At 72.0% G+C, this 56,548-nt stretch carries 54 protein-coding genes (1 of these 54 running past the window's edge); 22 read left to right on the top strand and 32 right to left on the bottom strand.

Going from position 1 to position 56,548, the window contains the following annotated elements; genetic code table 11:
• The 4 genes in view from ACIG5F_RS29755 to ACIG5F_RS29740 are tightly spaced (each overlapping or abutting the next) and all read left to right on the top strand, a layout consistent with a single transcriptional unit that may run on beyond the window.
• Positions 1–276, top strand: partial view of an ABC transporter substrate-binding protein gene (locus ACIG5F_RS29755; protein ID WP_396523066.1) — the final stretch only. It extends 1,038 nt beyond the left edge of the window; 276 of the gene's 1,314 nt are visible here — the last part of the coding sequence; the start codon falls outside the window, past its left edge; it ends in the stop codon at positions 274–276.
• Positions 273–1,046 (top strand): ABC transporter permease, encoded by a 774-nt coding sequence (locus tag ACIG5F_RS29750; RefSeq protein WP_396523064.1) that lies wholly within the window; start codon positions 273–275, stop codon positions 1,044–1,046. The genes ACIG5F_RS29755 and ACIG5F_RS29750 overlap by 4 nt, the downstream gene beginning before the upstream one ends.
• Positions 1,043–1,756: an ABC transporter ATP-binding protein gene (locus tag ACIG5F_RS29745; RefSeq protein WP_396523062.1), complete on the top strand. Its 714-nt coding sequence runs from the start codon at positions 1,043–1,045 to the stop codon at positions 1,754–1,756. The genes ACIG5F_RS29750 and ACIG5F_RS29745 overlap by 4 nt, the downstream gene beginning before the upstream one ends.
• Complete coding sequence (locus tag ACIG5F_RS29740; RefSeq protein ID WP_396523060.1) at positions 1,753–4,371, top strand: fumarate reductase/succinate dehydrogenase flavoprotein subunit; 2,619 nt, start codon at positions 1,753–1,755, stop codon at positions 4,369–4,371. Before ACIG5F_RS29745 ends, ACIG5F_RS29740 begins: the two co-directional genes overlap by 4 nt.
• Here ACIG5F_RS29740 and ACIG5F_RS29735 read toward each other — a convergent pair.
• Positions 4,368–5,516, bottom strand: coding sequence for a Fic family protein (locus tag ACIG5F_RS29735; protein WP_396523058.1), 1,149 nt, complete (start codon positions 5,514–5,516; stop codon positions 4,368–4,370). The two genes, ACIG5F_RS29740 and ACIG5F_RS29735, sit on opposite strands and share 4 nt — an antisense overlap.
• Positions 5,517–5,659: 143 nt before the next feature.
• Positions 5,660–7,990: a DNA helicase PcrA gene (gene pcrA / locus ACIG5F_RS29730; protein ID WP_396523056.1), complete on the bottom strand. Its 2,331-nt coding sequence runs from the start codon at positions 7,988–7,990 to the stop codon at positions 5,660–5,662.
• A gap of 240 nt (positions 7,991–8,230) precedes the next feature.
• Here pcrA and ACIG5F_RS29725 point away from each other — a divergent pair, with 240 nt between their 5' ends.
• The 6 genes from ACIG5F_RS29725 (at position 8,231) to ACIG5F_RS29700 (ending at position 14,400) form a co-directional block, all read left to right on the top strand.
• Positions 8,231–8,521 (top strand): chorismate mutase, encoded by a 291-nt coding sequence (locus ACIG5F_RS29725; protein ID WP_396523054.1) that lies wholly within the window; start codon positions 8,231–8,233, stop codon positions 8,519–8,521.
• A gap of 360 nt (positions 8,522–8,881) precedes the next feature.
• Positions 8,882–9,190 (top strand): hypothetical protein, encoded by a 309-nt coding sequence (locus tag ACIG5F_RS29720; protein ID WP_396523052.1) that lies wholly within the window; start codon positions 8,882–8,884, stop codon positions 9,188–9,190.
• Positions 9,191–9,357: 167 nt separating this feature from the next.
• Complete coding sequence (locus ACIG5F_RS29715) at positions 9,358–10,263, top strand: hypothetical protein (RefSeq protein WP_396523050.1); 906 nt, start codon at positions 9,358–9,360, stop codon at positions 10,261–10,263.
• 163 nt (positions 10,264–10,426) lie between these two features.
• On the top strand, positions 10,427–11,209 hold the full coding sequence (locus ACIG5F_RS29710) for a hypothetical protein (protein ID WP_396523048.1): 783 nt from the start codon (positions 10,427–10,429) through the stop codon (positions 11,207–11,209).
• Positions 11,210–11,439: 230 nt separating this feature from the next.
• Positions 11,440–12,531, top strand: coding sequence for a hypothetical protein (locus ACIG5F_RS29705; RefSeq protein WP_396523046.1), 1,092 nt, complete (start codon positions 11,440–11,442; stop codon positions 12,529–12,531).
• Positions 12,532–12,729: 198 nt separating this feature from the next.
• On the top strand, positions 12,730–14,400 hold the full coding sequence (locus tag ACIG5F_RS29700; RefSeq protein WP_396523044.1) for a protein kinase: 1,671 nt from the start codon (positions 12,730–12,732) through the stop codon (positions 14,398–14,400).
• A 60-nt stretch (positions 14,401–14,460) separates the two neighbouring features.
• Here ACIG5F_RS29700 and ACIG5F_RS29695 read toward each other — a convergent pair whose 3' ends face one another.
• The gene (locus ACIG5F_RS29695; RefSeq protein ID WP_396523042.1) at positions 14,461–15,375 is read right to left on the bottom strand and encodes a LysR family transcriptional regulator; all 915 of its coding nucleotides are present in this window, start codon (positions 15,373–15,375) and stop codon (positions 14,461–14,463) included.
• Positions 15,376–15,456: 81 nt separating this feature from the next.
• Between ACIG5F_RS29695 and ACIG5F_RS29690 the strand changes: the two genes are divergently transcribed.
• Positions 15,457–16,374, top strand: coding sequence for a DMT family transporter (locus ACIG5F_RS29690; RefSeq protein WP_396523040.1), 918 nt, complete (start codon positions 15,457–15,459; stop codon positions 16,372–16,374).
• A 57-nt stretch (positions 16,375–16,431) separates the two neighbouring features.
• Positions 16,432–16,647 carry a hypothetical protein gene (locus tag ACIG5F_RS29685; protein ID WP_396523038.1) on the top strand — a complete coding sequence of 72 codons (216 nt, stop codon included), beginning with the start codon at positions 16,432–16,434 and terminating at the stop codon, positions 16,645–16,647.
• Here ACIG5F_RS29685 and ACIG5F_RS29680 read toward each other — a convergent pair.
• Both ACIG5F_RS29680 and ACIG5F_RS29675 read right to left on the bottom strand, forming a co-directional pair.
• Entirely contained in the window at positions 16,590–17,267 is a 678-nt protein-coding gene (locus ACIG5F_RS29680; RefSeq protein ID WP_396523036.1) for a response regulator, read from the bottom strand. The two genes, ACIG5F_RS29685 and ACIG5F_RS29680, sit on opposite strands and share 58 nt — an antisense overlap.
• Positions 17,264–18,604: a PspC domain-containing protein gene (locus ACIG5F_RS29675; RefSeq protein WP_396523034.1), complete on the bottom strand. Its 1,341-nt coding sequence runs from the start codon at positions 18,602–18,604 to the stop codon at positions 17,264–17,266. Before ACIG5F_RS29675 ends, ACIG5F_RS29680 begins: the two co-directional genes overlap by 4 nt.
• A gap of 75 nt (positions 18,605–18,679) precedes the next feature.
• Here ACIG5F_RS29675 and ACIG5F_RS29670 point away from each other — a divergent pair, with 75 nt between their 5' ends.
• A complete protein-coding gene (locus ACIG5F_RS29670) occupies positions 18,680–19,912 on the top strand; it encodes a PspC domain-containing protein (RefSeq protein ID WP_396523032.1) in 1,233 nt (410 codons plus the stop codon).
• On the top strand, positions 19,905–20,108 hold the full coding sequence (locus ACIG5F_RS29665; RefSeq protein WP_211765073.1) for a hypothetical protein: 204 nt from the start codon (positions 19,905–19,907) through the stop codon (positions 20,106–20,108). Before ACIG5F_RS29670 ends, ACIG5F_RS29665 begins: the two co-directional genes overlap by 8 nt.
• Before the next feature lie 172 nt (positions 20,109–20,280).
• Here ACIG5F_RS29665 and guaA read toward each other — a convergent pair whose 3' ends face one another.
• Entirely contained in the window at positions 20,281–21,825 is a 1,545-nt protein-coding gene (gene guaA / locus ACIG5F_RS29660) for a glutamine-hydrolyzing GMP synthase (protein ID WP_396523126.1), read from the bottom strand.
• Between the two features lie 67 nt (positions 21,826–21,892).
• Here guaA and ACIG5F_RS29655 point away from each other — a divergent pair, with 67 nt between their 5' ends.
• Both ACIG5F_RS29655 and ACIG5F_RS29650 read left to right on the top strand, forming a co-directional pair.
• Complete coding sequence (locus ACIG5F_RS29655) at positions 21,893–22,597, top strand: aminoglycoside phosphotransferase family protein (RefSeq protein WP_396523030.1); 705 nt, start codon at positions 21,893–21,895, stop codon at positions 22,595–22,597.
• A 62-nt stretch (positions 22,598–22,659) separates the two neighbouring features.
• Positions 22,660–24,117 carry an aldehyde dehydrogenase family protein gene (locus ACIG5F_RS29650; protein WP_396523028.1) on the top strand — a complete coding sequence of 486 codons (1,458 nt, stop codon included), beginning with the start codon at positions 22,660–22,662 and terminating at the stop codon, positions 24,115–24,117.
• Between the two features lie 33 nt (positions 24,118–24,150).
• Here ACIG5F_RS29650 and ACIG5F_RS29645 read toward each other — a convergent pair whose 3' ends face one another.
• Positions 24,151–25,674, bottom strand: a complete 1,524-nt coding sequence (locus ACIG5F_RS29645; RefSeq protein ID WP_396523026.1) for an FAD-binding oxidoreductase — start codon at positions 25,672–25,674, stop codon at positions 24,151–24,153.
• A 128-nt stretch (positions 25,675–25,802) separates the two neighbouring features.
• Here ACIG5F_RS29645 and ACIG5F_RS29640 point away from each other — a divergent pair, with 128 nt between their 5' ends.
• On the top strand, positions 25,803–26,294 hold the full coding sequence (locus ACIG5F_RS29640) for a hypothetical protein (RefSeq protein WP_396523024.1): 492 nt from the start codon (positions 25,803–25,805) through the stop codon (positions 26,292–26,294).
• Here ACIG5F_RS29640 and ACIG5F_RS29635 read toward each other — a convergent pair.
• The 4 genes from ACIG5F_RS29635 to guaB form a co-directional block, all read right to left on the bottom strand.
• Positions 26,288–27,979: a GMC oxidoreductase gene (locus ACIG5F_RS29635; protein WP_396523022.1), complete on the bottom strand. Its 1,692-nt coding sequence runs from the start codon at positions 27,977–27,979 to the stop codon at positions 26,288–26,290. The two genes, ACIG5F_RS29640 and ACIG5F_RS29635, sit on opposite strands and share 7 nt — an antisense overlap.
• Before the next feature lie 24 nt (positions 27,980–28,003).
• Positions 28,004–28,504 carry a GNAT family N-acetyltransferase gene (locus ACIG5F_RS29630; RefSeq protein WP_396523020.1) on the bottom strand — a complete coding sequence of 167 codons (501 nt, stop codon included), beginning with the start codon at positions 28,502–28,504 and terminating at the stop codon, positions 28,004–28,006.
• Entirely contained in the window at positions 28,501–29,631 is a 1,131-nt protein-coding gene (locus ACIG5F_RS29625) for a GuaB3 family IMP dehydrogenase-related protein (RefSeq protein WP_396523018.1), read from the bottom strand. Before ACIG5F_RS29625 ends, ACIG5F_RS29630 begins: the two co-directional genes overlap by 4 nt.
• A 242-nt stretch (positions 29,632–29,873) precedes the next feature.
• Entirely contained in the window at positions 29,874–31,382 is a 1,509-nt protein-coding gene (gene guaB / locus ACIG5F_RS29620) for an IMP dehydrogenase (RefSeq protein WP_396523017.1), read from the bottom strand.
• Positions 31,383–31,498: 116 nt separating this feature from the next.
• Between guaB and ACIG5F_RS29615 the strand changes: the two genes are divergently transcribed.
• Positions 31,499–31,888 carry a DUF5319 domain-containing protein gene (locus ACIG5F_RS29615; protein ID WP_396523015.1) on the top strand — a complete coding sequence of 130 codons (390 nt, stop codon included), beginning with the start codon at positions 31,499–31,501 and terminating at the stop codon, positions 31,886–31,888.
• 176 nt (positions 31,889–32,064) lie between these two features.
• Here ACIG5F_RS29615 and ACIG5F_RS29610 read toward each other — a convergent pair whose 3' ends face one another.
• The 5 genes from ACIG5F_RS29610 to ACIG5F_RS29590 form a co-directional block, all read right to left on the bottom strand.
• The gene (locus ACIG5F_RS29610) at positions 32,065–33,054 is read right to left on the bottom strand and encodes an anti-sigma-D factor RsdA (RefSeq protein ID WP_396523013.1); all 990 of its coding nucleotides are present in this window, start codon (positions 33,052–33,054) and stop codon (positions 32,065–32,067) included.
• Positions 33,055–33,627 carry a sigma-70 family RNA polymerase sigma factor gene (locus tag ACIG5F_RS29605; RefSeq protein WP_184864544.1) on the bottom strand — a complete coding sequence of 191 codons (573 nt, stop codon included), beginning with the start codon at positions 33,625–33,627 and terminating at the stop codon, positions 33,055–33,057.
• A gap of 318 nt (positions 33,628–33,945) precedes the next feature.
• On the bottom strand, positions 33,946–34,542 hold the full coding sequence (locus ACIG5F_RS29600; protein WP_015805222.1) for a response regulator transcription factor: 597 nt from the start codon (positions 34,540–34,542) through the stop codon (positions 33,946–33,948).
• 146 nt (positions 34,543–34,688) lie between these two features.
• A complete protein-coding gene (locus ACIG5F_RS29595; protein ID WP_396523011.1) occupies positions 34,689–35,549 on the bottom strand; it encodes a hypothetical protein in 861 nt (286 codons plus the stop codon).
• Positions 35,542–36,561 (bottom strand): MerR family transcriptional regulator, encoded by a 1,020-nt coding sequence (locus ACIG5F_RS29590; protein ID WP_396523009.1) that lies wholly within the window; start codon positions 36,559–36,561, stop codon positions 35,542–35,544. Before ACIG5F_RS29590 ends, ACIG5F_RS29595 begins: the two co-directional genes overlap by 8 nt.
• Positions 36,562–36,771: 210 nt before the next feature.
• Between ACIG5F_RS29590 and ACIG5F_RS29585 the strand changes: the two genes are divergently transcribed.
• Complete coding sequence (locus ACIG5F_RS29585; RefSeq protein ID WP_396523007.1) at positions 36,772–37,071, top strand: WhiB family transcriptional regulator; 300 nt, start codon at positions 36,772–36,774, stop codon at positions 37,069–37,071.
• A 108-nt stretch (positions 37,072–37,179) separates the two neighbouring features.
• Entirely contained in the window at positions 37,180–37,425 is a 246-nt protein-coding gene (locus ACIG5F_RS29580) for a PLDc N-terminal domain-containing protein (RefSeq protein ID WP_396523005.1), read from the top strand.
• Between the two features lie 66 nt (positions 37,426–37,491).
• Here ACIG5F_RS29580 and groL read toward each other — a convergent pair whose 3' ends face one another.
• From groL to tsaB, 5 genes are all read right to left on the bottom strand, one after another.
• Positions 37,492–39,114, bottom strand: a complete 1,623-nt coding sequence (gene groL, locus ACIG5F_RS29575; RefSeq protein ID WP_396523003.1) for a chaperonin GroEL — start codon at positions 39,112–39,114, stop codon at positions 37,492–37,494.
• A gap of 85 nt (positions 39,115–39,199) precedes the next feature.
• Positions 39,200–39,493 carry a co-chaperone GroES gene (gene groES, locus ACIG5F_RS29570; RefSeq protein WP_211765059.1) on the bottom strand — a complete coding sequence of 98 codons (294 nt, stop codon included), beginning with the start codon at positions 39,491–39,493 and terminating at the stop codon, positions 39,200–39,202.
• Between the two features lie 140 nt (positions 39,494–39,633).
• Positions 39,634–40,689 carry a tRNA (adenosine(37)-N6)-threonylcarbamoyltransferase complex transferase subunit TsaD gene (gene tsaD / locus ACIG5F_RS29565; protein ID WP_396523000.1) on the bottom strand — a complete coding sequence of 352 codons (1,056 nt, stop codon included), beginning with the start codon at positions 40,687–40,689 and terminating at the stop codon, positions 39,634–39,636.
• Positions 40,686–41,168: a ribosomal protein S18-alanine N-acetyltransferase gene (gene rimI / locus ACIG5F_RS29560; RefSeq protein WP_396522998.1), complete on the bottom strand. Its 483-nt coding sequence runs from the start codon at positions 41,166–41,168 to the stop codon at positions 40,686–40,688. Before rimI ends, tsaD begins: the two co-directional genes overlap by 4 nt.
• Positions 41,165–41,845, bottom strand: coding sequence for a tRNA (adenosine(37)-N6)-threonylcarbamoyltransferase complex dimerization subunit type 1 TsaB (gene tsaB, locus ACIG5F_RS29555; protein WP_396522996.1), 681 nt, complete (start codon positions 41,843–41,845; stop codon positions 41,165–41,167). The genes rimI and tsaB overlap by 4 nt, the downstream gene beginning before the upstream one ends.
• Before the next feature lie 56 nt (positions 41,846–41,901).
• Here tsaB and ACIG5F_RS29550 point away from each other — a divergent pair, with 56 nt between their 5' ends.
• Complete coding sequence (locus tag ACIG5F_RS29550) at positions 41,902–43,320, top strand: acyl-CoA synthetase (protein WP_396522994.1); 1,419 nt, start codon at positions 41,902–41,904, stop codon at positions 43,318–43,320.
• Positions 43,321–43,389: 69 nt separating this feature from the next.
• Here the strand turns inward: ACIG5F_RS29550 and tsaE are convergent, their stop codons facing one another.
• The 7 genes from tsaE to glmS form a co-directional block, all read right to left on the bottom strand.
• Positions 43,390–43,857: a tRNA (adenosine(37)-N6)-threonylcarbamoyltransferase complex ATPase subunit type 1 TsaE gene (gene tsaE, locus ACIG5F_RS29545; protein WP_396522992.1), complete on the bottom strand. Its 468-nt coding sequence runs from the start codon at positions 43,855–43,857 to the stop codon at positions 43,390–43,392.
• On the bottom strand, positions 43,839–44,942 hold the full coding sequence (locus ACIG5F_RS29540; RefSeq protein ID WP_396522990.1) for an alpha/beta fold hydrolase: 1,104 nt from the start codon (positions 44,940–44,942) through the stop codon (positions 43,839–43,841). Before ACIG5F_RS29540 ends, tsaE begins: the two co-directional genes overlap by 19 nt.
• Complete coding sequence (gene alr / locus ACIG5F_RS29535) at positions 44,939–46,081, bottom strand: alanine racemase (RefSeq protein WP_396522988.1); 1,143 nt, start codon at positions 46,079–46,081, stop codon at positions 44,939–44,941. The genes ACIG5F_RS29540 and alr overlap by 4 nt, the downstream gene beginning before the upstream one ends.
• 72 nt (positions 46,082–46,153) lie before the next feature.
• Positions 46,154–46,576, bottom strand: coding sequence for a PIN domain nuclease (locus tag ACIG5F_RS29530; RefSeq protein ID WP_396522986.1), 423 nt, complete (start codon positions 46,574–46,576; stop codon positions 46,154–46,156).
• Positions 46,567–46,773 (bottom strand): type II toxin-antitoxin system VapB family antitoxin, encoded by a 207-nt coding sequence (locus ACIG5F_RS29525; protein WP_396522984.1) that lies wholly within the window; start codon positions 46,771–46,773, stop codon positions 46,567–46,569. Before ACIG5F_RS29525 ends, ACIG5F_RS29530 begins: the two co-directional genes overlap by 10 nt.
• Before the next feature lie 55 nt (positions 46,774–46,828).
• Entirely contained in the window at positions 46,829–48,253 is a 1,425-nt protein-coding gene (locus tag ACIG5F_RS29520) for an NAD(P)H-hydrate dehydratase (protein ID WP_396522982.1), read from the bottom strand.
• A gap of 13 nt (positions 48,254–48,266) precedes the next feature.
• Entirely contained in the window at positions 48,267–50,114 is a 1,848-nt protein-coding gene (gene glmS, locus ACIG5F_RS29515; protein WP_396522980.1) for a glutamine--fructose-6-phosphate transaminase (isomerizing), read from the bottom strand.
• A gap of 146 nt (positions 50,115–50,260) precedes the next feature.
• Between glmS and ACIG5F_RS29510 the strand changes: the two genes are divergently transcribed.
• Complete coding sequence (locus tag ACIG5F_RS29510) at positions 50,261–51,097, top strand: alpha/beta hydrolase (protein WP_396522978.1); 837 nt, start codon at positions 50,261–50,263, stop codon at positions 51,095–51,097.
• A 7-nt stretch (positions 51,098–51,104) separates the two neighbouring features.
• On the opposite strand, the gene ACIG5F_RS29505 is transcribed toward ACIG5F_RS29510, so the two are convergent.
• The 4 genes from ACIG5F_RS29505 to glmM form a co-directional block, all read right to left on the bottom strand.
• Complete coding sequence (locus ACIG5F_RS29505; RefSeq protein ID WP_396522976.1) at positions 51,105–51,497, bottom strand: hypothetical protein; 393 nt, start codon at positions 51,495–51,497, stop codon at positions 51,105–51,107.
• 55 nt (positions 51,498–51,552) lie between these two features.
• Positions 51,553–54,495: a WXG100 family type VII secretion target gene (locus ACIG5F_RS29500; protein WP_396522974.1), complete on the bottom strand. Its 2,943-nt coding sequence runs from the start codon at positions 54,493–54,495 to the stop codon at positions 51,553–51,555.
• On the bottom strand, positions 54,495–54,812 hold the full coding sequence (locus tag ACIG5F_RS29495; protein WP_396522972.1) for a type VII secretion target: 318 nt from the start codon (positions 54,810–54,812) through the stop codon (positions 54,495–54,497). Before ACIG5F_RS29495 ends, ACIG5F_RS29500 begins: the two co-directional genes overlap by 1 nt.
• A gap of 152 nt (positions 54,813–54,964) precedes the next feature.
• On the bottom strand, positions 54,965–56,299 hold the full coding sequence (glmM, locus tag ACIG5F_RS29490; protein ID WP_396522970.1) for a phosphoglucosamine mutase: 1,335 nt from the start codon (positions 56,297–56,299) through the stop codon (positions 54,965–54,967).
• Positions 56,300–56,548 lie beyond the last annotated feature (249 nt).

The raw sequence follows: 56,548 nt of genomic DNA, 5'->3' as shown, positions 1-56,548 counted from the left end.
AACGCCGGCGAGGTCTGGTTCGCCGGGGATTCGTCCACCGTCACGGCGTCGTCGCCGGACGCCCTGCTGCGCTTGATCCGTGACAGCTCGAAGAAGGTCCGCGCCGCCTACGTGGACGACGCTCTCACCGGCACGCGCTGGTTCGCCGACAAGTCGTACTGGGTGCACGGCAACGGATTACGCCCGTTCGACACCGAGGCCGAGGCGCGGGCCTACGTCTCGGCCCATCCCGGATCCCGAATCGTCGACTATCCCACCGCAGTGAGGCTGGCATGAGAAAACACCTGCTGCGCGGCGGTTCCCTGGTCGCCGCCCTGCTGTTATGGCAACTGCTGACAAGCCTGCACGTGAACTTCTGGCTGCACTTCGACCGGCTGCCGACGGTAGTGGACGTGGCCCGCGATCTGGGCTACCAGTTGCAGACCTCCCTGTACTACCAGGACTTGGGCGACAGCCTGGCCCGGATCCTGATCGGCTTCGCGCTGGCGGCGCTGGCCGGTGTGGCCATCGGCGTGGCCGTGGGGCGGTCGGCGCTGGCCGGCGACCTGGTGTCGCCGCCGCTGGAGGTGCTGCGGCCGATCCCGGCCATCGCCATGGTGCCCATCGCCATCCTGCTGTTCCCCAGCAACGAGCAAGGCATCGTCTTCATCACCTTCCTGGCCGCGTTCTTCCCGATCCTGGTGTCCACCCGGCACGCCGTCACCGCGCTGCCGGTGGTGTGGGAGGAAGCCGTGCGCACCATGGGCGGCAACGGCCGGCGGGTGCTGTGGAGCGTGGTGCTGCCGGGGGCGCTGCCCGGCGTGTTCTCCGGGCTGTCGGTCGGCATGGGCGTGGCGTGGATCTGCGTGATCTCGGCCGAGATGATCTCCGGCCAGTACGGCGTGGACTACCGAACCTGGCAGGCCTACACGGTTGTGGACTATCCCGGCGTGATCGTCGGCATGCTGACCATCGGGCTGCTGGGCTTCGGCAGCGCGGCGGCGGTGGAGCTGGTCGGCCGGCGCGTGACCCGTTGGCTGCCCAGGGAAGTGGAGCTCGCGCGATGATGCTGATCGAGGACCTGACCGTCGGCTACCGGGAAACCCCGGTGCTGCGAGGCATCGACCTCAAGATCGAGGGCGGCGAGATCCTGGTGCTCGTCGGCGGCTCCGGCTGCGGCAAGTCGACCGTGCTGCGCACCCTGGCCGGCCTGCACCGACCGTCGGGCGGCAGCATTTCCCTGGACGGCCGGCCGATCGTGCGCACCTCGTCCGAGCGGGCCCTGGTGTTCCAGGAGGACGGGCTGCTGCCGTGGCGCAGCGTCCGCCGCAATGTCGAGCTGCCGCTGGCGATTCGCGGCGTGCCAAGGACTTCCCGGCGCTCCCAGGCCCTGTCGTGGATCGAACGCGTCGGCCTCGGCGGCTACGCCGACCACCTGCCCCGCGAGCTGTCCGGCGGCATGCGGCAGCGGGTTCAGCTGGCCCGCACCCTGGCCAGCGGGCCGCGGGTGATCCTGGCCGACGAGCCCTTCGGCGCGCTGGACACCCAGACCCGGCGGGCCATGCAGCTGCTGCTGGTCGACGTCTGGTCGCAGCAGCCGACCACCATCGTCTTCGTCACCCACGACGTGGACGAGGCCGTGTTCCTCGGCGACCGGGTCGCGGTGCTCGGCGACCGGTCCCTGAAGTCCATTGTGGACGTTCCCGTGCCACGCGGCGACGGCGACAACTCCGCCGCCCGCACCGAGATCCTGGCCGCCCTGGGGAGCACCTCGTGACCGAACGCCGTGAACTGAGCTGTGACGTGCTGGTGATCGGCGGCGGCACCGCCGGCACCATGGCCGCCATCTCCGCCGCCGAGCACGGCGCTTGCGTGCTGCTGCTGGAAAAGGCCCACGTGCGGCACTCCGGGGCGCTGGCCATGGGCATGGACGGCGTCAACAACGCCGTGATTCCCGGCAAGGCCACCCCCGAGGACTACGTCGCCGAGATCACCCGGGCCAACGACGGGATCGTCAACCAGCGCACCATCATGCAGACCGCCACCCGGGGCTACGACATGGTGCGGCGGCTGGAGGGCTACGGCGTCAAGTTCGAGAAGGACTCCTACGGCGAGTACGCCGTGCGGCGGGTGCACCGCTCCGGCAGCTACGTGCTGCCGATGCCCGAGGGCAAGGACGTCAAGAAGGTCCTCTACCGGGTGCTGCGCGAGAAGCGCATGCGGTCCCTGGTCACCATCACCAACCGGGTCATGCCCGTCCGCGTCCTGACCTCGGCCGGCCGGGCCGTCGGCGCCGTCGGCTTCGACACCCGCTCCGGCGAGTTCGTCACCGTGTCGGCTCGCACTGTGGTGCTGGCGACCGGCCCGTGTGGACGGCTGGGCCTGCCGGCCAGCGGCTATCTCTATGGCACGTACGAGAATCCCACCAACGCCGGCGACGGCTACGCCATGGCCTACCACGCCGGGGCCGAGCTGTCCGGCATCGAGTGCTTCCAGATCAATCCGTTGATCAAGGACTACAACGGGCCCGCCTGCGCCTACGTCGCCAATCCCTTCGGCGGCTACCAGGCCAACGCTGCCGGCGATCGTTTTGTCGACTGCGACTACTGGTCCGGCCAGATGATGGCCGAGGTCGCCCGGGAGATCCACTCCGAGCGGGGTCCCGTCTACCTCCGGCTTTCCCACCTTCCCGAGGAGTCCGTCCGGGCCCTGGAAGGCATCCTGCACACCACCGAACGCCCCACCCGCGGCGCCTTCCACGCCGGTCGGGGCCACGACTACCGCACCCATGACGTCGAGATGCACATCTCCGAGATCGGCCTGTGCGGCGGCCATTCCGCCTCCGGGGTCTGGGTCGACGAGCATGGCCAGACCACCGTCCCCGGCCTCTACGCCGCCGGCGACCTCGCCTGCGTGCCCCACAACTACATGATCGGCGCCTTCGTCTTCGGCGACCTCTCCGGCGCCCACGCCGCCTCGGTGGACGCCCCCCGCGTTCCCCTGCCGGAGGACCAGATCTCCGCCGCCCACGAGCTCATCTACCGTCCACTGTCCAATCCGGACGGTCCGCCCCAGCCTCAGGTCGAGTACAAGCTCCGCCGCCTCGTCAACGACTACGTCGCCCCGCCCAAGAGCTCCAACCGCCTCGAGATCGCCATCGAGCACTTCTCCCGCATGCGCACCGAGATCGCCGCCATGGGCGCTCGCACTCCCCATGAGCTCATGCGCTGCGTCGAGGTCACCTTCATCCGCGACTGCGCCGAGATGGCCGCTCGGAGTTCTCTGGTCCGCACCGAGTCCCGCTGGGGCCTCTACCACGACCGTCTCGACCACCCGTCCCGTGACGACGAGACCTGGTTCGCCCACCTCAACCTCCGCCGGGCCGCCGACGGCGCCATGGAGTTCCTCCGCCGCCCCGTCGCGCCGTATCTGGTCCCCGTCCCCGAATTCCCCTCGCCGGTCGGCGGTCCCGCCACCCTCATCGCCCGCCACGTCCCCGCTTCCTTCGCCCCCGCTTCGCTTTCCCCCCGCCCTTCCCGCTCCGCCGGCGCTTCCCCCGACCTCGTCGCCCTCCTCGCCTTGGCCGACGCCTCCCCTTCCCTCGCCGATCTCCGCCCCTACCTCGCCAGCCCGGTGGAGGAGGTCCGCGTCACCGCCGTCACCACCCTCACCGAGACCACCCCCACCGGCTTCCCCCTGGCGCTGGCCGAGTCCTTCGACGACCCCGCCCCCGCTGTGCGTCTGGCCGCCGCCGCCGGCCTGCGGGAGCTGGTGGAGGTTGTCGAAGGTTCGGAGCAGTTGGCCGCCCGGCTGCTCCGCGCCGTCCACAACGCCGAGCCCGCCGTCCGGGCCACCGCCCTCTATCTCCTGCGGTCCCTACGCCTCGGCTCCCGGGACGCCTTCGCCGCGGCCCTCCTCGACCCCGAGCCCGCGGTCCGCATCGAGGCCGTGCACGGCCTCGTCTCCCTCTCCGCCTCCGGGCCCCTCGCCTCGGCCGCCGCCGACTCCTCCCGCGAGGTCCGCATCGCCGTCGCCCGCGGCCTGGGCTCCATCGCCGACACCGCAGCCAACGCCGCCCTGGTCCCCTTGGCCACCGATCCCGACCCTCTGGTCCGCGCCGCCGCCCTCGCCTCCGGCGCCGACACCCTGCGGCCCCACGCCGCCGACGCCTTCACCGACGAGGCCTGGCAGGTCCGCGAGGCCGCCACCGCCCTCGCCGACACCGGCCACCTGCTCGCCGCCGTCGCCGACCCCCACCCCAACGTCCGCCGCGCCGCCGTCCGCGCCCTCGGCCAGCTCCCTGCCTCCGCCGAGGCCATCACCGTCCTCACCGAAGCCCTCGCCGATCCCGACGCCGACGTCCGCGCCTACGCCCGCCACGCCCTGCGCTAGTACTCGAGGGACAGCACGGTCAGCACATCCTCGGCCAGGAACAGCCGGGCCCGTCCGGTGCTGGGCACCTCGGTCAGCACCCCGGCCTCGACCAGCTTCTGCACATTGAGGGTCGCGGCACGGTGGGTAACCCCCAGCACCTTCGCGGCCCGGCCGATGGTCATCGCCGGCGTCTCGAACAGCGCGTCGACCAGACGCGGCGCCAGGCTGGACGACCGGAGCCCGGTCACCCGGCCGCGGAGGTCCTCCCGCAGGCCCTGCAACGCGTGCGCACGGCGCAACGCGTCGCCGGCCTGGTTCGCCACCACGTCGAGGAAGAAGGAGATCCATCCCTTCCAGTCACCGTCGATCGTCACGGCCAGCAGCCGCGCGTAGTACTCGTCCCGCCGCGGCTCCAGGTAGGCCGACAGGTCCAGCAGCGGCCCGGGAAGGAGCCCCCATTCGACCAACAGCAACGCGACCAGCAGCCGGCCGACCCGGCCGTTGCCGTCGATGAACGGATGGATGGCCTCGAACTGGTAGTGCAGACAGGCGATCGTGACGAGTGGCGGCAGGTCGTGGTCGGCGTGCAGGTGCTTCTCGAACGCGTCGAGGCACTCCCACAACCGCTCCGGGGGCGGCGGCACATAGGTGGCGGTGTCCAGCACACAGCCCGGCGGCCCGATCCAGTTCTGAGTCCGCCGGAAGTCTCCGGGTGTGGCGTAGCCGCCGCGCACGCCGGACAGCAGGATCTCGTGGGCCTCGCGCAGCAGCGGCAGGCTCAGCGGCAGCCGGCGGTCCGGGTCGAGCACATGCTCGACCGCCGCGACGTAGTTGTAGACCTCGGCGACGTCGTCGGCCTTCGCCGCGGCCGGCGCGACCTCGTAGCGCACCAGATCGGAGAGGGTGGCCTGCGTGCCCTCGATCCGACTGGACAGCACGGCCTCCCGCCGGAGCATGGTCTGCTCGAGCAGGTACGGGTTCGGCAGCGTGCGACCGACCCCGGCGAGCTGACCGAGCGCCCGGTCCGCGGTCGAGAGCCGGCGCACCAGCGCGGTGTCGAAGTCCACCTCGGGCGGCAGCTTGGGTGGCACGAAGGCCAGGTAGCCGCGCTCGGCCGGCACGACGTGCTCCCGCTGCCGGCCGCTGAACGACTCGATCAACACCGCTACCCACCCCCAACTCCGTACCACAATGATACCTGGAGCCGGTTAAGTATCACGTCACCCGACGAAGTGATACCTCTGTAGCACTCAACCCGCCCGAGTGATACCAGAAAGGCTTTTCCGTATCACTCAGGCGGGTCGGATCAGAGCTTCACCAGGGGAACGCCGCCGATGAGCATGAGGCGGACGGTGCCGGCGGAGCCGAAGTCGATGGTGGCGGTGGCGCGGGGGCCGGAGCCGTCGGTGGCGACGACGGTGCCGAGGCCGTACTTGTCGTGGTTGACGCGGTCGCCGACCTCGAGCTCGAGGGTGGGGGTGTTCTGCCAGCCCTTGGCGAAGGCAGGGGTGCCGCGGGAGGAGGACTCGCCGAACGAGGAGGAGCGGCGGCCCCAGGTGGTGGTGACGGTGGGGGCGGCGCGCTCGGGCTCGACGCGGCGCCACTCGACGAGGTCGGCCGGAATCTCGCCGAGGAAGCGGGACTCGGGGTTGGCGGCGGGCTGGCCCCACGCGGACCGGATCAAGGCCCGGGACAGGTAGAGGCGCTCACGGGCCCGGGTGATGCCGACGTAGGCCAGCCGGCGCTCCTCGGCCAGCTCGGCGGGGTCGCCCAGCGCCCGGGAGTGCGGGAAGACCCCGTCCTCCCAGCCGGTGGAGAACACGACGGGGAACTCCAGGCCCTTGGCGGTGTGCAAGGTCATCAGCGTGACGACGCCGTCGTCCGAATCGGGCACGGAGTCGGAGTCGGCGACCAGGGAGACCCGCTCCAGGAAGGCGTCCAGGCTGTTGACCGGCACGGGATCCGGATCGGCCTCGTCGACCTCGGGCAGGTTGAACTGGGTGAACTCCCGGGCCACGGTGATGAGCTCGGTCAGGTTGTCCAGCCGGGAGGCGTCCTGCGGATCGTCGCTGGCCTCGAGCTCGCCCCGATAACCGGTGACGTCGAGCACCTGGTCGAGGATGTCGCCGACGTCCTCGCCCCGCTCCACGGCCTGGTGCAGCTCGTCGAGCATGGCCACGAAGCCGGCGATGGCGTTGCGGGAGCGGGGATTGAGCAGCGCGACCTTGCCGGCGGCGGCCTCCCGCAGCGCGGTGGCGAAGCCGATGCGCTGCTGCTCGGCGTGCGCGGAGACGCAGGCCTCGGCCCGGTCCCCGATGCCGCGCTTGGGCACGTTGAGGATGCGCCGAAGGCTGACGGCGTCGTCAGGATTGGCCAGCACCCGCAGGTAGGCCAACGCGTCCCGAACCTCGCGCCGCTCGTAGAAGCGGACGCCGCCGACGACCTTGTAGGGCAGCCCGAGTCGGATGAAGATCTCTTCAAAGACCCGGGACTGGTTGTTGGTGCGGTAGAACACGGCGATGTCGCCGTTGGTGAAGTCGCCCGCGTCGACCAGCCGGTCGATCTCGCCGGCCACGAAGCCGGCCTCGTCGTGCTCGTTGTCGCCGACGTAGCCGACGATCTTCTGCCCGTCCCCGGCGTCGGTCCACAGCCGCTTGTCGCGGCGGTTGGGGTTGCGGGCGATCACGGCGTTGGCGGCGCTCAGGATGGTCTGCGTGGAGCGGTAGTTCTGCTCCAACAGAATGGTGCGCGCCTGCGGGTAGTCCCGCTCGAACTCGACGATGTTGCGGATGGTCGCGCCACGGAAGGCGTAGATGGACTGGTCGGCGTCGCCGACCACGCACAGCTCGCCCGGGGCGACGCCGCCCTCGCCGGTGCCGACCAGCTCACGCACCAGGGTGTACTGCGCGTGGTTGGTGTCCTGGTACTCGTCGACCATCACGTGCCGGAACCGCCGCCGGTAGTGCTCGGCCACGTCCGGGAACCGCTGGAGCAGCTCGACCGAACGCATGATGAGGTCGTCGAAGTCCATGGCGTTGGCCAGGCCCAGCCGCTGCTGGTAGGACTCGTACACCTCGGCGACCCGGCGCTCCAGGTCGTTGGCCGCCCGGTCCTTGGCCGTCTCGGCGTCCACCAACTCGTTCTTGAGGTTGGAGATGTGCACGGCCAGCGTGCGCGCCGGATAGCGCTTGGGGTCCAGGTCCAGGTCGCGGGCCACCAGGGTGACCAGGCGGCGGGAGTCGTCGCTGTCGTAGATGGTGAAGTTGGACGACATGCCCAGGGTCTTGGCCTCGCGGCGCAGCAGCCGCACGCACATGGAGTGGAAGGTCGACACCCACATCGCGTTGGCCCGCCGGCCGACCAGGCCGGAGACCCGCTCCTTCATCTCGGCCGCGGCCTTGTTGGTGAAGGTGATCGCCATGATCTCGCCGGGGTGCACGCCGCGCGCCGCCAACAGGTAGGCGATGCGGCTGGTCAGCACCTTGGTCTTGCCGGAGCCGGCGCCGGCCACCACGAGCAGGGGGGAGCCGGCGTGCACGACCGCTTCGCGCTGCTGCGGGTTCAGGCCCTCCAGCAACGCGTCGGGACCGGTCGCCCGCACCGGCGGATTCGTGGGCAGATCGAACAGAGCGCTCATCGCCACCAACGCTACCCGGCCCCACCGACAGTCCCGTCACGGACGGGTCGACGCGACGCCGCCCGCTGTGCCAGACTGCCTCCATGTGCGCTCGCCAGTACGAGTTTTTCTACGGGAACCGGACTCCGGCTCCCGTGGTCGCGTAGCGCCAGACGACCACCGCAGAAGCCCCGGAGTCCTCGGACCCGGGGCTTCCGTGTGCCGGGTCCGGCTCTCCGAACCAGCACGGAGGACACCAACGTGAGCACGCCAGTCAGCGACCAGCCGAGTCAGGACGCGGACGCCACCCCCGACATCCCCTCGCTGCGCACCGAGATCGACCACCTGGACGCCGAGATCATCCGGCTGGTCAGGCGCCGGGCCGAGGTGTCGGCCATCGTCGGCAAGGTCCGGATGGCCAACGGCGGCACGAAGATCGTGCACAACCGGGAGATCGACATCCTGGCCCGCTACCGCGACGGCCTCGGCCCCGAGGGCAACGACATCGCCCTGATCCTGCTGCGCATGGGCCGCGGCCCCTTGGGAAGGTGACGGTCGGAGACGGCCGCCAACCGCGGAGAGCGCGAGGCCCCGCCGGTGCTTCGCCCGGTTGCTGGATTTCGCCCGCCGCCACCCGACGCAACCACCCACCCGAGCCCGATGCGGCGGGCTAAATCCAGCAAGGGCGAGGCACCGGCTACCCGGGGGCCGAGCCCCGCGCGGAACGCGCGGCAAGAACACAGTGCCGGCTACCCGGGGGCCGAGTCCCGCGCGGAACGCGCGGCAAAAACACAGCACCGGCTACCCGGGGGCCGAGCCGCGACGCCGAAGGCGGCGCCACAAACACAGCCCTGAGTCGGTCTCCGGGATGTCACCGATGCCGTGCGGGCGGGAACCGCGCACACTGGGGGCATGGAGTTCATCGCCGTCATCATCGCCCTGGCCAGTCTCGTGGCCGCGGTCGGCTACGACGGATACCTGTTCGTGCTCGGGTCGGCGGCCAGCCGCCGGGCCGGCGGCGCGCCGATCGCCCAATGGGTGCGGTCGCGCTGGCCGCAGGCCGGCATCATCACCGTGGCCTCGCTGCTGGCGCTGCTGATGGCCACCGGCAGCCTGTTCTTCGAGATCATCGCGATCATCGTGGCGGTCGGCGCGGGCGGCACGGCGCTGCGCGGGCTCCAGGACGCCCGCAAGCAGCTGGGCAGTGGCAGCGACCAGTAGTCACGGCCCTCACTCGACCGGGTGTAACCCGGCGCGGGAGTGGGACCAGCGCCGCTCGGCCCGCCTTCACGCCCTACCCTGAGGTCTTCTGACGGGGTGATTCCACCCTGGACCGGTCCAGACCGGAATCCCGCGTCAGAAGGGAAACCCGGGAGGGTCTTAGGGGTATGAGCGGCGAGGCAGGGCGGGCGGAGCAGGGGCGTCACCGGCGGTCGTCGTCCGCGCCGCCGCACCTGACGCCCCGCAGCGGCCTGCGCCCGGCCCACGCCAAGCCGGTGCTGTTGCGCCCGAGCGACGAGCCGACGATCCCGCTGCCGGCGGTGCCGGCGATCGATATCGACCCGGTGCTGGACACCGATCCGGTCGGGCTGCGCAAGTTCGACCTGGGCACGGTGCCAGCCTCGGTCACGCCGCCGCGCACCTGGCGCCGGGCGGCCTGGTTCTCGGTGGGCTCGTCGGCCGCGGCGCTGATCGCGCTGGTGGTCGTGGCCACGCTGCTGGTCGGCCCGTCCCGGATGCGCACGCAGATCGAGTCGTTCCCGGGCAATCCCTTCCAGGTGCCGCTGCCGACGACCACGGACGTCCCGACGCGGCTGCTGCCGCCGGGGGCGCCGACCGCGGTCGCGGCCACCGACGGCAACTCCACGGCCGGGCCGCGCACGACCGGCCACGCGCCGACCTCGGCCTCGAGCCCGCAGGGCGGCCCGACCCACACCAGCGCCCAGCCGACGATCACCACCGTGACCGGCGTGACCGACCCGGTCGTCGACCCGGGCAAGATCGCCCAGCAGACCCAGCACTTCTTCGCCGCGGTCACGTCCAACGTCGGCGAGGCCTACCAACTGACCTCGGGCGCGCTCAAGGCCGACGGCGAGGCGGCGCTGCAACATCGCTACCAGGACGTGGCCTCGGTGCAGGTGCAGGGCATCACCATCGATCCGGGCAAGGGCATCACCATCAACACGGTGCTGGTCACGCACAAGGACGGCACCACCAACTCGGAGCAGCACGTGCTGGCCTTCACCCCGGGCACGTTGCCGCTGATCAGCGAGGACACGCCCGTCAACGGTTGACGGAATGAAAACCTCTCCAGCCACGTTCATTCCTTCGAGTGAAGGTGTCTAGCCACGGCCCGCTCGAAGCGGTGAACTCTGCGCCAGAACTGGCCCGCACCGGCTCGATCCCGGTACGAGTGCACCTACCCAACTCGGCTTCGGTTCCTACGAGGAGACGTCCGTGGAGCGTCCTGCTGGCGGCAGGCGGCACAGCCGCGGCGGTTCGGTCAGCGTGGCCGACCTGATCCGGCGGCAGCCGGGCTCGGTGCGCATCATGTCGCCGGAGGAGGCCGCCACCGACGGGCTGCTCGGCGATCTGCTCGGCGGCAACGGCCTGCCCGACGACAGCGATCCGCGCACCAGCACGGCCCTCAAGCTGCTGGGCGTGCTGGTCGGCGTGATCACACTGGCCGGCACCATCACCGCCGCATCCATGATCACCGGCGACTCCCGGCCGGCCCGCGCGGCGCTGGTGACCGCGCCCCGGCCGCAGGCGCTGTCCGGGACGGGCGCCCTGATGCCGGACGTGCTGGCCACCCAGGTGGCCGGAAACACGGTGCTGGCCGCGCCGCTGAGCGCCGGACCCACCACCGAGTCGCCCGCCGCCACCTCCACGAGCACGACCGTCAGCCCGCGGGCGCTGGCGGCCAATCCGGTGCCCAGCGCGGTGGACGTGGTCCGTGACTTCTATAAGACAGTGGCCGAGAACCCCCGGAACGCGCTGTCCATGATCGGCGGCACGCTGGCCGACCTCGACCCGACCGGATTCATCCGGTCCTGGTCCGCGGTGCGGGCCGTGCGGGCGGAACGGATCGAGGCCCAGCCGGACGGCACGGTGCTCGGCGTGATCGGCATCCAACAGGCCGATGGTGACTGGCTGCATGTGGAGCAACTACTGCGGGTGGACGGCGGCAGTCAGCCCAAGATCATCGACGCGCAGGTGCTGTCGGCCCAGCAGGGCTGAGCCGAGCGGGTGCCGATCGTGGTCCGCGGGCGCGTCCCGGGCGTTGCGGCCCGGAGGTCACAGGTGGGCATCGAAACAACAACTAGCCGTACACCACTAGGCCGTTTGGCCGATTAAGCCTGCGCTAAGTAGCTCAATTCGTCGCACCTTCTAACCCAAACTGGTGACGCCTCTCCTCTGATCCGGTATCAAAACCACGGTCAGTGATCCGACGGAGAGGTGACGCGACGGTGTACGAGGACTCGACGAGGGTGGGCACGACCACGGCCACCCGGCAGATCCCCGTGTCCGAGCTGCTCGCTCGCCATCGCGGCGAGCAGGCGCCTTCCCGCCCGGAGTGGACGGCCCCGGCCCCCACCGCGTGCGAGACCACGGACGTCATTCCGGTGGTGCAGGACGACTACTACTCGCCCGAACCGTATCCCGCCACGGGTTATTCCGAGGCGTACGAGTACGTGGAGGAGCGCGCCGACGACGTGCGCCCCTTCGTCGGGGTGAACGCCGACACCGACCAGTTCCCGATGCCGGTGCTGCACGAGGTCGAGGGCGAGCAGACCCTGCTCGCGCCGCTCGACGTCGAGGCCATGGACGCCGAGCGCGCCGCCGCCAAGGCCGCCGCCCGCGCCGCCGAGCCGGAGCGGACCGAGCTGGTCGATGCGCCCACGGTCCAGACGCCGTCCTGCGACGACACCCCCAGCCGTGAGATCTACATCCGCGAGCTGCTGCGCCGCGAGGGCCGCCTGCCCCGCGAGCAGCGCCGCAAGCAGGCCCCGAAGATCGCCGCCGCGGCCGCGGGCGTCGCGGCCCTGTGCGGCGCGGTGGCGGCCAGCATCGTGCATGTCCAGAACGCCGACACCAACCAGAACTCGGCCAACGGCAACGGCGTGCCGCTGACCGTCGTCGACGGCGGCGGCCCGCGCGGCCAGGCCCTCGACGCCCCGCTCGCGCCCCGGGGCACCGAGCAGGTCACCACGGACAGCAGCACCCCCGGCGGTTCGACGTCGACCGACAAGCACGCGGCCCCGCCGCGGGTGGCCCCGTACGTGACGGCCAGCCAGCAGGCGCAGAACGGCGCCGGCGCGACCTCGACCACGACGCCTCCGCCCACCACCACGTCGACGACACCGCCCAGCTCGTCGACCCCGTCGGGCACCACGGCGCCCTCCCCGACGGCGGGCAACGGCAACAACTCGACGTCGCCCAGCACCCCCAGCAACACCAACGCCAGCCCAGGCAGCAACAACACGCCGCCGTCGTCCACCCCCCAGTCGCCCGGCCTGCTCGACGGCCTGGTCGGAACGATCTCCGGCATCCTGGGCTGAGCTGCGGCAAGTCCGCCAAACGGGTGACGCTCATCGAGGCGTGGAATACTGGCCGGCGAGTTGAGTGGCGTGTCACAACGCACGGTCGGATTGACCGGGTACTGACAGGGTGACCCCCTAACCTGGGGTACCCGTCCCGCCGGATGGACGGCGGGCCGCGCCTGCCGCCGACCAGCGCACCGAGGAGAGACTGCACCCGTGACTGACGACGGTCGTCTGGTCGCTGGCCGGTACCGGCTGACCAACCGGATCGGCAGCGGCGCGATGGGCGTGGTGTGGACCGCACGCGACGAGCGGCTGCACCGCACGGTCGCGGTCAAGCAGTTGCTGCTCAACAGCAGCATGAGCGCCGCCGAGTCGCACGAGGCCAAGCAGCGCGCCATGCGCGAGGGCCGGATCGCCGCCCGGTTGCAGCATCCGCACGCGATCGCCGTCTACGACGTGGCCGAAGAAGACGGCAATCCGTGGCTGATCATGGAGTACCTGCCGTCCCGGAGCCTGTCGGCGATCCTGGCCGAGCGGGGCACCATGCCGCCGCAGGAGGCCGCCCGGGTGCTGGCCCAGGCCGCGATGGCGCTGGACGCCGCGCACGCCGCCGGCATCGTGCACCGGGACATCAAGCCCGGCAACATCCTGATCGGCAACGACGGCACGGTGAAGATCACCGACTTCGGCATCTCCCGGGCCACCGGCGACGTCACCGTCACCGCCACCGGCATGCTCGCCGGCACCCCCGCCTACCTGGCCCCCGAGGTGGCCAAGGGCTACGACCCCGGGCCGCCCTCGGACGTCTTCTCGCTGGGCTCCACCGTGTACGCCGCGGTCGAGGGCGAGCCGCCGTTCGGCCTGAACGAGAACACCCTGGCCCTGCTGCACCTGGTGGCCGCCGGCGTGGTCAACCCGCCGCGGCAGGCCGGCCCGCTGCACGCGCTGCTGATGCGCCTGCTGGCCGCCGACCCCAAGGAGCGCCCGACCATGCGGCAGGCCCACGAGGGCCTGTCCGCGGTGGCCGCCGGCCGGCCCGTGCCGCCGGCGCTGCTGGGTCCGTCGGCCGCGCCCACGTGGCGCGTGAACCAGCCGCCCGCGCCCGGCACCACCCGCCAGATCCAGCCGCCCCTGTCCGTCGGCCCCGGCCCCACCCGGCTGGACGCGCGGCCCTTCGACCGCCAGCCCCAGCCGCAGCCGACCCGGGTCGGCGCGCCGATGGGCGCCGGGATGATGGGCTCCGGCCCGAACACCCGGCCGCCCGGTCTCAGACCGGGGGAGCAGTCCATCCCGCCCGCGGCCGCCAAGACCAGCAGCAAGCGCCCCATGGTGCTGGCCGTGCTGGCCGTCGTCGCCGCCGCGGTCGTCGGCATCCTGGTGGCCAGCGCCATCTCCAACTCCGGCGGCCGCGCCAACGCCGGGCAGAACACCGCCGCGCCGCCGACGCAGACCGTGGACGACACGCCGGCGCAGACCACCGCCGCGCCCACGACCACACAGAAGACCACCAGCAGCACCACCACGACCACGACGACCACAACCACGACCACCACCTCGGCCGGGCCCAGCCCGAGCGACCTGGTGCACGCCGTGCAGGGCTACTTCGAGCTGCTGCCGGACAACACCTCCGAGGCCTTCCAGCACCTCACGCCGAACATGCAGGCCAGCTCCGGCGGCGCGGACGGCTACCGCGCGTTCTGGTCCGGCGTCGACGAGGTCAAGGCGACCAAGGTGACCGCGGCCGGCAAGGACCGGGTCAGCGCCGTGGTGACGTACAAGAACAAGGACGGCTCCACCAGCAAGGAAGCCGACATCTTCACCCTGGTCCAACAGGACGGCGCCCTCCTCATCGACGCCCAGTCCCGCCAACCCCTCCCCAACTGACTTCACGCTTGGAAGGGGGCTTTCCTCCACTCGGAGTGGAGGAAAGCCCCCTTCCAAGCGTCAGTTGACGCTCTCGGCGGCGGTGCGGAGGCAGCGGATGAGGGCGGCGGTGGCCGGCTGGTCGGCGGTGAACTCGGGCACGGCGGCGTAGATGCGGCGGATGGGCTCGGGCTTGCCGACCGGCCGGACCACGATGCCCGGGGTGAGCGTGGCCAGGCCGAGGCGGGGGATCATGCTGATGCCCAGGCCGGCGGCGACGAAGCCCTGAGCGGTGGTGTAGTCGTTGCACTGCAAGGAAAAGCTCGGGCTGAAGCCGGCGGAGGCGCAGGCGTCGAGCAGGATCTGGCGGCAGGTCCAGCTGGAGGCGGCGTAGTGCTCGTTGTCCACCCACGGCTCGCCGGCCAGGTCGGACAGATCGAGAATCTCCTTGTCGGCCAACGGATGCCCGTGCGGCAGCACGGCCGAGTACGGGTCGTCGAGCAGGTGCACGAGCTGGATTCCGTGCAGCGGCGGCTTCTTCTCGTCGGCGACGACCACAATGGACGCATCGGCGCGGCCGGCGGCGGCCTCGTGGATGGGATCCAGCGGCTCCACGTTGGCCAGGTCGAGCTGCACGTCCGGATGCAGCTTGCGGAACTCGGCCACGGCCTGCGGCACCAGGGCGGCGCCGGCGGTGGAGAAGTAGCGCACGCGCAGCGTGCCGGTGCGGCCCTCGCGCAGGTCGGCCAGGGCCCGCTCGGCCTCGGCCAGGTTGTCGGCGATGGTGGCGGCGTGGTCGGTGAGCAGCTTGCCGGCGGCGGTCGGCTGCACACCGCGGCCGACCTTGGCCAGCAGCGGCAGCCCGGCCTCCCGTTCCAGCACGGAGATCTGCTGGCTGATGGCCGAGGGCGTGTAGCCCAGATTGGTCGCCGCCGCGGTGATGGATCCACTGGTCACCACCGCCCGCAGCACCTGCATCCTGCGCACGTCGAGCATGCCCGTATTCTACAGGTCAGCTTAAAGGTTCTGAAGTTTATTTCACTTGTTCTGATGCTTCGCGTCCCGCAAGCTCATCGTGTGACGACTCCGGGAAGCCTCTTTCGACTCGTTTCGCTCGCCCTGATCTGGGGTTCGAGCTTCCTGTGGATCAAGCTGGGCCTGGCCGCGCTCTCGCCGTCCCAGATGGTTTTCGCCCGGGTGGCGCTGGGCGCGCTCGTGCTGTGCACGATCGCGTTGGCCCGCCACACGCCGCTGCCGCGCGGCCGCCGGATGTGGGGCCACCTCGTCGTGTACGTGTTCTTCGCCAACGTGCTGCCGTTCACGCTGTTCGCGATCGGGGAGCAGACCGTCGACTCCGGGCTCACCGGCGTCATCAACTCGACCACGCCGCTGTGGGCGGTGCCGTGCGTGTTCCTGTTCGGCGGCGTCCGCCGGCTCGGCCTGAACACGATTCTGGGTGTGGTGGTCGGCTTCGGCGGCGTGCTGCTGATCTTCTCGCCATGGCAGGCCACCGGCGTCAACCTGGGCGGGGCGGCGGTCTGCCTGGTCGCGGCGGCCAGCTACGGCGTCGGCGTGGTCTACGCCGGCCGTTTCCTGGCCAACAAGGGCGTCGCGCCCGGCGGCCTGGCCGCCGCCCAGATGCTCACCGCCACCGTGATGAGCGCGCTGGTGCTGCCGTTCAACGGCCTCCAGCCGATCACCTTCGACGGGCCGGCGCTGCTGGCGGTGGTCGTGCTGGGTGTGTTCGGCACCGGCTTCGCCTTCCTGCTCCAGCACGCCCAGATCGCCAACGAGGGCCCGACCGCCGCGTCCATGGTGGCCTACCTGCTGCCGGTGGTCTCGGTGCTGCTCGGCGTGATCTTCCTACACGAGGCGCTGACCCTGCACGAGATCGCCGGCATGGTGATCGTGCTGGTCGGTGTGGGCCTGACCAGGCTCAAGGCCCGCAGGCCCGCGGTCGAACCGGTCGAGCGGCGCCAACCCGAGACCGTTTGAACCGGGCGCTCCCCGGATCCGTTGGCTGGGATGGGAACGGATTCGGGGAGCGTGGGCATGCTGTGGGCAGTGGTCATCGGGTCAGTGATCGTCGCGGGGCTAGCCGTGTTCTGGCACCCGCGCAAGGGCGTGCACAGCGGCGGCGGCCCGGAGGGCACGCACACCGTCGCGCACGTCATCGACACCCTGGAGCTGGAGCTGGAGAACTACGGCCGTCACACCAAGCGGCGGTCGGTGGCCCAGCGGGACAGCTCGTACCTGTTCGAGAGCTGAGTCTTGCGCAGCACGCTGGACACGTGCGTCTCCACCGTCTTCACGGAGATGAACAGCTCGGAGGCGATCTCCTTGTACGCGTAGCCCCGGGCCAGTAAGCGCAGCACCTCGCGCTCGCGCGGGGTCAGCAGGTCCAGCTCGGGGTCGGCGATCGGGGCCGCCCCGGGCCGCTCGGAGAAGGCGTCCAGCACGAAGCCGGCCAGCCGCGGCGAGAACACCGCGTCGCCCTCGGACACCCGGCGCACCGACTGGGCCAGCTCCTGGCTGGAGATGGTCTTGGTGACGTAGCCGCGGGCCCCGCCGCGGATGACCGCGATGACGTCCTCGGCGGCGTCGGACACCGACAGGGCCAGGAACACCACCGACGGGTTGGCCGGCCGGACCCGGCGCAGCACCTCGGCCCCGCCGCCGTCGGGCATGTGCACGTCCAGCAGCACGACGTCCGGGTGGTGGTGCGCGATGCCGGCGACCGCCTCGCCGACCGAGCCGGCCTCCCCGACCACCTCGACGTCCTCGCCGTGCGCGGCCAGCTCGGCCCGCACCCCGGCCCGGAACAGCGCGTGGTCGTCGACCAGGAACACCCGCACCGGCTTGCGCTGCTCGTCCTGCGGAGTCGTCACGCCTTGGCCTCCTTCTTGCGGGGCATCTCCAGCTGCACCTCGGTGCCCTCCCCCGGTGACGTGCGGAGACGGAGCGTGCCGCCGTGCCGGTCCATTCTGCCCCGAATCGAGTCCGCGAGCCCGTGCCGGTCGGTCGGCACCTGCTCCGGGTCGAAGCCCTTGCCCCGGTCCCGCACGAACACGGTCACCGTGTCCGGCTCGATCTCGGCGTACACGCTGACCTCGCCGACGCCGGAGTGCTTGGCCGAGTTGACGATCGCCTCGCGGGCGGCCTGCACCAGCGCGGTCAGCTTCACGTCCATCGGGCAGTCGCCCACCACCACCTGCGAGACCTTCACGTCGAAGGTGTCCTCGACCTCGCCGCAGGCCACGGCGATGGCCTCGTGCAGGGTGCCGAAGCTGATCGGGGCCTCCGCCGCGTCGCCGGCCTCGGCCGGCGCGGAGCGGCCCCGGCCGTAGCCGGTGGGGCCGTACAGCCAGGTCCGCAGCTGCCGTTCCTGGCTGCGGGCCAGCTTGACCACCTCGCGCGGGCTCTCCGCCTGCTTCTGGATCAGGGCAAGGGTTTGCAGCACGGAGTCGTGCAGGTGGGCGGCGATCTCCTCGCGCTCCTGGTCGCGGATGCGGGCCCGGCGCTCGTCGTCCAGGTCACGGACCAGGCGTAGCCACCACGGCACCGTGATCACCGCGACGCCGACCAGCGTGGCCAGCACCGCGATCAGCACGCTGGGCACCAGCGCCGGCGAGATCTGCCCGAACAGGAACAGGGTGACGCCGACGCACACCAGCAGCACCCCGGCGGCCACGCGGATGCGGGCCTGCCGGCCGTCTCCGATGACAAAGCCGGACACGCCGGTGCGGGCGTCGTCGCGCCACTTGCGCCGCTGCGCCTCGTCGGCCTCCCGCCACACCAGCGCGGCCCCGCCGATGCCGACGACCACCGGCACCAGGATCCAGCCGGCGACCGAGCCGTTGAGCATCGTCAGCACCAGGAACAGGCCGCCGGCGATGGCCAGCATGGCGATGCCCTGCTGGCGTTCCTTGGCGCTCATCTCGTCGGCGCGATCGTCCGGCCGCGTCTGCGCGGCGAACATCCACAGCAGCACGTAGGAGAGCGGGCCGACGAAACCGACCACGGTCAGCACGGCGAAGGCGCCGCGCACCCACACCACCGGCACACCCAGGTGGTCGGCCAGGCCGCCGGCCACCCCGGCGACGATCTTGTTCGACCCGCTGCGGTGCAACCTGCGGTCGGCGAACACCTCCGGTGTCGCGGTCTGTTCCTCGGCCAGCTGCGAACTCACCCCGAAATGGTCACACGCGCGAGGGCCCGCGGCCATCAGGGACGAGCCCGGGGATTGTTTCAGGGGGCTCCCGGATGCCGCGGGCCCGCGCCAGGCCGCATGCTCGTCACCGTGAACACGACCAAGCACTCCGGGATCAACATCGAGGCCATGGTCGCGGACTTCTGGGCCACCCGGCCCCGGCGTCTGCGGCAGGGCCGGATGGTGGCCGGTGTCGCGGCCGGCATCGGGCGGCGTTACGGCATCGACCCGGTGATCGTGCGAGTGGCACTGGTCGCCGGGACCGTCGTCGGCGGCGCCGGCGTTCTGCTCTACCTGCTGGCGTGGCTGCTGCTGGCCGAGGAGAACGACGAGGCCTCGGGTCTCGAGGCGATGATCGGCCACGGTTCGAGCTCCATGTCGCGGGGCATGACCATCTTCCTGGCCATCGTCTGCGTGCCGGCCTTCTTCACCATGTTCGACGGCACCTACGGCTTCGTCGGCGGTGTGGTCAGCGCGGCCGCGCTGCTGGGCGGGCTGTTCCTGCTGCACCGACACCGCGCCGACCAGGGGGTTGCCGGCGCACCCACCACCATGTCAGGGGGACCGATGACCGCACCGAGCTACGCGCCTGGTGCCGCCGCGCCGGCCGACTGGGACCCGCTGGGCGCGGCCCCGCTCCAGTGGGACCTGCACGACCCGAACGAGCCCGTCACGGTGGCCACCGTGACCGACGAGGACAAGACCCTCGCGGTCCGGCCGCGCCGGCGGCGCTCCCCGGTCGGCGGCGTCACCATGGGCGTGGCCGTGCTGACCGCCGCCGCGCTGCTCGTCCTCAAGGTCGGACTGGGCCTGACCTGGCTGACCCTGCCGCACATCCTCGGCATCGTCGTCGGCGTGCTGGCCGGCGGCCTGGTGGTCGGGGCGTTCCTGCGCGGCGGGCGCGGCCTGATCGTGCCGACCGTGCTGGTCGGGCTGGCCGCGGTGGCGCTGACCAACTCGCCCACCGGCGGCAGCGCCGGCCTCGGCGACCTGCGGGCCACGCCGACCGACGACCTCGCGCCCAGCTACGCCCGCTCGCTCGGCGACGTCCGGCTCGACCTGACCGAACTCAAGCTGGACAAGGACAAGCCCGCCCGCACCACGGTCAGCGTGGACGCCGGGCTGGCCCGGGTGATCGTGCCGGCCAACGCCAACGTGGACCTCACCTGCACCTCCAACGTGGGGCCGGTGCACTGCCTGACCCGCAGCGCCGACTGGCACGACATCGACCTGCACGTGACCGACACCGTGGACAACCCCGCCGGCACCATCATCCTCGATGTGCACTCCGGCGCCGGCAACATCGAGGTGACCCGTGGCTGATCTCGAACGCCGGGGCGGCCCCCGGTTGGTGAGCCTGCTGTTCGGCATCGGCGGCCTGTTCGCCACCGCCTATGCCCTGTCCGACGGCAAGATGGCCGACCTGCCGTTCGGGGTGACCGGACTGGTCGCGGGCGGGGCCATCCTCATCGGACTGCTGATTCTCATGTGGACGGTCAGACCCTCCGCCCGGAAGTGAGGAACCGGCCCCCGCCGTTGCCGAGGCGGGGGCCGGTTCATGTCATGAAGGGCCCCATACTGACGTTGAACGTCAGTATGGGGCCCTTCATGACGCTTTTCCGTGCTAGGAAAAGGCCGATACTGGCGCAGTGAGAGGGCCTGGCGTTCGGTGACGCAGCTGCGTCAGGGGGTCACTCCCACTCGATGGTGCCCGGGGGCTTGCTCGTCACGTCGAGGACCACTCGGTTGACGTCGGCCACCTCGTTGGTGATGCGGGTGGAGATCCGCTCCAGCACGTCGTAGGGCAGCCGGGTCCAGTCCGCGGTCATGGCGTCCTCGCTGGACACCGGGCGCAGCACCACCGGGTGGCCGTAGGTGCGGCCGTCGCCCTGCACGCCGACGCTGCGCACGTCGGCCAGCAGCACCACCGGGCACTGCCAGATGTCGCGGTCCAGGCCGGCCGAGGTCAGCTCCTCGCGGGCGATGGCGTCGGCGGCGCGCAGGATCTCCAGGCGCTCGGCCGTCACCTCGCCGATGATGCGGATGCCCAGGCCCGGGCCGGGGAACGGCTGCCGGTGCACGATCGTCTCGGGCAGGCCCAGCTCCAGGCCGACCCGGCGCACCTCGTCCTTGAACAGCGCGCGCAGCGGCTCCACCAGCGTGAACTGGAGGTCCTCGGGCAGGCCGCCGACGTTGTGGTGGCTCTTGATGTTCGCGGTGCCGGCGCCGCCGCCGGACTCCACCACGTCCGGGTAGAGCGTGCCCTGGACCAGGAAGTCGTACTGCTCCTTGTCCTGGAGGTCCTGGGCCGCCTGCTCGAACACGCGGATGAACTCGCGGCCGATGATCTTGCGCTTCTGCTCCGGGTCGCTGACCCCGGCCAGCGCGCCCAGGAACCGCTCGCGGGCGTCCACGGTGACCAGGTTGACCCCGGTCGCCGCCACGAAGTCCCGCTCCACCTGCGTGCGCTCACCCGCGCGCAACAGGCCGTGGTCGACGAACACGCAGGTCAGCCGATCCCCGATGGCCCGCTGCACCAGGGCCGCGGCCACCGCCGAGTCCACGCCGCCGGACAGGCCGCAGATGGCCCGGCCCTCGCCGACCTGCTCCCGGATCCGCGCCACCTGCTCGTCCACGATCGACGCCGTCGTCCACTGGGGACGGATGCCCGCGATGTCGTGCAGGAAACGGCGCAGCACCTCCTGGCCGTGGGGGGAGTGCCCCACCTCGGGGTGGTACTGCACGCCCGCGAAGCGCTTCTCCACGTTCTCGAAGCCCGCGACCGGCGCGCCGTCGCTGCTCGCCGTCACCGTGAAGCCCTCGGGGGCCTTGGTGACGCTGTCGCCGTGGCTCATCCACACCGGGTGGTGGGCCGGCAGGTCCTCGTGCAGCACGCCGCCGTCGGCCGACAGGTCGGTGCGGCCGTACTCGCGGGCTCCCGTGTGGGCCACCACGCCGCCCAGCGCCTGAGCCATGGCCTGGAAGCCGTAGCAGATGCCGAACACCGGGATGCCCGTGTCGAACAGCGCCGGGTCGATCTGCGGGGCGTTGTCCGCGTACACGCTGGACGGGCCGCCGGACAGCACGATGGCCGCCGGGTTCTTGGCAACGAGTTCGTCGACGGTGGCGGTGTGCGGGACAACCTCGGAGTACACCTGGGCCTCGCGCACCCGGCGCGCGATCAGCTGGGCGTACTGCGCGCCGAAGTCGACGACGAGCACGGGTCGGCTCACGATCAGCGGACCTCCTGGTCGGGGGATATTCGCTATCTTCCCAGTTCTCCGCGTCGCTAGCGTGCACCGGGTGGAGCTGCGCGGCGGGCTGAACACGGTGTGGTTGATCGACGGCCGCGTGCACCGCCCGGCCGGCCCGTGGACGGAACGCGTGCATGCCTTGCTGCGCCACGTTTCCGAGGCCGGATTCGCCCAAGCCCCGCTCCCCTTCGGGTTCGACGAAGAGGGCCGGGAAGTGCTGTCCTACGTGCCGGGTGAAGTTGGTCACCACTTCCCGACCAGCGACGAGGCGGTGGTCAGCGCGGCCCGGCTGCTGCGCCGCTATCACGACGCCACGCTGGGCTTCGAGCCCGGCGACGGCTGGCAGCGGGCGGCGGTCGAGCCGGTCGAGGTGCTCTGCCACGGCGACTTCGCGCAGTACAACCTGGCCTTCGACGGCGACACCGCGGTCGGGATGATCGACTTCGACTGGGCGCTGCCCGGCCCGCGCTGGTACGACGTAGCCTACGGGGTGTACCGGTTCGCCCCGCTCTACCCCGAGACGCCGCTGGAGCGGCAGCTGCGCGGCGCGGCCCTGTTCTGCGACGCCTACGGCGCCTCCGAGTCGACCCGGCGCGGGGTGGCGGACAACATGGCGTCCTATTTGGTCGCGATGGCCGAGCAGGTCGAACAGGACCCTCGGTTCGTGACGCAGCGGGCCGAGCAGCACAACGTCATGTACCGGGCGCACGCCGCGGCGCTGCCGCTGCTCATGGGGACACTTTGTAGCGGTTGACCTGTCACGTTGTACCCAATGGCCACCGGCGTTACCGGGTGTGGTGGTCCTATCGTGAGGGCATGGACGACGCGATCGAGGCGAAGCCCCGCCCGAGCTGGATCGCCGGTCAGCCCGAGCAGGGCGCGACCGAGCTGCTGGTGCACCACCCGTACGACGGCACCGAGGTCGCCTCCGTCGCCGTGCCCGGCCCCGACCAGGTGGAACGGGCCGTGCAGGCCGCCGCCGACGTGGCCGTGGCGTTCCGCTCCTCGCCGGCTCACCTGCGGGCCTCGGCGCTGATGCACGTCTCCGAGCAGCTCGCGGTCCGCCGCGAGGAGATCGCCGAGGTCATCACCGCCGAGAACGGCAAGCCGCTGAGGTGGGCCGAGGCCGAGGTGAACCGGGCCGTGTCCACGTTCCGGTTCGCGGCCGAGGAGGCCCGCCGGTTCACCGGCGAGATGCAGCGCCTGGACACCGACCCGGCGGCCGAGGGCCGGCTGGCCCTGGTGCGGCGGGTCTCGCGCGGCCCGGTGCTAGGCATCGCGCCGTTCAACTTCCCGCTGAACCTGGTGGCGCACAAGGTCGCGCCGGCGCTGGCGGTGGGCTCGCCGATCATCGTCAAGCCGGCCCCGCGCACCCCCCTGTCCGCGCTGATCCTGGGCGAGCTGCTGGCCGAGACCGACCTGCCGGCGGGCGCGTTCTCGGTGCTGCCGGTGGGCAACGAGGAGACCGTCGCCCTGGTCAAGGACCCGCGGCTGCCGGTGGTGTCGTTCACCGGCTCCGGCCCGGTCGGCTGGTCGATCATGGACTCGGCGCCGCGCAAGCACGTCGTGCTGGAGCTGGGCGGCAACGCCGCGGCCGTGGTCGCCGGGGACTGGAGCTCCGAGGCCGACCTGGACTTCGCGGCCAAGCGCATCGCGCTGTTCGCCAACTACCAGGCCGGGCAGTCGTGCATCGCGGTGCAGCGGGTGATCGTCGACTCGAAGGTGGCCGAGGAGTTCGTGCCGCGCCTGGTGGCCAGCGTCCGCGACCTGATCACCGGCGACCCGCACGACCCGGACGTCGAGGTCGGGCCGCTGGTCGACACCGCCGCCGCCGAGCGCGTCGCGTCCTGGGTCGACGAGGCGGTCAAGGGCGGGGCCGAGCTGCTGGCCGGCGGCCACCGCGCCGGCGCCACCATCGAGCCCACCGTGCTGGCCAACGTGCCTGAGGACAGCAAGGTCTGGGCCGAGGAGGTCTTCGGCCCGGTGCTCGCGGTGTCCGTTGTGGACGGTGAGGACGCCGCCATCGCCGCGGTCAACGACTCGGCCTACGGCCTGCAGGCCGGGCTGTTCACGCACAACCTCCAGCTGGCCTTCCGGGCCTCGGCCGAACTGGAGGTCGGCGGCCTGATCGTCGGCGACGTGCCGTCCTACCGGGCCGACCAGATGCCCTACGGCGGCGTGAAGGGCTCCGGCTTCGGCCGTGAGGGCCTGCGCTCGGCGATGGCCGACTTCACCGAGGAACGCGTGATGGTGCTGACCAACGTGAAGTTCTGAGCATTGGGGCGCTCCCCCGGGAGCGCCCCAATGTCACGCCTTGGCCACCGACTGGTCGAAGGACAGCACGCCGTCCGGGTCGTACTGCTGGGCGACCTTGCGCAGCTTGGCCACGTTCGGGCCGTAGTAGGCGGTTGCCCAGTCCTTGATGCCGGCGTCGATGTAGTTGACGTACGCGCCGTCGCCGATCAGGTCGCCCAGGTTGTCCCGGACCTCGCCGACCGCCGTGCGGGCCGATGCCGCGGTCGAGCCCTGGTAGATCTGGGCGGTGGCAAGGGATCCGCGGTGCGGGAAGGCGGTGTCGGTCGCGCCGACCCGGGCCGCCGCGCCGCCGATGCTGTCGAACAGGACGTCCATGCCGTTGCGGCCGGACATCAGCTCGGCGAACTTTCCGGTGTCCGACAACGGCTTCGCCAGCACACGCGAGGTCGCCGTGAACGATTCCCGCTTCAGCACGCCGTTTCCGTTCCAGCTGGGCGTGCACTGGGCGTTGCTGTAGCTGGCGCAGCCGCCGAAGTACTTCATACCGTCCAAATAGGACTTCGCCAGCGTGTACCGGCTGTTGGGCTGCACGCCAGTGGCGGCGATCAGCTTGCTCAGCAAGGGATTCAGCCCCGACTGCGAGCCGACGAAACAGCCGTTGACCCGGCACGTCGGCGGATTCCCACCGGACACGCCCATCGTCGTCCACAGCTCGTCCGGCGCGTCGGCCACGAACTGCTGCCAGCCGCCGAGCACGTCGGCCACCGAGCCGCTCGGGAACTGGAGCTGGAACACCGTCAGCTGCGGGGCCGGCTCGGTCTGGAACGTGAACGAGGTGACCACGCCGAAGTTGCCGCCGCCCCCGCCGCGCAGCGCCCAGAACAGGTCCGGCTCCTGCGAGGCCGACACCGTGCGCAGCTTGCCGTCGCCGGTCACGATCTGCGCCGACACCAGCTTGTCGCAGGTCAGGCCGTACTTCGTGGTCAGCACCCCGACCCCGCCGCCCAGCGTCAGGCCGCCGATGCCCACCGTCGGGCACGACCCCGCCGGCAGGCACCGCCCCGCGTTGGCCAGCGCCACATAGACGTCCATCAGCCGCGCGCCGGCCCCGATCGTCGCCGTGCCGTCGGCCTGCACCTGCACATCGCTCATGCCACCCAGATCCACCACCAGGCCACTGTCCGGTGTGGAGTATCCGACGTAGCTGTGGCCGCCGCTGCGGGCCGCGATCGGGATCCTCGAGGCGTAGGCCAGGGCCACGCAGGCCTGGACGTCGCTCGGGTTCGCCACCTGCGCCACCGCCGCCGGCTTTCGGCTGTCGAACAACGGGTTGTAGGCCAGCTTCGCCGTCGCGTACCCCGCGTCGCTCGGCAGCACCAGCTTGCCCTTCAGCTGCCCCCGCAGCTTCTCCCAGTCCGCCGGCACCGCCGGCGGCCTCGTCGTCGTGGTCGGCGTCGGGCTGGCGCTGGTCGTCGTGGGGCCGGGCGCGCCCGTCGTCGGGCCGCAGGCCGACACCGCGACCGCCGTCGCCCCCAACCCGGCCGCCTGCAAGAACGCCCGCCGGCTGATCGCCATCCTGACCACCTCCTCACCCGAGGACGCGTCGGAACCGTCCGCGTTGCCAGCAGTCTTCCAACGATCCGAGGCGACCGCTCGCTGACCACCGGGGACCTCTCCCGGCCGGTCCGTGGTGTCCTACGCCCATGACCCGACTCGCCGGCGTGCTCGCCCTCGCGCTGCTGGCCGCCGCCTGCACCTCACCCCAGGCCGGCTCCGCGTCTCCCGCCACGACCCGCCCCGCCACCAGAACCACCACGACCACCACGCCGCCCAAGCCGACCCTGCCCAAGGCCGCCGACGGCACCGACCTCTCCGCCTGCGCCGACAACAACTGCGAGGTCCAGGTCTCCGCCCCCGGCCCCATCCGCCTGCCCGAGGGCGCCGGCGCCACCCTCTCCGTCGCCTCCATCGGCGCCGACTCCGTGTCGCTGTCCTTCCTCCCCACCAGCGACGGCGGCTTCACCGTCGGCTGCGACGCCCCCGACCCCAATGCCTGCGAAGGCACCCAGCTGACCAGCGGCAACGCCCTCGTCACCGGCAAAGCCACCGCGAAGGCCACCGCCAACAACGTCACCGTGCTGATCGAGGGCGTGCTCGGCGGCGTGGCCGTGCTCCGGATCTACCCGGCTCACTGATCGGTCAGGCGCAGCGCTCCCGGGGCGTCGGCGGGAACGACGGGGTGCTTGGGGGCGACGGGGGCCAGCCGCCGGTAGCCCTCGGCCGGGCGCTGGTCCTCCTCGCCCTTGTTTGGCCATAGGGAGAAGGCCCTCTCGGCCTGGGCGGTGATGGTCAGGGAGGGGTTGACGCCGAGGTTGGCTGAGATGGCCGAACCGTCCACAATGGACAGCCCGGGGTGGCCGAAAGCCCGGTGGTACGGGTCGATCACGCCCTGGGAGGCGTCCGAGCCGATGGCGCAGCCGCCGATGAAGTGGGCGGTCAGGGGGATGTTGGCCAGCTCGCCCCAGGTGCCGCCGGGGAAGCCGCCGATGTGCTTGGCGGCCAACTGGTTGGCCAGGTGGCCGGCGGGGATGAAGGCGGGGTTCGGCTCGCCGTGCCCCTGCTTGGAGGTGAGCTTGCCGCGCCGGGTGTAGGTGGTGATGGAGTTGTCCAGGCTCTGCATCACCAGCAGGATCACGGTCCGTTCGCTCCACCGGTGCACGGACAGCAGCCGAGCGGTGATGAGGGGATGCCGAACGGCGTAGCGCAGGAACTGCAACCACCGGGCGGTGGACAGGGAGCCGTCGGTGGCGACGGTTTGCAGCAGCCCCATGGCGTTGCTGCCCTTGCCGTAGCGGACGGGCTCGATGTGGGTGGTCTCGTCGGGGTGGATGGACGAGGTGATGGCCACGCCCCGGCTGAAGTCCTGGGACGGGTCGAAGCTGAGCCGGCCCGCCCCGATGATGGCCTCGGAGTTGGTGCGGGTGAGCTCGCCGAGGCGCTTGGAGAGTCGGGGCAGGGCGCCGGTGTCACGCATCTTGTGCAGCAGGTTCTGGGTGCCCCAGGTGCCGGCGGCCAGCACGACCCGGGCGGCGGTCAGCGACGAGCGGCCGCCGACACGGGCCCCGGTGCGCCGGGTGTCGATCCGCCACGTGCCGTCGGCCAGCTCCCGCAGCCCGGTCACGGTGGTCATCGGCAGCACCTTGGCCCCGGCCTGCTCGGCCAGGTACAGGTAGTTCTTGACCAGGGTGTTCTTGGCCCCGACCCGGCAGCCGGTCATGCACGAGCCGCACTCGGTGCACCCGGTGCGCGACGGCCCGACCCCGCCGAAGAAGGGATCGGCGACGGACCGGCCCGGCTCGCCGAAGTACACGCCGACCGGCGTCGGGTGGTACGAGTCGGAGATGCCCATGTCCGCGGCGACCTTCTGCATCACCCGGTCCGATGGCGTGGTCGTGGGATTGGTGACCACGCCGAGCATGCGGCTGGCCTGGTCGTAGAACGGGGAGAGCTCGGCCTCCCAGTCGGTGATGTGGGCCCACTGCGGGTCGGCGAAGAACGGCTTGAGCGGCCGGTACAGGGTGTTGGCGTACACCAGCGACCCGCCGCCGACACCGGCCCCGGCCAGCACCATGACGTTGCGCAGGGCGTGGATCCGCTGGATGCCGTAGCAGCCGAGGCCGGGGGCCCAGAGGAAGCGGCGCAGGTCCCACGAGGTCTTGGCGAACTCGTCGTCGCTGAACCGCCGCCCCGCTTCCAGCACGGCGACCCGGTAGCCCTTCTCGGTCAGCCGCAGCGCGGCGACGCTGCCGCCGAAGCCGGAGCCGACCACCACGACGTCGTAATCGACGGGAGCACCGTTGCTACTCGTCAGTAGGCCCATACGCCGAGGGTAGGCCGAACGGGCTTACGGCACCAGATCGGTCCGCAAAACGCCGTACATGACCATGTCCCGACGGACCCCGCCGCGCACGTGGGCCCCGCGGATCAGGCCCTCGCGGATCAGGCCGGCCTTCTCCAGCGCCCGCTGCTCGGCGATGTTCTCGGCATCGGTGCCGGCCTCGATCCGGCCGTACGGCGTGGTGGCGAACAGGTGCTCCACCAGCAGCCGCTGCGAGAGCGTGCCGACGCCCCGGCCGCGCGCGGACGGCAGCAGCCCGATGCCGATGTTCCACGCCACGCAGCCGACGGTCGGCCCGTACATCACCGGATGCCAGCTGACCAGGCCCAGCCGCTCGCCGGTGGCGGTGTCCACCACCAGCAGCCGGTGGATCTGCACCTTGATCAGGTCGTGCACGGTCTCGTCGTCGTCGGGCTCGAAGTCGCCGTCGAAGTCGGCCTGGACGTACTCGATGTCCTCCTGGGTCGGCTCGACCAGGCCGACGCCGTCCCGCTCGGCCACGCTCATCCGCGCACCGTGAGGCCGACCTTCTGGAACTCCTTGAGGTCGGAGTAGCCGGTCTTGGCCATCGCCCGCTTCAGCGCGCCGAACAGGTTGACCGCGCCGTCCGGGTCCGAGGACGGCCCGAACAGCAGCGTGCGCAGGTCCACCTCGGCCTCCGCGCCGACGGTCACCCGGGAGCGCGGCACGGACGGGTGGGCGGCGGCCGAGGTCCAGTACAGGCCCTGGCCGGGCGCCTCGGTGGCGGCCGACAGCGGCTCGCCCAGCATCACCGCGTCCGCGCCGCAGGCGATGGACTTGGCGATGTCGCCGCTGGAGTGCACGCCGCCGTCGGCGATCACGTGCACGTAGCGGCCGCCGGTCTCGTCCAGGTAGTCCCGGCGGGCCGCCGCCGCGTCGGCGATGGCGGTGGCCATCGGGACCCCGATGCCCAGCACCTGGTCGGTGGTGGTGACACCGCTGGAGTGCCCGTAGCCCACGATCACGCCGGCCGCGCCGGTGCGCATCAGGTGCATGGCCGTGCGGTAGTCGCCCACGCCGCCGGCGATCACCGGCACGTCCAGGTCGGCGATGAACTGCTTGAGGTTGATCGGCTCGCCGTCGCGGGCCACGTGCTCGGCCGACACGATCGTGCCCTGCAACACGAGGATCTCCACGCCCGCGGCCAGCAGGTCCGGGGTGAGCTCGGCGGCCCGCTGCGGGCTGACCCGCACCGCCACCGTGACGCCCGAGTCCCGCACCTGCTTGATCGCCTCGGCGATCAGGTCGGCCTGGATCGGCGCCGCGTGCAGCTCCTGGAGCAGCCGGGTGACGGCCAGCGGGTCGTCCTCCTCGGCGGCCCGGGTGAGCCGGAACATGGCGTCCTCGACGTCGCCGTGCCGGGCCCACAGGCCCTCGGCGTTGATCACGCCCAGCCCGCCCAGCTCGCCGACCGCCACCGCGGTGCGCGGCGAGACCACCGCGTCCGTCGGGTGCGTGATCAGCGGGATGTCGAAGCGGTAGGCGTCGATCTGCCAGGACGTCGACACGTCCTTGGACGACCGCGTCCGCCGCGACGGGATGATCTCGATGTCATCCAGCTCGTAAGCCCGCCGCGCGGAGCGACCCATCCCGATTTCGACCAAGTCCCGCACGGCAGATCCCTTCACAAGGCAACCGGCACAGAATAGGTGAACCGGTGATGAGGCATTCGCGAGGCCGCGCCGGTGCCTGGACCGCAGCCGGATTTCACCCGCCGCCACCCGAGGCGACCCACCACCCGAGCCGATGCGGCGGGTTAAATCCGGCCAGGGAAGGCACCGGTCACGAGCGGCCTCGCCCCGCGCGGAACGCGCGGCGTGAACACAGCCTCGCCCCGCGCGGAACGCGCGGCATGTCACCGAGTGGTGTAGTTCGGAGCCTCCACGGTCATGGTGATGTCGTGCGGGTGCGACTCCTTGAGACCGGCCGCGGTGATGCGCACCAGCTGCTTGCACTGGAGCTCGGCGATGGTGCTGGAGCCGGTGTAGCCCATGCCGGCCCGCAGGCCGCCGATGAGCTGGTGGGTGACCTGGGACAGCGGGCCGCGGAAGGGCACCCGGCCCTCGATGCCCTCGGGGACCAGCTTGTCCTCGTTGAGCACGTCGTCCTGGAAGTACCGGTCCTTGGAGTACGACTTGGCCTGGCCCCGCGACTGCATCGCGCCCAGCGAGCCCATGCCCCGGTAGATCTTGAACTGCTTGCCGTTGACCAGGATCAGGTCGCCAGGGGCCTCGGCGGTGCCGCCGAGCAGGCCGCCCATCATCACCGCGCTGGCGCCGGCGGCGATGGCCTTGGCGATGTCGCCGGAGTACTGGATGCCGCCGTCGCCGATGACCGGCACGCCGGCCGGCCGGCAGGCCTGGTCGGCCTCGTAGATGGCGCTGATCTGCGGCACGCCGACGCCGGCGACCACACGAGTGGTGCAGATCGAGCCGGGGCCGACGCCGACCTTCACGCCGTCCGCGCCGGCGTCCACCATGGCCTGCGCGCCGACCCGGGTGGCCACGTTGCCGCCGACGATGTCGACGGTGTCGCCCAGGTCCTTCTTCAGCCGCGCCACCATCTCCAGCACGCTGCGGGAGTGGCCGTGCGCGGTGTCCACCATCAGCACGTCCACGCCGGCCTCGGCCAGGCTCATCGCCCGGGCGTAGGCGTCCTCGCCCACGCCGACCGCGGCGCCGCAGATCAGGCGGCCGTCCGGGTCCTTGGTGGCCATCGGGTACTGCTCGGTCTTGACGAAGTCCTTCACGGTGATCAGGCCGCGCAGCTTGCCGTCGCCGTCCACGATCGGCAGCTTCTCGATCTTGTGCCGGCGCAGCAGGCCCAGCGCGGCCTCGGCCGACACGCCCACCTGGGCGGTGACCAGCGGACCCTTGGTCATCACCTCGCGCACCGGGCGGCTGTGGTCGACCTCGAAGCGCATGTCCCGGTTGGTGATGATGCCGATCAGCTTGCCGTCCGGCTCGGTCACCGGCACGCCGGAGATGCGGAACTTGCCGCACAGCGCGTCCACCTCGGCCAGGGTGGCGTCCGGCGAGCAGGTCACCGGGTCGGTCACCATGCCGGCCTCGGAGCGCTTGACCACCTCGGCCTGCGCGGTCTGCTCCTCGATGGACAGGTTGCGGTGCAGCACGCCGATGCCGCCCTGGCGGGCCATGGCGATGGCCATCCGGGCCTCGGTCACGGTGTCCATCGCGGCGGAGACCAGCGGGATGCGCAGCGTCACGTTGCGGGAAAGCTTGGTCGAGGTGTCGACCTGGCTCGGGATGACGTCGGACTCGGCGGGCAGCAGCAGCACGTCGTCGAAGGTCAACCCGACCATGGCGAACTTCGACGGCGTTTCCTGAGCGGTGAGCTCGGTCATGATTCGGGCCTCTGGCCTTCCTGCACTGACTACAAAGGGTGGATTTTCGCAGGCGGAGCGCCTGTGTCCATGGTATCCGGAGCCATCTCTGGACTGGCGCGGTACCGTGCGGGGTCGTGCCGCACGACGCGTTGCCTCCAGACCCCTTCGCGGGCGACCCCGACGACCCCGCTCGGGCGCTGCGCGAAGCCGACGACGACCATGAGCACGACCCGATCGGCGAGGAGGAGCGGGCCGAGCTGATCAACGACCTCAGCGATCTCGCCGTCTACCAGGCGCTGTTGCAGCCGCGTGGGGTCCGCGGGGTGGTGGTGGACTGCGGCGACTGCGACGAGCCCCACTACCACGACTGGGCCCTGCTCCAGGCCAGCCTGGAGCAGCTGCTGCACGACGGCCACATGCGGCCGCACGAGCCGGCCTTCGACCCGGACCCGGCCGACTACGTGAGCTGGGAGTACTGCCGGGGCTACGCCGACGGCGTCAACGAACGCGAGAGCGCCCGCTGAACTGCGAGCAAGCTCACACTGTGACGCCCCGCCCATAACACTCGGAACAGACCTTCCCCTCCCCCCGAAATGCCGGAAAGGTCCGTTTCTCACGTCAGGCGCCCCGCCCCGAACGCTTGGAAGGGGGCCTTCCTCCACTCCAAGTGCAGGAAAGCCCCCTTCCAAGCTTCTGGGGGTCAGCTGGTGGCGGTGGTGTCGCCGGTGGCGGCGCCGGCGCCGCTGGTGCCGCCGTTGGGCGGGTTGCCGCTGCTCGGGTCGGGCGGGTTGCCGCGGCCGCTGCCGGCGCTCTCGGAGGAGCTGGTCGACGGGGGCGGCGAGCTGGAGCTCGTCGGCGTCGAGGGCGTGGTCGTGGTGGTGGTCGGCAGCGTCGTCGTGGTGCTGGTCGGCGGCGTGCTGGTGACGCCCGGGTCCGAGGTCAGCGTCGGCGAGGACGGCGTCGACGGGGAGGTGGGCTGCGAGACGGTGGTGTTGAGCTCGTTGACCAGGCTCTGGTGGGTCTTGGACAGGTCCGAGCGGCCGTCCTCGGTGGAGACCAGGGGCAGCGAGCTCTTGGCGTTGGCCAGCGCGGTGCGGGCGTCGCCGATGCGGCCCTGGCTCAGGGCCGAGCGGGCGGCGTTCAGGTCGGACTCGACGGCCACGGCGGCCTCGATGGAGTGCGCGTGGTCGGTGTAGAGCATCTGGGTAAGCCCCCAGAGGGCGTCACCGGGCCTGGCGTCGCGGGCGGCGAGGCTCACGCCGGTGAAGGCGATGGCCAGCACGGCGGCCGCGGTGGCCAGCGGGACCAGGAGTCGGGGTCGGCGGCGGGCGGCGCGCCGGGCGTCCAGCACGGTCCGGGCCGCGGTCTCGGTGTCGACGAGCTCGCCGAACGGCTCGTTGTCGACGTCACGCCGCCAGGACAGCAGCAACGCGCTCAGCTCGTGGCCGGCGAGCGCGGAACTCAGATCGGGATTGCCTCCGCCCAGGGCGTCCAGCAGGGCGTCGTCGGCCCGCACCGCGCCCAGGTCCACCGGCACGTCGGCCCCCAGGTCGAACCCGTTCACCAGCTCCAGCGGGTCGTCGCCGGTCAACACCGGTCTACTGACCCCCAGATCGCCCACCAGACGGCCGCTGAACTGCCAGTCTCTCGTGGCGGCATCCTCATCGCCGGGCCCGTGCTGCTCGGCCACTCAGACCACCTCCTCCGCTGCCAACGTCTTGCGTAGTCTCGCCAGTGCCCGATGCTGGGCGACCCGCACCGCGCCCGGGGTCGATCCCACCGCGTCCGCGGTCTCCTCGGCCGACAGGCCGACGACCACGCGGAGCAACAGGATCTCCCGCTGCTTCGCGGGCAGGATGCGCAGCAACTGCGCCATGCGCTCGGACAGCTCGCCGTGCATCGCGCGCTGTTCCGGCCCGGCGTCGGTCTCCGGGGCGTCCGGGACCTCGGGCACGGGCTCGGCGCGGTTGCGGGCGGCCGCGCGGTGCGCGTCGGCGACCTTGTGCGCGGCTATGCCGTACACGAAGGCGAGAAAAGGCCGGCCCTGATCGCGGTAACCGGGCAGCGCCGTGAGCACCGCGAGACACACCTCCTGGGCGACGTCGTCCGCCGAGGCGAAAGACCTCTCCTGCCTGCCGACACGGGCGCGGCAGTACCGCACCACCAGAGGGCGGATCGACGCCAGGACACGCTCGATGGCCTGGCGGTCGCCATCAACGGCCGCGCCCACTGCGGCGTCCAGTCCGTCCCCCGTAGTGCTCATCGCAGACAACAGCCCTGGTGTTACTTCTGGGCACGCCGAGGAGTCGGCATGCGAGACGTTGGTCGCTTCAACCCGGTCCGACTCACCGTACCGGGCGACACCGCCGATGTAACGCCGCGGCGGGTAACCCTTGGTCACCGAGTGTGGCATCAGGAGGCAGACACGGGCCAGTCCAGCTCAGGATTCGCTGAGCTGGACCAGTGCGGTTGCGACACCGGTGACAACGCGGTAGCGGGGAACCGGCTTCCCCGCCCTCCGCTCGGGGGACGCCCCGGGAGAATGTGGCGTCCCCGACACTGGATCGAGTGGGACCTGCGACTACGACACCAGGCCGCGGCGGAAGCCGTGCGCGACGGCCTGAGCGCGGTCACGGACGCCGAGCTTGCGGAACAAGCGGCGCGCGTGCGTCTTGACGGTGTCCTCGGACAGGTACAGCTCGCGGCCGATCTGTCCGTTGCTCTTGCCCTGGCTCATGCCGCGCAGCACCTGGAGCTCGCGCTCGGTGAGCTGCACGCCCGGGTCCGAGGGCTGGCGGGGCGCCGGCACCGAGGTGCTGGCCAGCGTGTGCGCGAGCGCGGCGACCAGCTCCGGCCGGGACGCGTCCCAGCGCAGGTAGCCGCGGGCCCCGCCGGCGATCGCGGCGGCGATGCTGCCGGCGTCGTCCGGCGCGCCGAAGACGATGACGTTGGCCTGGGGGTTGGCCGAGACGAGCCGCCGGGTCGCTTCGACACCGGTCGGCACGGCGCGCTGGGTTCCCACCAGTACGACATCCACGGGCTGCCGGGAGAACCGCGCCAACAACTCGTCACCGTGTGCCACGCAGTCGATGCGACTGACCCCAGGGACTGCCGACATGACACGCGTCAGCCCCTCCCGCACGCTGCGGCGGTCGTCGCAGATCAAGACCGTCGTCACGGGGACTCCTTTCCGACAGCCGAGTGACGTTCCATTTCCCCTATCGGACGCGGGGCGGGAAACCTTGACACGATCCGGTGCTTAATCCGTCAAGTAGTTCGCCCGGATGTCCGCCGAGCCGGGTTCCCCGGAACGGAGCAGCGGCGTCACGGCACCCATACGGAGGCCGCCGCGAGCGATCGGGCGGCCGGATCGGCGCGAAGCAACACGCAGCTCAGCACCCCTTTAGCCCGTTCGAGCCATGCCTGCGCCCCATCGGGTCGCATGCCCCCCAACAGCAGTGCGCAGGGCCACACGAGGGGGTGTAGCCCCAAGGCCTCATTGTGACGCACATCACACTCCAATAGGGCTTCAGCTCGCCCTTTCGAGACCGCGTCGTGCAGATTTGCGAGGGTGGCGGCGAGCACCATCCGGGACTTGACGCGGTGCCGGACCGCCCCCGCGGCGGTCGCGAGGGCCACCGCCCGCTCGGCCGGCTCCAGGGCCTCCGCCGGCCGGCCGGCGGCCAAGTCGATCTCCGCCCGAACCCAGTCCAGCCGCACCCGCGACCGCCAGCGATGACGCTCGGTGCCGCCCAGCCGCCCGACCGTGTCGGCCGCCACCACAAGCAGGCGACGGGCCGGGCCGCCGACACCGATCGCGTCCGCCGCCAGACCGGTCAGGGCGTCGGCCAGAGCTCCCGCCGCGTCAACGCAGTCGGGATCGTCGGCCACCGGCGGCACGCCGGCCAGGCGGGCCAGCGCCTCCCCGTCGAGCCGTCGCGCGGCGGCGTGGCCCCCCACCTGGCGGCGCTGGGAGGCCAGCGTGCTCGCGGCCAGTGACGCCAGCACCGGATCGGGGGTGTGCCGCAGCTCGGTCAGCAGTGCGGTGGCGGCGGCGTAGTGGCCCTGCCCGCCGAGCACGACCGCGGCCAGCCAGCGCTGCCGTGGCGTGCCCTGCGCCGCCGCCCGGGACACGTCGGCGCCGGGACTGCTGCCGAAGGCGGCGTCTCGCAGCACCTCATCCATGGGCGCCCAGCAGCACGTACGCGATGCGGTCCAGGGCCGCGGACAGCGAGTCCAGCGGCTCCGCGTGCGGCGGCAGCTTGCTCTGCTGCCAGCCCGGGCCGCCGACGAACAGCCGGATCCGCTGCCGGGTCCGCGGCAGCTCCGTCAACAGAGTGCAGTGGGCATACCTAGGTAGCTGGGCCCAGAGGAACACCGCCGCCGGCGCGATCCGCCGGATGGCCGCTCCCAGTGCATCCGCCGGCAACGCCGCCCCCAGCATCATCGTGCCCACGCCCTTCTGGGCCAGCGCGGCGGCCAGCGCCTGCAACGGCAGGCTGTGTTGCTCCTCCGGCACGCACGCCAGCAGCACCGGCCGGGGATTCACCGGCACCGGCGCGCCGATCTGCGCCGCCGACAGCGCGGCCGTCACGCACTGAGTGAAGAGGTGCTCGACCTCGACGCCCTCACCCGAGTGCCGCCAGCGCTGGGCGATGCCGGTCAGCACCGGGCGGATCATCGAATTCCACGTGTCCAGCACGCCCAGCTCGGCCAGCGCGTCCCGCAGCAGCTGCTGCACCGAGACGGCGTCCATGGCCATCGCCGCCCGGCCCAGCCCCCGGGCCTGCCGGCTCACGCCCGGCAGCCGCAGCACCCGGCCGCCGGTGCTGACCGGCTGCTCGTCGTCCGCGTCGCCGCCGACGATGAGCTCGGGCGGGTCCACCGGCAGCGGCGAGAGGGTCAGCCGCTGGGCCGGCACTGTGCTGCTCAAGGCGTAGCGGGCGGCCTCGGCCGGTGACGCTCCGCGCAGCAGGGCCCGCTGCATGAGTTCCAACCGGGCGATGTCCTGGGCGCCGTAGCGGCGGTGCCGACCGGTCGTGTGATCGGTCGGCCCGAGGCCGTAGCGGCGGTCCCAGGTGCGCAGTGTCGCGGGCGCGACTCCGAGCCGTCTGGCAACTGCCGCAACGGAGAGCATCGGTTCGCCGGCTGCGCGCTCCGCGGGGGCGGGCTCCGGCTGAGTCGTCACGGTGGACATGGTCCGGGCACCTTCTCACGGCGGCAACTCACGTCACGCGGTGTGATCTAGGCCACCAGAGGTGGAGGACCTTGATCACCCGTGAGCAGGAATGAACAACTTCCCCCTCCAACACTCTTGAACAAGTTTTGGCGCGGTTCTACGGTGATCGCAGTTAAGCCATACGGAGCAACCACGATGGGCACCGACCCGGCGAGGAGGCGGTTCTCGATGGCCGACACCCGGAGGCTTCCCGGTCCGAACGCGGACGTCTGGGACTGGCAGCTGGAAGGCAACTGCCGGGGCATGGACAGCGCCTTCTTCTTTCATCCGGACGGTGAGCGAGGCCCGGCCCGATCGCGGCGGGAGGCCCGGGCCAAGGCGGTCTGCCAGAGCTGCCCGGTGCTGGACATGTGCCGGCGGCACGCGCTGGCGGTGCAGGAGCCGTACGGGATCTGGGGCGGCATGTCGGAGTCGGAGCGGGACATCATCCTGAAGTCGAGGCGTCGTCAGCTCGTTCTCACGTCGTAGGTCCCAGGTATGACGGCACGACCATCTTCATGGTGGACGCCCGATGAGAACGGGCACCCCTAACTTCGTCGGTGTAGCCGGGGAACGAAGGGGATGGTTCAGGTGCACGTGGCAGCGATCCAGTTCGCACAGGTCTTCGCCGGGGTGGCGGCGGTCGGGCTGATCGCCCTGGCCATCGCGCACGTGCTGATCGCCGTGGTCGCGGTGCTCAGCGTGATCGCCTCCCAGCAGACGCTGGGCATGAAGGTGGTGTGGTTCCTGCTGATCTGGGCGATGCCGCTGATCGGCAGCGTGCTGTGGTTCCTGGTCGGCCGCCGCGAGCAGCGCAACCAGTGGAACCCGGCGATGCAGTGACTCCAGGACAGGAAGGGGCCCTTCCCGGCAGTGCCGGGAAGGGCCCCTTCCTGTGCTGATCAGACCTCAGTGGCCGTGGCCGTGCCCGTGGCCGTGACCGGCGTCGGCCGGCTCCTCTTCCTTCTTCTCCACGACGGCGCTCTCCGTGGTGAGCACCATGCGGGCGATGGAAGCGGCGTTGGCGACCGCGGAGCGGGTGACCTTCACCGGGTCGATGACGCCGGCGCCGACCAGGTCGCCGTACTCCAGGGTGGCGGCGTTGAAGCCCTTGCCCCACTCCAGGTCCGACACCTTGGACACCACGACGGCGCCCTCGAGGCCGGCGTTGGCGGCGATCCAGAACAGCGGCGCGGACAGGGCGTCGCGCACGATGCGCACGCCGGTGGCCTCGTCGCCGGTCAGGCCCAGGTTGTCGGCCAGCTCCTTGGCCGCGTGCACCAGGGCGGAACCGCCGCCGGGCACGATGCCCTCCTCGACCGCGGCCTTGGTGGCGGCGACCGCGTCCTCGATGCGGTGCTTGCGCTCCTTCATCTCGGTCTCGGTGGCGGCGCCGACCTTGATCACCGCGACGCCGCCGGACAGCTTGGCCAGCCGCTCCTGCAGCTTCTCGCGGTCCCAGTCGGAGTCGGTGGCCTCGATCTCCTTGCGGAGCTGCTCCACGCGGGCGGCGACGTCCTCGGACTTGCCGGCGCCGTCGACGATCGTGGTGTTGTCCTTGGTGACGTGCACGCGCCGGACGTTGCCCAGCACCTCCAGGCCGACCTCGGACAGCTTCAGGCCGACCTCGGCCGCGACGACCTGCGCGCCGGTGACGGTGGCCAGGTCGTCCAGGAACGCCTTGCGGCGGTCGCCGAAGTACGGGGCCTTCACCGCGACGACCTTGATGGTCTTGCGGATCGAGTTGACGACCAGGGTGGACAGGGCCTCGCCCTCGAGGTCCTCGGCCACGATCAGCAGCGGCTTGCCGGCCTGCGCGACCTTCTCCAGCACCGGCAGCAGGTCGGCCAGCGCCGAGATCTTCTCGCGGTGCAGCAGGATGTAGGCGTCCTCGTAGACCGCCTCCTGCGTCTCCGGGTCGGTGGCGAAGTAGGCGGAGATGTAGCCCTTGTCGAACTGGACACCCTCGGTGATCTCCAGCTCGGTGGCCAGCGTCGAGGACTCCTCGATGGTGATGACGCCGTCCTCGCCGACCTTCTCGATGGCCTCGCCGAGCAGCGCGCCGATCGAGGAGTCACGCGAGGAGACCGTGCCGACCTGGGCGACGTTGTCGCGGCCCTTGATCGGGGTGGCCTTGTTCTTCAGGAACTCCACCACGTGGTCGACGGCGGCCTGGATGCCGCGGCCCAGCGAGGTGGGGTTGGCGCCGGCGGCCACGTTGCGCAGGCCGACCCGGACCAGGGCCTGGGCCAGCACCGTCGCGGTGGTGGTGCCGTCGCCGGCGATGTCGTTGGTCTTGGTGGCGACGCTCTTGGCCAGCTGGGCGCCGAGGTTCTCGTACGAGTCCTCGAGCTCCACCTCGCGGGCCACGGTCACGCCGTCGAGGGTGACGGTCGGGCCGCCGAACTTCTTGTCCAGCACGACGTGCCGGCCGCGCGGGCCGAGGGTCACCTTGACGGCGTCGGCCAGCTTGTTGACGCCGCGCTCCAGAGCCCGACGAGCGTCCTCGTCGAAGCTGATCTGCTTGGGCATTACGAGCCTTTCTCAGGTCCTTGAAGACACAAGAGCCCCGGCGGCCCGGAGTGGGCCGCCGGGGCGCCTGAGCGGAACAGCGACGTCAGTTGATGACGGCCAGCACGTCGCGCGCGGAGAGGATGAGGTACTCCTCGCCGTTGTGCTTGAGCTCCGTGCCGCCGTACTTCGAGTAGACGACGACGTCGCCGACCGCGACGTCCAGCGGGATCCGGTTGCCCTTGTCGTCGATGCGACCCGGGCCGATGGCCAGGACCTTGCCCTCCTGGGGCTTCTCCTTGGCGGTGTCCGGGATGACAAGACCGGAAGCGGTCGTCGTCTCGGCCTCGTTGGCCTGGACGAGGATCTTGTCCTCGAGCGGCTTGATGTTCACGCTCACCGGGGTGACCTCCACGGTCGTCGAAAGCGTTGGCAGGTACCGACGGCGCCTGCCACCCCGCCGTCGCGGGGGCCGGGGCGGTAGTTGGTGCCGTGCGACTAGCACTCTACCCATGCGAGTGCCAGCGCATCAACCGACCCTCACAGGATCTGCACCTGTGAGACCGGCAGGCCCGGATCGGTGGCCAGGTCCAGGCCCGAGGGCTCGGCGCCGGCCGCCACCAGATGCGCGCCGACGGCGGCGATCATCGCCCCGTTGTCGGTGCACAGCCGGGGCCGCGGCACCCGCAGGGTGATGCCGGCGGCGGCGCAGCGCTCGGCCGCCAGCCCGGACAGCCGGGAGTTGGCGGCCACGCCGCCGGAGATGACCAGCGTGTCCAGGCCGAGGTCCTTGATCGCACGAATGGCCTTGCCGGTCAGCACGTCGGCCACCGCCTCCTGGAACGAGGCGGCGACGTCGGCCAGCGGGATCTCCAGGCCGTCCCGCTCGCGGTTCTCCACCCACCGCGCGACGGCGGTCTTCAAGCCCGAGAACGAGAAGTCGTACTTGGCGTCGCGGGGACCGGTCAGGCCACGCGGGAAGGCGATGGCGCAGCCGTTGCCGGTCTTGGCCAGCTTGTCGATGGGCGGGCCGCCCGGATACGGCAGGTCCAGCACCCGCGCGACCTTGTCGTAGGCCTCGCCGGCGGCGTCGTCGATGGTGGAGCCGATCTCGGTGATCTTGCCGGCCAGGTCCTCGACCAGCAGCAGCTGCGAGTGCCCGCCGGAGACCAGCAGCGCCACGCAGGGTGAGGGCAGCGGGCCGTGCTCCAGGGTGTCGGCGGCGACGTGCCCGGCCAGGTGGTTCACCCCGTAGAGCGGCTTGTCCAGGGCGGCGGCGTAGGCCTTGGCGGCCGAGACGCCGACCAGCAGCGCGCCGGCCAGCCCGGGCCCGGCGGTCACGGCGATGGAGTCCACGTCGTCCAGCGTCATGCCGGACTTCTCCAGCGCCCGGGACATCGTCGGGATCATGGCCTCCAGGTGCGCCCGGCTGGCGACCTCGGGCACCACGCCGCCGAAGCGGGCGTGCTGCTCGACGCTGGAGGCCACCTCGTCGGCCAGCAGCTCGATGGTCCCGTCCGCGCCGAGCCGGACGATGCCCACCCCGGTCTCGTCGCACGAGGACTCGATGCCCAGCACGATCCGGTCGCCGGTCACGACTTCTCCTCCTGTCGCACCGCCGCGGGGCGGCCCATGGTGTACGCGTCCGCGCCGGACGGCTGGTAGTACCTGCGCCGCAGCCCCAGCTGCTCGAAGCCGCGCGACTTGTACAGGGTGATGGCCCGCTCGTTGTCGGTGCGGACCTCCAGGAACACCGGCGCCGCGACCTCGTCGGCCCGAGCCAGCAGAGCCTCCAGCAGCGCCTTGCCCACGCCCTTGCCCTGCCACGCGTCGTCCACGGCGATGGTCTGCACACTGCCCTCGAAGTCGGGCGCGCGGCCGTTGAGCGCCAGCCCGGCGTAGCCGACGAGCTGGCCTTCCTCGTCGTACGCGCCGAGGTAGTAGTGCCCGTTGTCCAGCTCGGACCGGAACGCCCGCTCCCGCCACGGGTCGTCGCCGGAGAACAGCCGGCGCTCCAGCTCCGCGCAGCGCGCCGCGTCCCGATGGCGGAGCGCGGCCAGGGTGAAGCCACTCACGGCTGTGTCACCCGCTTGCGACCGGTGGGCACCACGGCGTCGGGCCGGCGCAGGTAGAGCGGGGTCATCGGGCCGGGCTCGGCCTTGGCCAGCAGGTCCGCGGCGGCCACGGCGACCAGGCCGTGCGGCGACGGGAACGGGGCCAGCGCGATCGGCCGGTCCAGCACGTCGGCGTACATCTCGGCGCCCTGCCCGGCGGCGCTGGCCACGTCCAGCGCCGGCAGCCGCGCGGCCACGTCGGCCGGCTTGTCCACGTGCGGGCCCTCGACCCGGGCGCCGGTCTCGTCGTAGACGGCCCAGTAGACCTCGCGGCGGCGCGCGTCGGTGGCGACCAGCAGCCGGTGGCCGCTGCGGGCCTCCGCGGCGATGGCGTCGACGGTGGGCACCGGATACACCGGCTTGCCCAGGGCCTGCCCGAGCGCCGCCGCTGTGACCATGCCGACACGGAGCCCGGTGAAGGGGCCGGGGCCGCTGCCGCAGACGATCGCGTCCACGTCGGCCATGGTCCGGCCGGCCTCGGCCAGCGCCTCCCGCAGGTGCGGGATCAGCAGCTCACCGTGGGCCCTGGCGTCGATGGTGACGCGCTGCGCCAGCGTCCGTGGCACCGCGTCGGCGTCGAGCTGGACCACTCCGGCGGTGACGGCGGGGGTCGCGGTGTCGATCGCAAGCACTAGCACGGTCGTCAAGGGTACGACCATCATCGGAACGGACTTCGACCTGAGGGGCTGATGGGATGTTGCTGCCGGCGCTGGCCGAGCCGACGGACGCCGAGGCGATCGTGTTCGGCGACCGGAAACTGACCTACCGCGAGCTGGCCGGCACGGCCGCCGCGATCGCCAAACGCCTTGGCAGCGGCCGGGTCGCGGTGTGGGCGACCCCCACGCTGGAGACCTGCGCGGCGGTGGTCGGGGCCCTGGCGGCCGGGGTCGCCGTGGTGCCGATCAACCCCAAGGTCGGCGAACGTGAGCTGGAGCACATCCTGGCCGACAGCGCGCCGTCGGCCGTGCTGACGGCCCCCGGCGTGGAGCTGCCCGGCGGCCTGGCGGCGTTGCCGCGCCTGGATGTGGATCTCTCCGTGCGGGCCGAGGGCCTGCCGCCCGAGCCGGACGAGGAGGCGCCGGCGTTCATCGTCTACACCTCCGGCACCACCGGGCCGCCCAAGGGCGTGGTCATGCCGCGCCGGGCCATCTCGTCCAATCTGGACGCGCTCGCGGCGGCCTGGGAGTGGACCGCGGCCGACGTCGTCACCCATGCGCTGCCGATCTTCCACGTGCACGGTCTCGTGGTCGGCGTGCTCGGGCCGCTGCGGCGCGGCGGGGCCGTGCACCACCTCGGCAAGTTCGACTCGGCGGCCGCCGCGGCCGAACTGGCCGGGCCGGCGACGATGATGTTCGGCGTTCCGACCATGTACCACCGGCTGGCCGCCGACGTGGAGGCCGACCCGGAGCTGGCCAAACAGGTCGCCCAGGCCCGGCTGCTGGTGTCCGGCTCGGCCGCGCTGCCGGCGACCTGCCACGACCGCATCGCCAAGGCCACCGGGCAGCGGATCGTGGAGCGCTACGGCATGACCGAGACGCTGATGAACTGCAGCGTCCGGGCCGGGGGCGAGCGCCGCCCCGGCACCGTCGGCACTCCCGTGGACGGAGTTTCCGTGCGGCTGGTCGACGACGCCGGCGCCGTGATCGAGGCCAGCGACGACGCCACCATCGGCGAGATCGAGGTCCGTGGCCCCAACCTGTTCCTGGAGTACCTCAACCGCCCCGACGCCACCGCCGAGGCCCTGCACGACGGCTGGTTCCGCACCGGCGACATGGCCACCCGCGCCGCCGACGGCTACATCCGCATCGTCGGCCGGCGGGCCACCGACATCATCAAGAGCGGCGGCTTCAAGATCGGCGCCGGCGAGATCGAGAACGCCCTGCTGGAGCATCCCGGCGTGGCCGAGGCCGCGGTCGCCGGCCGTCCCGACGACGACCTCGGCGAGCGCATCGTGGCCTGGGTGGTGCCCGCCTCGCCGACCCCGACCGCCGAGGAGCTGATCGAGCACGTGGCCCGCCTGCTCACCCCGCACAAGCGCCCCCGCGTGGTGAACTTCGTCGACTCCCTGCCCCGCAACGAGCTCGGCAAAGTTACCAAACGAGCCCTCCCCTAACCCCCTTTGTCGCCACATGCGCTTCCTATGTGGCATCAGAGCCCACATAGGAAGCGCATGTGGCAAAAATCAGGGGAGTTGGCGGGTTGTCCAGGTACCGTGCGGGTGGAGCTCCGCCACCCGGACGTCGTCGTCGAGGCGGGTGAGGCGGATCAGCAGGTGGTCCTCGGACAGCCGCTCGGCCACGCCTTCGCCCCACTCCACCACCACGGCGGCGTCCACCAGCTCGGTGTCCAGGTCCAGGTCGTCCAGCTCGTCGAGGTGGCCGCCGAGCCGGTAGGCGTCCACGTGCACCAGCGCCACGCCGCGCTCCCCGGCCCGGTGCTCACGGGCGATCACGAACGTCGGCGAGCTGACCCGGCCCTTGACCCCGAGTCCCTCGGCGATGCCCCTGGTCAGCGCCGTCTTGCCGGCCCCGAGGGGACCGGACAGCAGTACCAGGTCGCCGGCCCGCAGCAGGCAGCCCAGCCGCCGGCCGAACTCGACCGTGTCCGCCTCCACCGGCAGCCGGAGTTCCTTCACGCCCGTTTCCACCATCGCCGTCCACTCGTCTCGCCGTCCGCACAGCTGCGCACCAGTTCCACCAGGTGGCCGGTGACCAGGTCGGCCTGTTCCAGCATCACCATGTGGCCCGCCCCGTCGGCCCGGACCAGCTCGGCCTCCGGCAGCTCGGCGGCGATCGCCTCGGCGTGCCGGAACGGCGTGAGCCGGTCGGCGTCGCCGGACAGCACCAGCACCTTGCAGTGCCGCAGGCCGGCCAGCGCGGCGTAGCGGTTGTGCGAGCCCAGGGTACGGACGAAGTCGGTGATGGCCGCCAGCGAGGTGCCGTCGATCATCGTGTCCATCAGGTCGACCAGCTTGGGACTGACCTCGCGGTCGCCGAAGGCCAGGCCGCGGATGGCGCTCCAGGTGAGCTGCCCGCCGGCCTTGCGGGCCCACTCGACCAGGCCGGGCTGCCAGTGCGCGAGCAGGCCCAGGCCCCGGGTGGCGGGATTGTGCCGGGACAGCAGCGGGCGGGGCAGGCCAGACGCGCCGACGTCGCCGGCCGAGGTGCCGATCAGCGCCACGCCGCGGACCCGCTCCAGGAACAGCTCGGGCCGCTGCTCGGCCAGGGCCATGATCGTCATACCGCCCATGGAGTGCCCGGCCAGCACGATCGGGCCGTCCGGCGCCAGCGCCCGCAGCACGGCGTCGAGATCGCGGCCCAGCTGCTCGATGGTGCTGGACTCGGCGGTGGCCTTGCCGGAACGGCCGTGGCTGCGCTGGTCGTAGAGCACCAGGCGGACCCTCGGGTCGACCATCTTCGCCAGGTCGCGGCGCTGGAAGTGCCAGCAGCGGCGGTCCAGCACGAAGCCGTGCACCAGCACCACCGTCAGAGCCGGGGAGCCGCCGTCCTCCGGATCGACCTCCTCGCATGCGATCGGCAAGCCGTCGTCGGCCGCGACCGTGCACTCCCGGCTCGGGCGTAACTGGCCGAGCGGCTCGTCCTCGTGCGGGTCGTCGGCCTCCCGGCGCTGCCGGGCGATGCGGGCGTTCTGCGCCGCCGCCCCCAGCACCAGGCCGGTCGCCGCCGCGCCGACCACGCCACCGGTGACCCCGGCGGCCTTCAGCCACGGCTTCATCGGCTGCCGCCGACGTAGGTGCGCCGCACCCTCGGCCGGTACATGCCGGTGACGATCTCGTAGTCGATCGTGCCGGTCCGGTCGGCCCACTCCCGGGCCGTCGGCTCGCCGTGCGCGCCCGGGCCGAACAGGATCACCTCGTCGCCGTCGGCGATCGGGTCGTCGCCGCAGTCCACCACGATCTGGTCCATGCAGACCCGGCCCACGACCGGACGCCGCGTGCCGCCCAGCCAGACCTCCATCTGGCCCGACAGCGCCCGCGGCACGCCGTCCGCGTAACCGACCGGGACCAGCGCCAGCGTGGTGTCCTGGTCGGCCGTCCAGATGTGGCCGTAGGACACCGACTCCCCCGCCGGCACCCGGCGGGCCAGCGACACCGAGGAGCGGAAGGTCATCACCGGCCGCAGGTCGGCGCTGCCCGGGACCGGGTTCAGGCCGTACACCGCGATGCCCGGGCGCACCAGGTCGAAGTGCAGGTCCGGGCGGGTCAGGGTGGCCGCCGAGTTGGCCAGGTGGCGCAGCGGGCGCAGGCCAGCGTCCACCACCACCTTGTACGCCTCGTCCAGCCGGGCCGCCTGCCGGTCCATCGAGGGGTGGCCCGGCTCGTCGGCGTTGGCCAGGTGCGACCACACCGCCGCGATCTCGATCGTGCCCTCCTCGTGGGCGCTGGCCGCCGCCTCCACCAGCGCCGGCCAGTCCGCCGGCTGCGCCCCGCCGCGGGTCAGGCCCGTGTCGATCTTCAGGTGCACCCGGGCCTCCTGGCCGACCGCCCGGGCCGCCGAGTTCACCGCCCACAGCTGGCGCAGCGAGGACACCGACAGGTGGATGCCGGCCGCCACCGCCGGGCCGAAGTTGTCGTCCACCGTGTGCAGCCAGCAGAAGATCCGGGCCTGGATGCCGGCCGCCCGCAGGGCCAGGGCCTCGTCCACCGAGGCCACGCCCAGCCAGGACGCCCCCGCCGTCAGGGCCGCGTTGCCCACCGCCACCGCGCCGTGCCCGTAACCGTCGGCCTTGACCACGGCCATCGTCTGCGCACCCGAGTGACCCGCCAGCCGCGTCAGCAGCTCGACGTTGTGCTTCACCGCGTCCAGGTCGATCCGAACCTCGGCCCGCGGAAGGGGATTGTGCTGATCAGCCATAACGCGTTCATGGTGACACAGGCCCCCGACACCCGGCCGGGTCACGGCCACCGAACGGGCTACCTCACACCCTCAGTCGCCCGCCCCCGGCGGCACCACCCACCGCGTCGGCTGATCGGTGATCGCCGCGATGTGGTCGTAGTCGACGTCGTAGTGCAACAGCACCACCCCATGCCGCTCGGCCGTCGCGGCGATGAGCAGGTCCGGCAGTTTCACGCCTCGGTGTGAGCCGCGCCGGGCCAACGCCTCCTGCACCTCGACGGCGCGCTGCCACGCCTCGTCGGGAGTGGGCAGGCGTTCGAAGCCGACTTCCAACTGGGCGCGGCGGCTCTCGTAGTCGTCCTTGTTGCGCGCCGAATACAGGATCTCCAGCTCAACCATCGAGCAGATCGCGACCAGTCCGGCCTCGACCAACGGTCCGAGGAACTCGTACACCACCGGCTTGTGCAGCCGGGCCAAGGCACTCGTGTCCGCCAGGTAGCGGGCTACCGCCACGCCTCACCCCGTGCCTCCGGGTCGGCGAGATCCGCGAAGGCCCCACCCCGCGCGGCGGCGAGGAAGCTCCGCCGCGCCTGGAGCGCGACGACCTCCGCCAGGGCGGCGTTGATCGTGGCCTTCTTGGTGCCGGTGCCGAGCGCCTGCTGGGCCTGAAGCAGTAAGGCGTCGTCGAGATCGATCAGGGTGCGCGTCATGACAGACCTCCTCCGCGTATATACGTTTACCAGTCTAGCGTATATACGCGGCAGGTCACAGGCCTCGGATGTGGCGGATGGCGTCGGGGATGGCGGCCTGGAGGTGGGAGGCGGGGGCGGGGGCGCCGCCGGCGGCGAGGTCGGCGGCGAGCTCGTGGACGTAGGCGGCGCAGCCGGCGGCGAGCCAGGGGTCCTCGCCGGCGGCGAGGAGGGCGCCGATGAGACCCGAGAGGACGTCGCCGGAGCCGGCGGTGGCGGGCCAGGAGGAGCGGGACTGGTTGACCAGGACCCGGCCATCGGGGGCGGCGACGACGGTGGAGTGGCCCTTGAGCAGGACGACGGCCTGGAAGCGGGCGGCGGCGCGGCGGGCGGCGGCGATGCGGTCGGGGCCGACGTCGCCGGCGAGGCGGGCGAACTCACGGTCGTGGGGGGTGAGCACGACGGGGGTGTCGGGGTCGCGGGAGTCCCACAGGGTGGGGTCGCCGGCGAGCAGGGTGATGGCGTCGGCGTCGGCGCAGACGGGCACGCCGGCGGAGAGGACCTCGGCCAGCACGCCCCGGCCGGCCTTGCCGGTGCCGAGCCCGGGCCCGACGACCCACGCCTGCACCCGGCCGGAGTCGCCGACATGGCCGGTGGCGACGACCTCGGGCCACCGGCTGCGCACGATCTCCGCCGCGCTGCCGGCATAGCGGACCATGCCGGAGGTGGCGAGGATGGCGGCCCCGGTGGCCAGCACGGCGGCCCCGGGATAGGTCTCGGAGCCGGCGGCGATGCCGGTGACGCCCTGGGTGTACTTGTCGTCGTGCGGACCGGGCACGGGCCACGCGTCGGCGACGTCGTCGGTGTCGAGCAGCACGGCGTGCGGCTCGTCCAGGTCGTCGCCGATGCCGATGTCGACGACGCGGACGGCGCCGGCGGCGATGGCGCCGGGACCGACCACGTGGCAAGGCTTTCGGCCGCCGAAGGTGACGGTGACGTCGGCGGTGACGTGCGGACCGTCGACGGCGCCGGTGTCGGGGTCGACCCCGCTGGGCAGGTCGACGGCGACGACGGGGGCGGTGATCGACTCGACCAGGGCGGCGGCGTCCGGACGCAGGGATCCCTTGGCGGACAAGCCGATGATGCCGTCGACGACGATGTCGGCCGCGGCCACCGAGTCCCCGAGGCGGCCGCCGGCCCGGCGGAAGGCGGCCAGCCCGGCGGCGTGGGCCCGCTCCGGCGCCAGCAGCACGGCGGTGACGGAAACCCCGCGCCGGCAAAGGAAAGCGCCGGCCCACAGGGCGTCGCCGCCGTTGTTGCCGGCCCCGACGAGCAGCCCGACGCGGCGGCCGGACGTGCCGCCGGTCCGCTCGGTCAACAGCGCGAGCACCTCGTTGGCCACGGCGTACGCGGCGATCCGCATCAGCCGGCTCTCCGGCACCCTGGTGAAGACCCGCTGCTCAGCCGCCCGAACCTGGTCGGCAGTCCACACGCCCCGCATCAAACAGCCTCGATCACTCGACGGTCACGGACTTCGCGAGGTTACGCGGCTTGTCGACGTCGTACCCGCGACTGCGCGCGATCTCGGCCGCCAGCACCTGCAACGGCACGCTGGACACCAAGGGCTGCAACAGGGTCGGCACGGCCGGTACCTCGATCAGGTGGTCGGCGAACGGCTTGACCGTGTCGTCGCCCTCCTCGGCGATGACGATGGTCCGCGCGCCCCGGGCCTGGATCTCGCTGATGTTGGACAGCAGCTTGCTGTGCAGGACCGCGCGCCCCTTGGGCGAGGGCATCACGATCACGACCGGGAGCTGGTCCTCGATCAGCGCGATCGGCCCGTGCTTGAGCTCGCCGGCGGCGAAGCCCTCGGCGTGCATGTAGGCCAGCTCCTTCAGCTTCAGCGCGCCCTCAAGGGCCACGGGGAAGCCGACGTGCCGGCCGAGGAACAGGATCGCCTTGGAGTCGGCCAGCTCCCGGGCCAGCTCCCGGACCTGCCCGACCGTGCCGAGGGCGTGCTGCACGGCGGCGGGCATGGCCTCCAGCTCGTGGAACTCGCGGGCCACCTCGTCCGGGTACTTGGTGCCACGGGCCTGAGCCAGGGCCAGGCCGACGAGGTAGTTGGCGGCGATCTGGGCCAGGAACGTCTTGGTCGCGGCGACGCCGATCTCCGGGCCGGCGTGGGTGTAGAGCACGGCGTCGGACTCGCGCGGGATCTGCGCCCCGTTGGTGTTGCAGATGGCCAGCACGCGGGCCTTCTGCTCACGGGCGTGCCGCACGGCCTCCAGGGTGTCGGCGGTCTCACCGGACTGGGAGATGGCCACCACCAGGGTGTCGCGGTCCAGCACCGGGTCGCGGTAGCGGAACTCGCTGGCCAGCTCGCACTCCACGGGCAGCCGGGTCCAGTGCTCGATGGCGTACTTGGCGACCAGGCCGGAGTGGTAGGCGGTGCCGCAGGCGACCACGAAGACCTTGTCCACGTCGCGCAGGTCCTGGTCGGCCAGCCGCTGCTCGTCGAGCACGATGCGGCCGTCGGCGAAGTGGCCGCGCAGCGTGTTGGCCAGCGCCTCCGGCTGCTCCTCGATCTCCTTGAGCATGAAGTAGTCGTGGCCGCCCTTCTCGGCGGCCGACAGGTCCCAGTTGACCTGGAACGGCTTGGCCACGACCGGCTCCCCGTGGAAGTCGGTGACGTCGTAGCCGTCCTTGGTGATCACGACGACCTGGTCCTGGCCCAGCTCGACGGCGTCACGGGTGTGCTCGATGAACGCGGCCACGTCGGAGGCCAGGAAGGTCTCGCCGATGCCGACGCCGACCACCAGCGGCGAGGACCGCCGGGCGGCGACCACCTTGTCCGGCTCGTCGGCGTGGGTGACGACCAGGGTGAACGCGCCCTCCAGCCGCCGGCACACGGTGCGCACGGCCGCGGCCAGGTCGCCGTCGTAGATCCGGGCGATCAGGTGGGCCGCGGTCTCGCTGTCGGTGTCGCTGGCCAGCTCGACGCCGTCGGCCTCCAGCTCGGCCCGCAGCTGCGCGAAGTTCTCGATGATCCCGTTGTGCACCACGGCGATCCGGCCGGTGGTGTCCCGGTGCGGGTGCGAGTTGCGGTCGATCGGCGCGCCGTGGGTGGCCCACCGGGTGTGGCCCATGCCGGTGCCGCCGGTCAGCGTGTCCCGGCCGACCTCGTCCAGCCGCGCCTCCAGGTTGGCCAGCCGGCCGGCCTTGCGCTCGACCGCCAGGCCGCCCTCGCCGTCGAGAACGGCGACGCCCGCCGAGTCGTAGCCCCGGTACTCCAACCGGCGCAACCCGTCCAGGACCACGTCGAGAGCCGGGCGATGACCGGTGTAACCCACGATTCCGCACACGAAGGTACAGGGTAGCTAGACCATCATCCGGTTGCGACGAGCCGGGTTGTTTCCGGTCACACCTGGTCAGAAGCATGATCGGAATCGATTTGGTGTAGACCAATGCTGATCATTCGGCGCGACCGGCCATCCGGTACGGTCCGGGTATGGCGCGACGCAAGCCGTTGACCGCGAAGCAGGCGCTCACCGAGCTCAGCCGGCCCGGTCCGCACGGCGTGCGCCGCGGGGACCTGGCGCTGGTCGGGCTGCCCGGCACCCTGTTCACCCCGCGCGGCGGCCTCGGCCTGCCGGCGGTGGCGTTCGGGCACGCCTGGCTCCAGCCGCCGCAGCGCTACCTGGGCCTGTACCGGCACCTCGCGTCGTGGGGCGTGGTCGTGGCCGCGCCGGCCACCCATCGCGGCCCGCTGGCCTCGGCCCGGCTGTTCGCCGGCGACCTGCGGACCGCGCTGGACGTGGTCTCCGGGGTACGGCTGGGCGACGGCGACCTCGGCGTCGACGCCGACAAGCTGGCGGTCGGCGGGCACGGGGCCGGCGGCGGCGCGGCGGTGCTCGCGGCGGCCGAGGACGAGCGGGTCCGCGGCGTGTTCACCGTCGCCGCGTCGGAGACGCACCCCTCGGCGGTGGAGACGGCCCGGCGGTGCCTGATGCCGGCCGTGCACCTCGCGGCCGAGGAGGACCTGATCGCGCCGCCGGTCGGGCACGCCGAGGCGATCGCCCAGAACTGGGGCGGCCCGGTGCAGCTGCGCACCATCGCCGGCGCCAACCACCTCGGCTTCGCCGAGGGCCGGCACTGGAGCGAGCTGTTGCTCAGCGGCCGCGGCGAGGCCAGGACGCAGACCGTGGCCAAGGCCTTGATCACCGCGTTCCTGTTGCGGCAGTTGAACGGCGACCGCACCTACGACGCGCTGCTGTACGGGGACGTGAAGCGAGCCCCCGTCGACTACCAGCGCGCCGGCCGCACCTTCCGCCAGGCCGTCCAGTAGCCGGCGATCACTCCATCCAGCGCTGGTTCGAGTAGTCCTCGTCATCGTCGTCGTACACCGGGCGCGCGGCGCGACGCGGCGTCGGACGTGGCGGTGGCGTGACCTCGGGCATCTGGAACGACGGCGCGGCCGGCGGGTTGTAGTCGTCCTCGGAGTCGTCGAAGAAGGTGTACTTCTCCTCGCGGATCTCCTGCACGGGCCGCGGCGCGACCCGGCCGCTCTCGGCCGCGTCGCGCTTCTGTTTGGCCTCCGCCAACGCTTTCTGCGTGGCTTCCTTGTTTTCCTTGATGGCGGCGGCGAACTTCTTCTCGGACTCGGCCCGCTGCCGCTGCACGTCCTCGCGCAGCTGCCGCATCTCCCGCACCGCGGTGTCCGCGGCGACGGCTGCCTGGTAGCTCACCGCGACACCCCGCTAAGGCTCGATGTCCGCGTTCGGTCTGCGCCGGATGACTCGCTCACGGCCGCCTCCCCTCGTCCTCGCCGAGCACGCCGTTGATCCGGCTCACGCCGGCCTGGCCGGTGTCGTCGAAGACCGCGCTCGGCGTCCGCCACGCCGCGTTGGTGCTGCGTTCCTGGTCCTCGGCGGCGTTCTGGCCGCCGCCCATGGCGCCCATCATCGGCATGCCGCCCATCGGCGCGCCGGCCGGCGTGGCCTGCGGTGTGCCGCCGATCTGGGCCAGCCCCGCGTCGCCCGGCGCGCCGGCCTGGTCGGTCGAGGCCATGCTCGGCGCCCCGGCGGCGTTGTGCGCGGTTTCCCAGGCGCTGTGGTGCATTCCGCCCTGGCTGCCGATCATGGAGTGGCTGCCGTCGGCGCCCATGTGCCACGCCGACGCGCCACCGGTGTCGGCGGCCACGCCCGTGGTGAACGACGCGGCGGCGACCGTGGTGGACGCCGGTGCGTCGTCGAACAGGCTGCCGGAGAAGCGGCCCTGGTCCGGCTGATCCGACGGCCCGAAGTCGAACGTGCCGGCATCGGCCGCCGCCGGCGCGGTCCAGGCCGGCATCGGGACGTCGTCGGGCAGCGCATGCGCCGGGCCCGTGGCCGCCGGCCCGTCATCCGGCAACGCGTGCGCCGGGCCGGCCGCCGGCACGTCGTCCGGGGCCGTCCAGCCCGCGGTCCCGGTGCCGGCGTGATCGCCGCCGAGCGGCCCCGCGTCGTGGGCCAGCGGCTGGTTGATCGGATGTTGGCCGACGGCGATCGGCTGCTCCGGCATCTGGTGGCCGGGAGCGGGCTGCCCCGGAACGGCCTGCCCCGGATCGTGCTGGCCGGGGATCTGCTGGCCGGGGGCCGGCTGGGTGCTGATGCCCGAGTCCGCGCCCGCCGGGTGCGTCGGGGCGGCCGTCGGACCGTCGGTGTTGTTGTAGTCGATGGTGTATGTGTGCGGCGGCTTGCCGGTGCCGTCGTCGACGGACACCTGCACCTCGCCGGGGATCTTGCCCTGCTGGGCGGTGATGGTCAGGTCGCCGTCGTGGATGACGGCCTTGCCGTCCGCGCCGGCCGGGGCCGGGATGGAGCCGTCCGGGTTGACCCCCGGCTGCCCCGGCACACCGGCACCCGGCACCCCGCCATGCCCAGGGACTCCGCCGCCCGGCATGCCGGCCACGCCGGTCTGGCCCACGCCGGTCTGGCCCATGCCGCCCTGGCCCGGAACTCCGGCCTGCCCCGGGTACTGGCCCGCCGCGCCGGGAACCCCGGCCTGGCCCGACAACCCGGTCTGGCCTGGAACCCCGGTCTGGCCCATGCCTGGCTGGCCTGGCACACCGCCCTGGCCGGCGAGGCCGGCGACCGCCGGGTTGTTGGCGACCTTGCTGAAGTCGACGTCGTAGGTCTTGGCCGGCTTGCCGTCGCCGTTGTCCACCTTGATCTTGACGTGGCCCTGGCCGTCCGGGCTGTCGACCTCGATGGTGTTGTCGCCGTCCTGGATCTTCACCGACTCGGCGCTCTGCGGCGCGGTCGGCGTCGGGATCTGCGGGGTGGTCGGCGGGGGCGCGGCCGCGGGCTGGGTCGGGGGCATGGCGCCGCCCCCGCCGGCCGAGCCGCCACCACCCATGCCGCCACCGCCGGAGCCACCGCCCCCGGTGCCCCCGCCGCCGTTGCCGCCGCCCCGGCCGGCGGTCTTGGTCGGACCGCCCTCGGGCACCGGCGACAGCCCGGAGAACGGACTCGAGTTGATCGACTCGGCTGCCGTGATCAGGCCCTGGAAGGCCTGCTTGATGCCGGCGTCCGCGGTGGCGGAACCCTGTTGCAGCAACTGAAGGTTCTGCTCGAACGGGTCCTTGAAGCCGGCGTCGAGCACCTTCTGCACCAGTCCGGCGATGAACTTCAGGAACTGGTCCTCGGCCCAGCTCAGGCACCACAGCACGGCCTCGGCGATGGTGGCGCAGACGTACATCGCGGCGTCCATCAGCGCGCCGCCCGGGAACTCGAAGCCGATCGCTTCGGCCAGACCGTCCTTGAGCTTGTTGACCAGGTCGTCCAGGCCCATCTCCATCTTGTAGATGCCGATCAGCACCACGAGGTCCGGAATGGTGTACTGGATCTTGCCGAAGTCGATCTGGTCCAGGGTCTGGCCGTAGGCGTCGACGATCTTCTTGGCCGCCGCGGTGCTGGACGTGATGGCCTGGCTGAGCTTGTCCAGGTCGCTGTCCAGCGTCTGCGACTTGCTGCTGAACTGCTGGATGTAGGAGCCGAACGCGTTGGCCGCGTCGCCCTGCCACGAGCTGCCGACGACCCCGGTGACCTTGCTGTTCATCTCGTCACGGGACTTGACGAAGTCGGCGCCGACCTTGTCCAGCTGCTGCGCGGCCTGTGCCAGCTTGCCGTAGTCGATGCCCCGGGGCTGGTCGAACGGCTTCTGGATGTCGTTCTCGAAGCTGAGGCTCTTGCCGGTGTAGAGGTTGTAGTAGCCGATGTACGGCTTGAAGCCGTCGCGCTTGTCGGCGTGGGCGTCGCAGACGTCGTCGGAACGGCCGCTCAGGTCGCCGTCGTCGCCGCCTTCGCCCGCGTCTCCGCCGTCGCCACCATCGCCGCCGTCCCCACCGTCCCCACCGTCGCCTCCGTCGCCTCCGTCCCCACCGTCGCCGCCGTTGCCACCATTCCCACCGTTGCCGCCATCGCCGCCGGTCCCGCCGTCACCACCACGGCCGGGGGCGCCATCACGACCGGGCGCGCCGTCACGGCCGTCCGCGCCGTCGTCGCCCTTCTTGCGGGGCGGCTGATTGGGGTCGTCTTCCTCGCCGGCGCCCTTCTTGCGGGGCGGCTGCTTCGGGTCGTCCTCTTCGCCGCTGTCCTTCTTGCGCGGCGGCGGGGTGTCGGGGTGGGTGTCCTTGTGCTGCGGGGGCGGGTTGTCGGGGTGGGTGTCCCGACCGCCGCCGGGCCTGCGTGTTCTTCCGCTCATCAGGCGCCCCCTCCGGCCGACTGGATCGAGGACGCATTCGAGGAATCGGTGTCGGCGTAGTTCTTGGCGGTCGCGTTCAATCCGGCGCAGATGTCCTCGGCATGGGAACCGAAGTCCTTCATGTTGGCGCTCAAGGTCTGCACGGCCTTCATCGCCGCGTCACCGGCCTGCGGGCACGACTTGCCCGTCAGATCCCCGGTGATGTGCACCGAATCCAGCGCGGTGCGATATCCGGCGACGGTTGTCTCATCGAGGTCTCGGAAGTACGAACCGAGAGTCGTGATCGCGCCGCCGTCGGCCTTGACGCTGCCCGACATGATCTTTGCCCTCCCCTGGCTCCCTGCTGTGGACGACTACTCGGACTCCGCGGGGCGCGTTTCGGTTCCGCCCGCGGCCCATGCCGATGCGTCGCACACTATTACAGAAACCGGACAGGTCAGGTCGCTATCACCGAAGTGGGGACCGGCCCTCAGCCGACGGCGGAGACGACCTCGGCGAGCCGGGTCGCGGCCCCGTGGGCCTCGTCCTGGCTGGGGGCCTCGACCATCACCCGGACCAGCTGCTCGGTGCCGGACGGCCGCAGCAGCACCCGGCCGGTCTCGCCCAGCTCGGCGGTCACCTCGGCGACGGCCTGGCTGACGGTCTCGGCCACCGCGACCGCGGCCTTGTCGGCGACCCGGACGTTGATCAGCACCTGCGGCAGCCGGCGCATCACGCCGGCCAGCTCGCTGAGCGGCTTGCCGGTGGCGGCGACCCGGGCCATCAGCCGCAACGCGGTCAGCAGGCCGTCGCCGGTGGTGGCGTGCGAGGGCAGAATCACGTGGCCCGACTGCTCGCCGCCCAGCGAGTAGCCGCCGGCCCGCAGCTCCTCGACCACGTAGCGGTCGCCGACCGCGGTGGTGAGCAGCCGCACACCGTGCTCCTTCATGGCCAGGTGCAGGCCCAGGTTGCTCATCACGGTGGCGACCAGGGTGTCGTCCTTGAGCTCGCCGGCGTCCTTGAGGGCCAGCGCCAACACCGCCATGATCTGGTCGCCGTCCACCTCGGCGCCGGCGCCGTCCACCGCGAGGCAGCGGTCGGCGTCGCCGTCGTGGGCGATGCCCAGGTCGGCGCCGTGTTCGAGGACCGCGGCCTGCAACACGTCCAGGTGGGTGGAGCCGACGCCGTCGTTGATGTTGAGGCCGGTCGGCTCGGCGTGGATGGCGATCACCTCGGCCCCGGCCCGGCGGTAGGCCTGGGGCGCGGTGGTGGAGGCGGCGCCGTTGGCGCAGTCCACGACGATCTTGAGGCCGTGCAGGTCGTGCGGGGTGGAGACGAGCAGGTGGTCGATGTACCGGCTGACCGCGTCGGGCACGTCGGTGACCCGGCCGACGCCCGCGCCGGTGGGCCGGCCGCTGGTCTGGCCCAGCCGGGCCTCGATCTCGTCCTCCAGCTCGTCGGACAGCTTCAGGCCGCCCTTGGCGAAGAACTTGATGCCGTTGTCGGGCATCGGGTTGTGCGAGGCGGAGATCATCACGCCCAGGTCCGCGTCCAGCTCGGCGACCAGGAAGGCCACCGCCGGGGTGGGCAGCACACCCAGCCGCAGCACGTCCGCGCCGGCCGCCGTGAGGCCGGCCGTGACCGCCGCCTCCAGCATCTCGCCGCTGGCCCTCGGGTCCCGCCCCACCACCGCGACCGGCCGGTGCGTGGTGTCGTGCTCGGCCAGCACCCGGGCCGCGGCCGCGGCCAGCGAGAGCGCCAACTCCGGGGTGAGGTCGGCGTTGGCCATACCGCGGACGCCGTCGGTGCCGAACAGGCGGGACATGGACGCTGCTACCTCCGGGGCGGGGGACGTGAGGGATCGCCAGACTACAAAGGAGGCGCACAAGCACCGCCGGGGGTTGCCTTACGACTGCGGGCTGCCACGCCGGATCGGGGTCCGGGGCGGAGCCCCGGCGTGGGGGCCTGGGGGCCGTGCCCCCAGAAGACACCGAAAGGCGGGGGGGGGGGGGGGGGGGGGGGGCCCCCCCCCCCCCCCCCCCGGGGGGGGGGGGGGGGGGGGGGGGGGGGGGGG

The sequence above is a fragment of the Kutzneria sp. NPDC052558 genome, from assembly GCF_044547355.1.
Lineage (GTDB): Bacteria > Actinomycetota > Actinomycetes > Mycobacteriales > Pseudonocardiaceae > Kutzneria.
Note: the sequence above shows the minus strand (reverse complement) of the source record. Positions and strands in the feature narration are given on the sequence as shown.

Bases quoted from the DNA above. Each gene is read 5' to 3' on its own strand.
- ACIG5F_RS29750 (WP_396523064.1), top strand. From the start codon at position 273: ATGAGAAAACACCTGCTGCGCGGCGGTTCCCTGGTCGCCGCCCTGCTG.
- ACIG5F_RS29745 (WP_396523062.1), top strand. From the start codon at position 1,043: ATGATGCTGATCGAGGACCTGACCGTCGGCTACCGGGAAACCCCGGTG.
- pcrA (WP_396523056.1), bottom strand. From the start codon at position 7,990: ATGAGCGCTCTGTTCGATCTGCCCACGAATCCGCCGGTGCGGGCGACC.
- ACIG5F_RS29720 (WP_396523052.1), top strand. From the start codon at position 8,882: ATGGAGTTCATCGCCGTCATCATCGCCCTGGCCAGTCTCGTGGCCGCG.
- ACIG5F_RS29715 (WP_396523050.1), top strand. From the start codon at position 9,358: ATGAGCGGCGAGGCAGGGCGGGCGGAGCAGGGGCGTCACCGGCGGTCG.
- ACIG5F_RS29695 (WP_396523042.1), bottom strand. From the start codon at position 15,375: ATGCTCGACGTGCGCAGGATGCAGGTGCTGCGGGCGGTGGTGACCAGT.
- ACIG5F_RS29685 (WP_396523038.1), top strand. From the start codon at position 16,432: ATGCTGTGGGCAGTGGTCATCGGGTCAGTGATCGTCGCGGGGCTAGCC.
- ACIG5F_RS29675 (WP_396523034.1), bottom strand. From the start codon at position 18,604: ATGGCCGCGGGCCCTCGCGCGTGTGACCATTTCGGGGTGAGTTCGCAG.
- ACIG5F_RS29650 (WP_396523028.1), top strand. From the start codon at position 22,660: ATGGACGACGCGATCGAGGCGAAGCCCCGCCCGAGCTGGATCGCCGGT.
- ACIG5F_RS29645 (WP_396523026.1), bottom strand. From the start codon at position 25,674: ATGGCGATCAGCCGGCGGGCGTTCTTGCAGGCGGCCGGGTTGGGGGCG.
- ACIG5F_RS29640 (WP_396523024.1), top strand. From the start codon at position 25,803: ATGACCCGACTCGCCGGCGTGCTCGCCCTCGCGCTGCTGGCCGCCGCC.
- ACIG5F_RS29635 (WP_396523022.1), bottom strand. From the start codon at position 27,979: ATGGGCCTACTGACGAGTAGCAACGGTGCTCCCGTCGATTACGACGTC.
- ACIG5F_RS29630 (WP_396523020.1), bottom strand. From the start codon at position 28,504: ATGAGCGTGGCCGAGCGGGACGGCGTCGGCCTGGTCGAGCCGACCCAG.
- guaB (WP_396523017.1), bottom strand. From the start codon at position 31,382: ATGACCGAGCTCACCGCTCAGGAAACGCCGTCGAAGTTCGCCATGGTC.
- ACIG5F_RS29605 (WP_184864544.1), bottom strand. From the start codon at position 33,627: ATGAGCACTACGGGGGACGGACTGGACGCCGCAGTGGGCGCGGCCGTT.
- ACIG5F_RS29595 (WP_396523011.1), bottom strand. From the start codon at position 35,549: ATGGATGAGGTGCTGCGAGACGCCGCCTTCGGCAGCAGTCCCGGCGCC.
- ACIG5F_RS29590 (WP_396523009.1), bottom strand. From the start codon at position 36,561: ATGTCCACCGTGACGACTCAGCCGGAGCCCGCCCCCGCGGAGCGCGCA.
- ACIG5F_RS29585 (WP_396523007.1), top strand. From the start codon at position 36,772: ATGGCCGACACCCGGAGGCTTCCCGGTCCGAACGCGGACGTCTGGGAC.
- groL (WP_396523003.1), bottom strand. From the start codon at position 39,114: ATGCCCAAGCAGATCAGCTTCGACGAGGACGCTCGTCGGGCTCTGGAG.
- ACIG5F_RS29550 (WP_396522994.1), top strand. From the start codon at position 41,902: ATGTTGCTGCCGGCGCTGGCCGAGCCGACGGACGCCGAGGCGATCGTG.
- tsaE (WP_396522992.1), bottom strand. From the start codon at position 43,857: ATGGTGGAAACGGGCGTGAAGGAACTCCGGCTGCCGGTGGAGGCGGAC.
- ACIG5F_RS29540 (WP_396522990.1), bottom strand. From the start codon at position 44,942: ATGAAGCCGTGGCTGAAGGCCGCCGGGGTCACCGGTGGCGTGGTCGGC.
- alr (WP_396522988.1), bottom strand. From the start codon at position 46,081: ATGGCTGATCAGCACAATCCCCTTCCGCGGGCCGAGGTTCGGATCGAC.
- ACIG5F_RS29525 (WP_396522984.1), bottom strand. From the start codon at position 46,773: ATGACGCGCACCCTGATCGATCTCGACGACGCCTTACTGCTTCAGGCC.
- ACIG5F_RS29520 (WP_396522982.1), bottom strand. From the start codon at position 48,253: ATGCGGGGCGTGTGGACTGCCGACCAGGTTCGGGCGGCTGAGCAGCGG.
- ACIG5F_RS29510 (WP_396522978.1), top strand. From the start codon at position 50,261: ATGGCGCGACGCAAGCCGTTGACCGCGAAGCAGGCGCTCACCGAGCTC.
- ACIG5F_RS29500 (WP_396522974.1), bottom strand. From the start codon at position 54,495: ATGAGCGGAAGAACACGCAGGCCCGGCGGCGGTCGGGACACCCACCCC.
- ACIG5F_RS29495 (WP_396522972.1), bottom strand. From the start codon at position 54,812: ATGTCGGGCAGCGTCAAGGCCGACGGCGGCGCGATCACGACTCTCGGT.
- glmM (WP_396522970.1), bottom strand. From the start codon at position 56,299: ATGTCCCGCCTGTTCGGCACCGACGGCGTCCGCGGTATGGCCAACGCC.